The sequence below is a fragment of the Citrobacter sedlakii genome (assembly GCF_018128425.1).
GTDB classification, from domain to species: domain Bacteria; phylum Pseudomonadota; class Gammaproteobacteria; order Enterobacterales; family Enterobacteriaceae; genus Citrobacter_A; species Citrobacter_A sedlakii.
On the sequence record NZ_CP071070.1, the window covers coordinates 1,496,673 to 1,553,925 of the forward strand.

At 55.6% G+C, this 57,253-nt stretch carries 57 protein-coding genes and 1 tRNA gene (1 of these 58 running past the window's edge); 42 read left to right on the plus strand and 16 right to left on the minus strand.

Annotated features, from left to right (window positions below):
- Together JY391_RS07125 and JY391_RS07130 are read left to right on the plus strand one after the other, a co-directional pair.
- Positions 1–482: the 3' portion of an amino acid ABC transporter permease gene (locus tag JY391_RS07125; RefSeq protein ID WP_060570089.1), read on the plus strand. It extends 283 nt beyond the left edge of the window; the window shows 482 of its 765 coding nt (coding positions 284–765); the start codon falls outside the window, past its left edge; its stop codon occupies positions 480–482.
- Entirely contained in the window at positions 469–1,191 is a 723-nt protein-coding gene (locus tag JY391_RS07130; RefSeq protein ID WP_200034686.1) for an amino acid ABC transporter ATP-binding protein, read from the plus strand. Before JY391_RS07125 ends, JY391_RS07130 begins: the two co-directional genes overlap by 14 nt.
- A gap of 188 nt (positions 1,192–1,379) precedes the next feature.
- On the opposite strand, the gene JY391_RS07135 is transcribed toward JY391_RS07130, so the two are convergent.
- Positions 1,380–1,451: transfer RNA gene (locus tag JY391_RS07135), tRNA-Arg, on the minus strand.
- A gap of 75 nt (positions 1,452–1,526) precedes the next feature.
- Positions 1,527–2,468, minus strand: a complete 942-nt coding sequence (locus JY391_RS07140) for a formate/nitrite transporter family protein (RefSeq protein ID WP_042290775.1) — start codon at positions 2,466–2,468, stop codon at positions 1,527–1,529.
- Positions 2,469–2,757: 289 nt separating this feature from the next.
- On the opposite strand from JY391_RS07140, the gene mlaA reads away from it, so the two are divergent.
- Positions 2,758–3,513, plus strand: a complete 756-nt coding sequence (mlaA, locus tag JY391_RS07145) for a phospholipid-binding lipoprotein MlaA (protein ID WP_042290774.1) — start codon at positions 2,758–2,760, stop codon at positions 3,511–3,513.
- 126 nt (positions 3,514–3,639) lie between these two features.
- Here the strand turns inward: mlaA and fadL are convergent, their stop codons facing one another.
- Positions 3,640–4,977, minus strand: coding sequence for a long-chain fatty acid transporter FadL (fadL, locus tag JY391_RS07150; protein ID WP_508617248.1), 1,338 nt, complete (start codon positions 4,975–4,977; stop codon positions 3,640–3,642).
- Positions 4,978–5,342: 365 nt separating this feature from the next.
- Between fadL and JY391_RS07155 the strand changes: the two genes are divergently transcribed.
- The 4 genes from JY391_RS07155 (at position 5,343) to sixA (ending at position 9,954) form a co-directional block, all read left to right on the plus strand.
- Positions 5,343–5,627, plus strand: a complete 285-nt coding sequence (locus JY391_RS07155; protein WP_042290770.1) for a YfcZ/YiiS family protein — start codon at positions 5,343–5,345, stop codon at positions 5,625–5,627.
- A 177-nt stretch (positions 5,628–5,804) separates the two neighbouring features.
- Positions 5,805–7,115, plus strand: a complete 1,311-nt coding sequence (fadI, locus tag JY391_RS07160) for an acetyl-CoA C-acyltransferase FadI (protein ID WP_060570090.1) — start codon at positions 5,805–5,807, stop codon at positions 7,113–7,115.
- On the plus strand, positions 7,115–9,274 hold the full coding sequence (gene fadJ / locus JY391_RS07165; RefSeq protein WP_211935462.1) for a fatty acid oxidation complex subunit alpha FadJ: 2,160 nt from the start codon (positions 7,115–7,117) through the stop codon (positions 9,272–9,274). The genes fadI and fadJ overlap by 1 nt, the downstream gene beginning before the upstream one ends.
- Positions 9,275–9,468: 194 nt before the next feature.
- Positions 9,469–9,954: a phosphohistidine phosphatase SixA gene (gene sixA / locus JY391_RS07170; protein ID WP_042290767.1), complete on the plus strand. Its 486-nt coding sequence runs from the start codon at positions 9,469–9,471 to the stop codon at positions 9,952–9,954.
- Between the two features lie 101 nt (positions 9,955–10,055).
- Here the strand turns inward: sixA and smrB are convergent, their stop codons facing one another.
- Complete coding sequence (gene smrB / locus JY391_RS07175) at positions 10,056–10,607, minus strand: endonuclease SmrB (RefSeq protein ID WP_042290766.1); 552 nt, start codon at positions 10,605–10,607, stop codon at positions 10,056–10,058.
- 165 nt (positions 10,608–10,772) lie between these two features.
- Between smrB and prmB the strand changes: the two genes are divergently transcribed.
- From prmB to JY391_RS07205, 6 genes are read left to right on the plus strand one after another with little or no spacing between them, the layout of a single operon-like run.
- On the plus strand, positions 10,773–11,705 hold the full coding sequence (gene prmB / locus JY391_RS07180; protein WP_042290764.1) for a 50S ribosomal protein L3 N(5)-glutamine methyltransferase: 933 nt from the start codon (positions 10,773–10,775) through the stop codon (positions 11,703–11,705).
- 26 nt (positions 11,706–11,731) lie between these two features.
- Positions 11,732–12,817 carry a chorismate synthase gene (gene aroC / locus JY391_RS07185; protein WP_200034649.1) on the plus strand — a complete coding sequence of 362 codons (1,086 nt, stop codon included), beginning with the start codon at positions 11,732–11,734 and terminating at the stop codon, positions 12,815–12,817.
- A 3-nt stretch (positions 12,818–12,820) separates the two neighbouring features.
- Complete coding sequence (mepA, locus tag JY391_RS07190) at positions 12,821–13,645, plus strand: penicillin-insensitive murein endopeptidase (RefSeq protein ID WP_211935463.1); 825 nt, start codon at positions 12,821–12,823, stop codon at positions 13,643–13,645.
- Positions 13,645–14,454, plus strand: coding sequence for a sulfite exporter TauE/SafE family protein (locus tag JY391_RS07195; RefSeq protein ID WP_042290758.1), 810 nt, complete (start codon positions 13,645–13,647; stop codon positions 14,452–14,454). Before mepA ends, JY391_RS07195 begins: the two co-directional genes overlap by 1 nt.
- Positions 14,454–15,002: an elongation factor P hydroxylase gene (locus JY391_RS07200; protein ID WP_211935464.1), complete on the plus strand. Its 549-nt coding sequence runs from the start codon at positions 14,454–14,456 to the stop codon at positions 15,000–15,002. The genes JY391_RS07195 and JY391_RS07200 overlap by 1 nt, the downstream gene beginning before the upstream one ends.
- A 32-nt stretch (positions 15,003–15,034) precedes the next feature.
- Positions 15,035–15,313, plus strand: a complete 279-nt coding sequence (locus JY391_RS07205) for a YfcL family protein (RefSeq protein WP_042290754.1) — start codon at positions 15,035–15,037, stop codon at positions 15,311–15,313.
- A gap of 42 nt (positions 15,314–15,355) precedes the next feature.
- Here the strand turns inward: JY391_RS07205 and mnmC are convergent, their stop codons facing one another.
- The gene (gene mnmC / locus JY391_RS07210) at positions 15,356–17,356 is read right to left on the minus strand and encodes a bifunctional tRNA (5-methylaminomethyl-2-thiouridine)(34)-methyltransferase MnmC2/FAD-dependent 5-carboxymethylaminomethyl-2-thiouridine(34) oxidoreductase MnmC1 (RefSeq protein ID WP_211935465.1); all 2,001 of its coding nucleotides are present in this window, start codon (positions 17,354–17,356) and stop codon (positions 15,356–15,358) included.
- A gap of 158 nt (positions 17,357–17,514) precedes the next feature.
- Here mnmC and fabB point away from each other — a divergent pair, with 158 nt between their 5' ends.
- Together fabB and JY391_RS07220 are read left to right on the plus strand one after the other, a co-directional pair.
- Positions 17,515–18,732, plus strand: a complete 1,218-nt coding sequence (gene fabB / locus JY391_RS07215; RefSeq protein WP_211935466.1) for a beta-ketoacyl-ACP synthase I — start codon at positions 17,515–17,517, stop codon at positions 18,730–18,732.
- A 103-nt stretch (positions 18,733–18,835) separates the two neighbouring features.
- Positions 18,836–20,014: an MFS transporter gene (locus tag JY391_RS07220; protein ID WP_042290748.1), complete on the plus strand. Its 1,179-nt coding sequence runs from the start codon at positions 18,836–18,838 to the stop codon at positions 20,012–20,014.
- Here JY391_RS07220 and flk read toward each other — a convergent pair.
- Positions 20,011–21,012: a flagella biosynthesis regulator Flk gene (gene flk, locus JY391_RS07225; protein ID WP_042290948.1), complete on the minus strand. Its 1,002-nt coding sequence runs from the start codon at positions 21,010–21,012 to the stop codon at positions 20,011–20,013. The two genes, JY391_RS07220 and flk, sit on opposite strands and share 4 nt — an antisense overlap.
- 103 nt (positions 21,013–21,115) lie before the next feature.
- On the opposite strand from flk, the gene pdxB reads away from it, so the two are divergent.
- The 15 genes from pdxB (at position 21,116) to hisP (ending at position 35,401) form a co-directional block, all read left to right on the plus strand.
- Complete coding sequence (pdxB, locus tag JY391_RS07230; RefSeq protein ID WP_042290746.1) at positions 21,116–22,252, plus strand: 4-phosphoerythronate dehydrogenase PdxB; 1,137 nt, start codon at positions 21,116–21,118, stop codon at positions 22,250–22,252.
- 61 nt (positions 22,253–22,313) lie between these two features.
- On the plus strand, positions 22,314–23,327 hold the full coding sequence (locus JY391_RS07235) for an aspartate-semialdehyde dehydrogenase (protein WP_042290745.1): 1,014 nt from the start codon (positions 22,314–22,316) through the stop codon (positions 23,325–23,327).
- The gene (truA, locus tag JY391_RS07240; protein WP_211935467.1) at positions 23,327–24,139 is read left to right on the plus strand and encodes a tRNA pseudouridine(38-40) synthase TruA; all 813 of its coding nucleotides are present in this window, start codon (positions 23,327–23,329) and stop codon (positions 24,137–24,139) included. Before JY391_RS07235 ends, truA begins: the two co-directional genes overlap by 1 nt.
- Positions 24,140–24,162: 23 nt before the next feature.
- Complete coding sequence (locus tag JY391_RS07245) at positions 24,163–24,822, plus strand: DedA family protein (RefSeq protein WP_042290742.1); 660 nt, start codon at positions 24,163–24,165, stop codon at positions 24,820–24,822.
- A gap of 149 nt (positions 24,823–24,971) precedes the next feature.
- Complete coding sequence (gene accD / locus JY391_RS07250) at positions 24,972–25,886, plus strand: acetyl-CoA carboxylase, carboxyltransferase subunit beta (RefSeq protein ID WP_042290740.1); 915 nt, start codon at positions 24,972–24,974, stop codon at positions 25,884–25,886.
- Between the two features lie 192 nt (positions 25,887–26,078).
- Positions 26,079–27,347, plus strand: coding sequence for a bifunctional tetrahydrofolate synthase/dihydrofolate synthase (gene folC / locus JY391_RS07255; protein WP_042290738.1), 1,269 nt, complete (start codon positions 26,079–26,081; stop codon positions 27,345–27,347).
- Positions 27,337–28,011, plus strand: a complete 675-nt coding sequence (dedD, locus tag JY391_RS07260) for a cell division protein DedD (RefSeq protein ID WP_181822818.1) — start codon at positions 27,337–27,339, stop codon at positions 28,009–28,011. The genes folC and dedD overlap by 11 nt, the downstream gene beginning before the upstream one ends.
- A gap of 220 nt (positions 28,012–28,231) precedes the next feature.
- Positions 28,232–28,720, plus strand: coding sequence for a colicin V production protein (gene cvpA / locus JY391_RS07265; RefSeq protein ID WP_042290946.1), 489 nt, complete (start codon positions 28,232–28,234; stop codon positions 28,718–28,720).
- Positions 28,721–28,757: 37 nt separating this feature from the next.
- A complete protein-coding gene (gene purF / locus JY391_RS07270) occupies positions 28,758–30,275 on the plus strand; it encodes an amidophosphoribosyltransferase (RefSeq protein ID WP_042290735.1) in 1,518 nt (505 codons plus the stop codon).
- A gap of 94 nt (positions 30,276–30,369) precedes the next feature.
- On the plus strand, positions 30,370–30,939 hold the full coding sequence (locus tag JY391_RS07275) for a UbiX family flavin prenyltransferase (RefSeq protein ID WP_211935468.1): 570 nt from the start codon (positions 30,370–30,372) through the stop codon (positions 30,937–30,939).
- A 288-nt stretch (positions 30,940–31,227) separates the two neighbouring features.
- Positions 31,228–32,010, plus strand: coding sequence for a lysine/arginine/ornithine ABC transporter substrate-binding protein ArgT (gene argT / locus JY391_RS07280; protein WP_042290732.1), 783 nt, complete (start codon positions 31,228–31,230; stop codon positions 32,008–32,010).
- A 246-nt stretch (positions 32,011–32,256) separates the two neighbouring features.
- Positions 32,257–33,039 carry a histidine ABC transporter substrate-binding protein HisJ gene (gene hisJ / locus JY391_RS07285; RefSeq protein ID WP_211935469.1) on the plus strand — a complete coding sequence of 261 codons (783 nt, stop codon included), beginning with the start codon at positions 32,257–32,259 and terminating at the stop codon, positions 33,037–33,039.
- A gap of 184 nt (positions 33,040–33,223) precedes the next feature.
- Complete coding sequence (locus JY391_RS07290) at positions 33,224–33,910, plus strand: histidine ABC transporter permease HisQ (protein ID WP_060570100.1); 687 nt, start codon at positions 33,224–33,226, stop codon at positions 33,908–33,910.
- Positions 33,907–34,614 carry a histidine ABC transporter permease HisM gene (gene hisM / locus JY391_RS07295; protein ID WP_042290728.1) on the plus strand — a complete coding sequence of 236 codons (708 nt, stop codon included), beginning with the start codon at positions 33,907–33,909 and terminating at the stop codon, positions 34,612–34,614. Before JY391_RS07290 ends, hisM begins: the two co-directional genes overlap by 4 nt.
- Positions 34,615–34,627: 13 nt before the next feature.
- Positions 34,628–35,401 carry a histidine ABC transporter ATP-binding protein HisP gene (gene hisP / locus JY391_RS07300; RefSeq protein ID WP_042290727.1) on the plus strand — a complete coding sequence of 258 codons (774 nt, stop codon included), beginning with the start codon at positions 34,628–34,630 and terminating at the stop codon, positions 35,399–35,401.
- A 59-nt stretch (positions 35,402–35,460) separates the two neighbouring features.
- Here the strand turns inward: hisP and JY391_RS07305 are convergent, their stop codons facing one another.
- The 4 genes from JY391_RS07305 to yfcG form a co-directional block, all read right to left on the minus strand.
- On the minus strand, positions 35,461–35,964 hold the full coding sequence (locus tag JY391_RS07305; protein ID WP_042290725.1) for a GNAT family N-acetyltransferase: 504 nt from the start codon (positions 35,962–35,964) through the stop codon (positions 35,461–35,463).
- A gap of 70 nt (positions 35,965–36,034) precedes the next feature.
- Positions 36,035–36,928, minus strand: coding sequence for a TIGR01777 family oxidoreductase (locus tag JY391_RS07310; RefSeq protein WP_211935470.1), 894 nt, complete (start codon positions 36,926–36,928; stop codon positions 36,035–36,037).
- Between the two features lie 20 nt (positions 36,929–36,948).
- Complete coding sequence (gene folX, locus JY391_RS07315; RefSeq protein ID WP_042290722.1) at positions 36,949–37,311, minus strand: dihydroneopterin triphosphate 2'-epimerase; 363 nt, start codon at positions 37,309–37,311, stop codon at positions 36,949–36,951.
- 53 nt (positions 37,312–37,364) lie between these two features.
- Complete coding sequence (gene yfcG, locus JY391_RS07320) at positions 37,365–38,012, minus strand: GSH-dependent disulfide bond oxidoreductase (protein ID WP_181822823.1); 648 nt, start codon at positions 38,010–38,012, stop codon at positions 37,365–37,367.
- A gap of 140 nt (positions 38,013–38,152) precedes the next feature.
- On the opposite strand from yfcG, the gene yfcF reads away from it, so the two are divergent.
- From yfcF to yfcD, 3 genes are read left to right on the plus strand one after another with little or no spacing between them, the layout of a single operon-like run.
- The gene (gene yfcF / locus JY391_RS07325; RefSeq protein ID WP_042290718.1) at positions 38,153–38,797 is read left to right on the plus strand and encodes a glutathione transferase; all 645 of its coding nucleotides are present in this window, start codon (positions 38,153–38,155) and stop codon (positions 38,795–38,797) included.
- Between the two features lie 56 nt (positions 38,798–38,853).
- A complete protein-coding gene (yfcE, locus tag JY391_RS07330; RefSeq protein ID WP_200034612.1) occupies positions 38,854–39,405 on the plus strand; it encodes a phosphodiesterase in 552 nt (183 codons plus the stop codon).
- A gap of 56 nt (positions 39,406–39,461) precedes the next feature.
- Entirely contained in the window at positions 39,462–40,040 is a 579-nt protein-coding gene (gene yfcD / locus JY391_RS07335) for an NUDIX hydrolase YfcD (RefSeq protein WP_042290714.1), read from the plus strand.
- 4 nt (positions 40,041–40,044) lie between these two features.
- On the opposite strand, the gene JY391_RS07340 is transcribed toward yfcD, so the two are convergent.
- Complete coding sequence (locus JY391_RS07340) at positions 40,045–41,064, minus strand: LacI family DNA-binding transcriptional regulator (RefSeq protein ID WP_181822824.1); 1,020 nt, start codon at positions 41,062–41,064, stop codon at positions 40,045–40,047.
- A gap of 249 nt (positions 41,065–41,313) precedes the next feature.
- On the opposite strand from JY391_RS07340, the gene JY391_RS07345 reads away from it, so the two are divergent.
- The 5 genes from JY391_RS07345 (at position 41,314) to JY391_RS07365 (ending at position 45,343) form a co-directional block, all read left to right on the plus strand.
- Positions 41,314–41,757, plus strand: a complete 444-nt coding sequence (locus tag JY391_RS07345; RefSeq protein ID WP_211935471.1) for a PTS sugar transporter subunit IIA — start codon at positions 41,314–41,316, stop codon at positions 41,755–41,757.
- Positions 41,758–41,837: 80 nt separating this feature from the next.
- Entirely contained in the window at positions 41,838–42,110 is a 273-nt protein-coding gene (locus JY391_RS07350) for a PTS sugar transporter subunit IIB (protein WP_042290710.1), read from the plus strand.
- A 68-nt stretch (positions 42,111–42,178) separates the two neighbouring features.
- The gene (locus JY391_RS07355) at positions 42,179–43,570 is read left to right on the plus strand and encodes a PTS ascorbate transporter subunit IIC (protein WP_042290708.1); all 1,392 of its coding nucleotides are present in this window, start codon (positions 42,179–42,181) and stop codon (positions 43,568–43,570) included.
- Positions 43,567–44,397: a transketolase gene (locus tag JY391_RS07360; protein ID WP_211935472.1), complete on the plus strand. Its 831-nt coding sequence runs from the start codon at positions 43,567–43,569 to the stop codon at positions 44,395–44,397. Before JY391_RS07355 ends, JY391_RS07360 begins: the two co-directional genes overlap by 4 nt.
- Positions 44,390–45,343 (plus strand): transketolase family protein, encoded by a 954-nt coding sequence (locus JY391_RS07365; RefSeq protein WP_211935473.1) that lies wholly within the window; start codon positions 44,390–44,392, stop codon positions 45,341–45,343. Before JY391_RS07360 ends, JY391_RS07365 begins: the two co-directional genes overlap by 8 nt.
- 49 nt (positions 45,344–45,392) lie before the next feature.
- On the opposite strand, the gene yfcC is transcribed toward JY391_RS07365, so the two are convergent.
- The 3 genes from yfcC to ackA all read right to left on the minus strand — a co-directional run bounded on the left by yfcC (position 45,393) and on the right by ackA (position 50,545).
- Positions 45,393–46,919, minus strand: a complete 1,527-nt coding sequence (gene yfcC / locus JY391_RS07370) for a putative basic amino acid antiporter YfcC (protein WP_060570106.1) — start codon at positions 46,917–46,919, stop codon at positions 45,393–45,395.
- 203 nt (positions 46,920–47,122) lie between these two features.
- The gene (gene pta, locus JY391_RS07375; protein WP_042290703.1) at positions 47,123–49,264 is read right to left on the minus strand and encodes a phosphate acetyltransferase; all 2,142 of its coding nucleotides are present in this window, start codon (positions 49,262–49,264) and stop codon (positions 47,123–47,125) included.
- Positions 49,265–49,342: 78 nt separating this feature from the next.
- Positions 49,343–50,545, minus strand: coding sequence for an acetate kinase (gene ackA, locus JY391_RS07380; RefSeq protein WP_042290701.1), 1,203 nt, complete (start codon positions 50,543–50,545; stop codon positions 49,343–49,345).
- A gap of 339 nt (positions 50,546–50,884) precedes the next feature.
- On the opposite strand from ackA, the gene yfbV reads away from it, so the two are divergent.
- From yfbV to JY391_RS07400, 4 genes are all read left to right on the plus strand, one after another.
- On the plus strand, positions 50,885–51,340 hold the full coding sequence (gene yfbV / locus JY391_RS07385) for a terminus macrodomain insulation protein YfbV (protein ID WP_042290699.1): 456 nt from the start codon (positions 50,885–50,887) through the stop codon (positions 51,338–51,340).
- 92 nt (positions 51,341–51,432) lie between these two features.
- Entirely contained in the window at positions 51,433–51,927 is a 495-nt protein-coding gene (locus JY391_RS07390) for a YfbU family protein (protein WP_042290698.1), read from the plus strand.
- A gap of 10 nt (positions 51,928–51,937) precedes the next feature.
- Positions 51,938–52,597 carry a sugar phosphatase gene (locus JY391_RS07395; RefSeq protein WP_042290696.1) on the plus strand — a complete coding sequence of 220 codons (660 nt, stop codon included), beginning with the start codon at positions 51,938–51,940 and terminating at the stop codon, positions 52,595–52,597.
- A 76-nt stretch (positions 52,598–52,673) separates the two neighbouring features.
- Entirely contained in the window at positions 52,674–54,506 is a 1,833-nt protein-coding gene (locus JY391_RS07400) for an SLC13 family permease (RefSeq protein ID WP_042290694.1), read from the plus strand.
- Between the two features lie 53 nt (positions 54,507–54,559).
- Here the strand turns inward: JY391_RS07400 and yfbR are convergent, their stop codons facing one another.
- Together yfbR and alaA are read right to left on the minus strand one after the other, a co-directional pair.
- Complete coding sequence (gene yfbR / locus JY391_RS07405; RefSeq protein WP_042290691.1) at positions 54,560–55,159, minus strand: 5'-deoxynucleotidase; 600 nt, start codon at positions 55,157–55,159, stop codon at positions 54,560–54,562.
- Between the two features lie 101 nt (positions 55,160–55,260).
- Complete coding sequence (gene alaA / locus JY391_RS07410; protein ID WP_042290688.1) at positions 55,261–56,478, minus strand: alanine transaminase AlaA; 1,218 nt, start codon at positions 56,476–56,478, stop codon at positions 55,261–55,263.
- Positions 56,479–57,253: the final 775 nt, after the last annotated feature.

Genomic DNA, 57,253 nt, shown 5'->3' on the forward strand with positions numbered 1-57,253 from the left:
ACCCGCGTGACGGGATACTGGTGACCAGCGGAATCATGAGCGCGGACGTTGCCCGCGAACTGCGGTCGGGCTATGGCGCGTTTTTATCCTGTATCGTCGCCATTACGCTGAACGCAGGCGCTTACGTTTCTGAAATCTTTCGTGCGGGGATCCAGTCGATTGACCCTGGACAAATGGAAGCCTCACGCGCGCTCGGAATGCCATGGTGGAAAACCATGCGCAAAGTGATTCTTCCACAGGCCTTTCGCCGTATTCTTCCGCCACTGGGCAATAACGCTATCGCGATTGTCAAAGACTCCTCTCTGGCGTCGGCCATCGGGCTTGCCGATCTGGCGTATGCGGCGCGTACGGTCTCGGGCGCCTACGCCACTTACTGGGAACCCTATCTGACCATTTCGCTGGTGTATTGGGTGCTCACCTTCCTGCTCGCGCAACTGGTTAATCGTCTGGAAAAGAGGTTCGGTAAAAGTGATCCACATTAAAAATTTACATAAACACTTTGGCGACAACCCTGTGCTGCGCGGCATTGATTGCGACATTCAGCCGCAAGAGGTGGTGTGCATCATTGGGCCTTCAGGGTCAGGCAAAAGTACATTTCTGCGCTGCATGAACGCGCTGGAATCGGTGACGGAAGGCGAAGTGGTGGTGAACGGCTTTGCGGTACACGATCGTAAAACCGATCTCAACAAAATGCGTGAAAGCGTCGGAATGGTGTTCCAGCGTTTTAACCTGTTTCCGCACATGACGGTGCTGGAAAACCTGATCATGGCGCCAGAAATGCTTCAGGGGCTGTCGCGTAAAGAGGCGATCGGCCGGGCTGAAATGCTGCTCGAAAAAGTCGGACTGAGTGATAAACGCGATGCCTGGCCGTCCCGTTTATCCGGTGGACAGCAGCAGCGCGTCGCGATTGCCCGCGCGCTGGCGATGAACCCGTCAATTATGCTTTTTGATGAGCCGACCTCGGCGCTGGACCCGGAACTGGTCGGTGATGTGCTGGAGGTCATGAAAAAACTGGCCGATGAAGGGATGACGATGGTCATCGTGACCCATGAAATGGGCTTCGCCCGGGAGGTCGCGGATCGGGTGATTTTCATCGACCACGGCGTTATTCAGGAAGAAGGCTCGCCGGAGACGCTCTTTACTTCGCCGGCTAATCCCCGCACCGCCGAATTTCTGAGTAAAGTGCTGTAAGGCCGGAAACCTGCGGAACGGCATCAACGCCCTCTGCGTCGTCGCACCACTCAACGTGCGGGCTGAGTCAGGGACAGTGATTTTCTGCCCATGCTGCGCCCGCACGCATTTCCGTCATACCATGAATCGGCAAGCCGCGGAGAGAACTATTAGGGCATAAACAGGGAAGGGGGAAGTGAATGAGAAAGTGTCCCCTGCAGGAATCGAACCTGCAACTAGCCCTTAGGAGGGGCTCGTTATATCCATTTAACTAAGGGGACGAAGCGGCACGAGTATAGCGGTTTTTGTTCGCCGGAGTAAGTACGGTGCCGCCTGACTGCTCAAACCATCGCCATTCAGGATTGTTTTTCCTGCTCTTTCTGCTGTTTTTTGAACCGCTCGGCGTGAAGGCGCGCTTCTTCTTTACGCTTGTTGCTCATGTCGTTACGGATCTGCGCGTGGCTCATCAGGGCGAAAATAAAGGTACCGCCGCAGATATTACCCGCCAGTGTCGGCAGGGCAAACGGCCACAAGAAGTCGCTCCAGTGCAGGGTGCCGTTAAAGACGAGGTAAAGGATCTCCACCGATCCCACGACGATATGGGTGGTATCGCCCAGGGCAATCAGCCACGTCATCAGGATGATGACTACAATTTTCGCCGCGCCGGCTGCCGGAAACATCCACACCATGGTCGCGATTAACCAACCGGAAATGATCGCGTTGGCAAACATTTCGGTCGGCGTGTTTTTCATTACGTCCATGCCGATTTTGACAAACGCGTCACGGGTTTCTTCATCAAAAATGGGCATATACTCAAACGCCCAGGCGGCAATGCCGGTACCGAGCACGTTACCCAGCAGCACCACGCCCCACAGACGCATCAGCAGGCCAAAATTGCCCGCCGTGGGATTTTGCATGACGGGCAGAACCGCCGTCACGGTGTTTTCCGTAAACAGCTGCTGGCGAGCCATAATGACAATGATAAAACCAAAGGTATAACCGAGATTCTCAAGTAAAAAACTGCCCGGCACGCCCTCAAGCTGCACGTGGAAGATGCCTTTTGCCAGCAGCGAGGCGCCCATCGACAGTCCGGCCGCGATAGCGGACCACAGCAGCGCCATCGCGTCACGCTCCAGCTCTTTCTCTCCATCCTGGCGGATATGTTCGTGAATGGCCATTGCCCGTGAGGGGAGTCGGTCCTCATCCACTTCTATCTTTTTCCCGCTCTGTTTTTCCTCGCTTTCTACTTCCAGTTCATCGCTATGCTTGTCGATCTTATCGTCTTCGAGATTATCCATAATTCGCCTCCTGGATGCGCGCCTGTCAGATAAAGCGTAGCGGCTTTTCGCTGGATACCTGGGGGAGAAACTCTGAAATCGCAAAAATGGTAACGTTTGTTTTTCTGCTTCCGGCTAGAATAGAAGCGCTACGCGAGTGCATAGCCAGGCTATGATCAATTCAACAGGCGCGGTGATATAGACATCGTTTGACGTGCTGTTACAATCGCTCACACCTTAACAGGCGGATACGTTAGCGTTCCGTCATGGATGGCAATCCGCGATAGCCATAATTAACAGGGAGACATTTATGAAGCTTCGCCTGTCGGCGCTTGCGCTGGGAACCACACTGCTGGTGGGGTGTGCGAGTTCCGGTACAGAACAACAGGGGCGTTCAGATCCGTTAGAAGGGTTTAACCGCACCATGTACAATTTCAACTTTAACGTGTTGGATCCGTATGTCGTTCGACCGGTGGCTGTCGCCTGGCGTGATTATGTCCCACAGCCAGCCCGTAATGGTTTAAGCAACTTCACCGGCAACCTCGAAGAACCTGCGGTCATGGTGAACTATTTTCTGCAGGGCGATCCGTATCAGGGGATGGTGCATTTCACCCGTTTCTTCCTGAACACCCTTCTCGGCATGGGCGGCTTTATTGACGTCGCCGGTATGGCGAACCCGAAACTGCAGCGCGTTGAGCCGCATCGCTTCGGCAGCACCTTAGGACACTACGGCGTAGGCTATGGCCCCTACGTCCAGTTACCGTTCTATGGCAGTTGGACGCTGCGTGAGGATGGCGGCGATATGGCCGATACGCTATATCCAGTCCTTTCATGGCTGACCTGGCCGATGTCGATCGGTAAGTGGACCCTCGAAGGGATTGAAACGCGTGCTCAGTTGCTGGACTCCGACGGCCTGTTGCGTCAGTCTTCCGATCCGTACATTCTGGTGCGTGAGGCTTATTTCCAGCGTCACGACTTCATTGCCAACGGCGGGAAGCTCAAGCCGCAAGAAAACCCGAACGCGCAGGCGATCCAGGACGATTTAAAAGAGATCGACTCAGAATAAATGAATACCGGACCGCGAAGCGTCTGGCCGGGCCTGGCGTTCGCGCCGTTAGCGGGTACGATGATTTTTTGGATGCATAAAAAAGGGGACGCCAGAAGGCGCCCCCTTTTTTTCATCTGACCATGATCAGAATGCGTAGTTCAGGTTCATACCGTACAGCCAGGCTTTCCCTTCAGATTCGAAAGAGTACGGGCCTTCTTCAAACTTCACTTTCTGGCCGTGCATGTAAGACACGCCAACATCCACTGAGGCATCTTTATTGAAGGCATAGGTAGCGCCAGCGCTCAGCCAGAAGCGGTCCTGATCCGGAATAGAAATGGAACGACGGTTGGCCGGAACCGGGCTGTCATCAAAGGCGATACCGGTACGGAACGTCCAGGTATCGTCATAGTAATAGGTTGTACCCAGCGCGATGCGATAAGAGTCTTTAAAGCCCTCTTCTTTATAAAACAGCGTCTGACCGTTGCTGCCTTTCGCCTTCAGCTCTTCGAACTGACTCCAACTGGTATAAGCCATGCTGTAGTGAACCGCCCACTGTGGCGCGACGCGGTTGTAACCTGAAATTTCCCACATTTCCGGCAGGTTCAGGTTAAGTGAACCGTCGATCGTCCCGCCGTTAGTTCCAGCAGGCAGGCTGGCAAAGACCGGACGCAGTTGCGGCGGAATACGGTCAGTCGATGGCAGGCTACTGCGGTAATCGCCGTCGAAGTCAACTTTGACTTCTGAACGGTAGGTAAAACCGTAACGGTTGTCTTTATCGACTTCATAAAGGATCCCGGCGTTCCAGCCGAAGCCCCATTCGTCGCCCTTCAGACGCGCAATCTGGGTATCCGCCGGGTATTGCGCCGCCAGTGCCGGAGGAATACGTCCGCCGGAGCCTGCCACGATTTGCTGCGGCAAGTCGCCGGCATAACGCTCGAGCTTAGCTTTGGCATAAACGGCGTTAAACCCGAGGCCGAAGCTGAAATGATTGTTCAGACGATAGGCGCCGCTCAGGTTCAGGTTGAGCGTTTCCAGATCGGTTTTTCCGCCCATGGAGCCCGCGGCGTAGTTGTTATTAAACTCCGTCGCCAGGCCGTAGTTAGAGGTGACAGATGCCCCCCAACCAAACTGATCGTTAATCGGGGCCACAAAGTGCAGGTTTGGCACCCACGCCGTCGGCGCAATGTTATCCTGGCTGGCATCATTACCAATGCGCGAGCGACCGGAGATATCCACGTCCGGATCAACAAAGATTGCGCCGCCCGAGAAGGTTGGGCGGTCGAACATGGTGATCAGCGCCGGGTTACGGCTAACGTTACCTACGTCGTCCGCGATAGCGCCTTCACCTGAATAGGCCCGGCCAAGGCCAGAGGAAGAAAATTCGTTTAGCTGAAAGCCTGCAGACCAGGCCTGGGTAGATATAAGTGCCACTGCAACTGCGAGAGCAGACTTTGCAAACAGGGTTTTCTGGCTCATGACCATAACCTCAATGATTTATTTTTATACAAACTATGTTACATGCTGTAACAGGAGCGCGAAGTGTAGGGTCTGCGGTACGACATAGAAATCAGACCAGTGGCGTGAGTATAGGTCTGACCAGCTGATATGTTGCAAGTATGTTTATAAGTTTTTTCAATTGTGATCTCAGAAACGCGATCCAGCTGGCAATTTTGCCGGGGAGCGCACATAGCCGTTTGGGTTGAATTTGTTTTAGATCATTTTTAAGTGTGATTTCGGTCACTTCTCGCATTTCCCACCATTAACGACTGGAGAGGCGAAAGTCGGAGGCGTAAAATATCGCTATCGTTTATCTGGCACCCTGGGTGCGAATACAGAGGAAATCTACAATGAGTAAATGCAGTGCTGATGAAACCCCGGTTTGCTGCTGTATGGACGTTGGTACCATCATGGACAACTCCGATTGCACCGCGTCATACAGCCGTGTGTTCGCTAACCGCGCAGAAGCGGAAGAAACGCTGGCGGCGCTGACCGAAAAAGCGCGGAACGTGGAGTCCGAGCCTTGCCAAATTACTTCGACTTTCACTGAAGAATCTGACGGCGTGCGCCTGGACATCGATTTTGTCTTTGCCTGCGAAGCCGAAACCCTGATCTTCCAGCTCGGTCTGCGTTAATCCCTTCATTATTTATCTGCCCCGACAACCTTTTGTCGGGGCTTTTTCGTTTCATCCCGTCATTATTCACTGTGTCACAGCTCTCACTTTCATCCGCCCCTGCTTGGCTAAATGTAAAAAATTGGTTAAGACTATGATCAGGTCAGACCACTTATTTTATTTTTACAGGGGAGTGTTATGAGTCAGGCTATACCGCTGGTCACCCGCCAGGGCGATCGCATTGCCATTGTGAGCGGGTTACGTACCCCTTTTGCCCGCCAGGCTACCGCCTTTCATGGTATTCCCGCTGTCGATCTTGGCAAAATGGTGGTGGGCGAACTGCTGGCCCGCAGTGAGATCCCCGTAGACGTCATAGAGCAACTGGTCTTTGGTCAGGTTGTCCAGATGCCGGAAGCGCCAAATATCGCCCGTGAAATTGTCCTCGGCACCGGTATGAGTGTGCATACCGACGCTTACAGCGTAAGCCGCGCCTGCGCGACCAGCTTTCAGGCGGTCGCTAACGTAGCGGAAAGCCTGATGGCGGGTACGATCCGCGCGGGGATTGCCGGTGGCGCGGATTCCTCGTCGGTATTGCCCATTGGCGTCAGTAAAAAACTGGCGCGAGTCCTCGTGGATGTGAATAAAGCCAGGACGATGGGGCAACGTCTGAAACTCTTTTCCCGCCTGCGCTTACGCGATCTGATGCCCGTGCCGCCCGCCGTCGCCGAATATTCGACTGGCCTGCGGATGGGAGATACGGCGGAACAGATGGCGAAAACCTACGGAATCACCCGTGAGCAGCAGGATGCGCTGGCCCACCGTTCACATCAGCGCGCGGCGCAGGCGTGGGCGGAAGGAAAGTTAGCCGATGAAGTGATGACCGCCTGGACGCCGCCGTTCAAGGCGCCGCTGTCTGAAGATAACAATATTCGCGGCAACTCGACGCTGGCGGATTACGCCAGACTGCGTCCGGCCTTTGACCGTAAACATGGCACAGTGACCGCCGCCAACAGTACGCCCCTGACAGACGGGGCGGCAGCGGTGATCCTGATGACCGAATCCCGCGCGAAAGAGCTGGGGCTGATTCCGCTCGGCTATTTACGCAGCTACGCCTTTACCGCTATCGATGTCTGGCAGGACATGCTGCTGGGACCGGCCTGGTCAACGCCGCTGGCGCTGGATCGGGCGGGCTTAAGCCTGAGCGATCTGACGCTGATTGATATGCACGAAGCCTTTGCCGCTCAGACGCTGGCGAATCTGCAACTGCTGGGCAGTGAGCGTTTTGCCCGCGAGGTGTTGGGACGCGCCCATGCCACCGGTGAGGTGGATGACAGCAAGTTCAACGTGCTCGGTGGTTCGATTGCTTACGGGCACCCGTTTGCCGCCACCGGCGCCCGGATGATCACTCAGACTCTGCACGAATTGCGCCGTCGGGGAGGCGGCTTCGGTTTAGTCACTGCCTGTGCGGCAGGCGGTCTGGGCGCGGCGATGGTTCTGGAGGCAGAATAATGGAAATGACATCGGCTTTTACGCTTAATCTGCGTCCGGACAATGTGGCGGTTATCTCCATAGATGTACCCGGTGAAAAGATGAATACCCTGAAAGCGGAGTTTGCGAGTCAGGTACGCACGATCCTGAAACAGCTTCGCGAAAACAGGGAACTGCGCGGCGTCGTTTTTATTTCCGCGAAAGCGGATAATTTTATTGCTGGCGCGGACATCAACATGATTGGCAACTGCGCAAGCGCGCAGGAAGCGGAGGCGCTGGCGCGTCAGGGACAACAACTGATGGCGGAAATCAACGGTCTTCCCGTGCCCGTCATCGCCGCTATTCACGGCGCCTGTCTGGGCGGCGGACTGGAACTGGCGCTGGCCTGTCATGAGCGAATCTGTACCGATGACGGCAAAACGGTATTGGGCCTGCCGGAAGTACAACTGGGGCTGCTGCCGGGTTCCGGCGGCACACAGCGTTTGCCGCGGCTGGTCGGAGTCAGTACGGCGCTGGAGATGATCCTCACCGGCAAACAACTGCGTGCGAAGCAGGCGTTAAAGATGGGGCTGGTGGACGATGTGGTTCCGTTGTCGATTCTGCTCGAGGCTGCGGTTGAACGGGCTAAACAGGATCGGTCAACGTCGCGAACGCTGCCGGTGCGCGAACGCGTTCTGGCGGGGCCGCTGGGGCGCGCGCTGTTGTTCCGTATGGTCAGTAAAAAAACCGAACAGAAAACACACAGTAACTACCCGGCGACAGAACGTATTCTTCAGGTGATCGAAACTGGCCTGGCGCAGGGCAGCAGCAGCGGTTACGACGCGGAAGCCCGCGCTTTTGGCGAGCTGGCGATGACGCCGCAATCGCAGGCGTTACGCAATATCTTCTTTGCCAGTACCGAGGTGAAAAAAGATCCCGGTAGCGATGCCCCGCCGGGGCCGCTTAACAGCGTTGGCGTGCTGGGGGGCGGGCTGATGGGAGGGGGAATTGCCTACGTGACGGCCTGTAAAGGCGGCTTACCGGTTCGCATTAAAGACATTAATGTTCACGGCATCAATCATGCGCTGAAGTACAGTTGGGATCAGCTTGAAACGAAGGTACGTCGTCGCCATATCAAAGCCAGCGAACGGAACAAACAGCTGGCGTTGATTTCAGGCGCCACCGACTATCGCGGATTTTCCCATCGTGACCTGGTCATAGAAGCTGTCTTTGAAGATCTGGCGCTAAAACAGCAGATGGTGGCGGAAGTTGAGCAAAACTGCGCATCCCATACCATTTTCGCCTCTAACACCTCATCTTTACCGATTAGCGACATCGCCGCCCATGCCGCCAGGCCGGGGCAGGTGATTGGTCTGCATTTTTTCAGCCCGGTTGAAAAAATGCCCCTGGTCGAGGTCATTCCCCATGCCGCCACCTCTGAGCAGACCATCGCCACCACCGTTAAGCTGGCGAAGAAACAGGGTAAAACACCTATCGTGGTGCGCGACAAGGCCGGATTCTATGTAAACCGTATTCTCGCCCCCTATATCAACGAAGCCATACGCATGCTGACTGAGGGGGAGCGGGTCGACGCTATCGACAGCGCGTTGGTGAAATTTGGTTTTCCGGTGGGGCCTGTCCAACTGCTGGATGAAGTGGGAATCGATACCGGCACGAAAATTATCCCTGTTCTGGAAGCCGCTTATGGCGAGCGTTTTAGCGCCCCTGCAAATGTTGTTTCCTCAATTTTGAACGACGATCGCAAAGGCAGAAAAAATGGTCGCGGTTTCTATCTTTATGGTGCAAAAGGGCGTAAAAGCAAAAAACAGGTCGACCCTGCGATTTATACGCTTATTGGCGTTCAGGGGCAGAGCAGGCTTTCCGCCCGGCAAATGGCTGAACGGTGCGTGATGCTGATGCTCAATGAGGCCGCGCGTTGCTTCGATGAACAGGTGATCCGCAGCGCTCGCGACGGTGATATTGGCGCGGTATTCGGCATTGGATTTCCGCCGTTTCTCGGTGGTCCGTTCCGTTATATGGATTCTCTCGGCGCGGGTGAAGTGGTTGCGGTATTGCAACGCCTGGCTTCGCAGTACGGTCCACGATTTACGCCGTGCGATGCGTTATTGCAGATGGCGGAGCGGGGTGAAAGTTTCTGGAAAGCAGATGCAACTGGCCTGAATTTTAAAGGTCAAATGTAGGGTGAATCCGCAACGAATGGCCGTGAGTTGGTTAAATTGTAAACACAGATTGACTATACTTACAGCGTTGAGGTAAAAAACAGCGTTTCATTCGGTGAACGGATAAGGCACAATGCCGGCCACCGCATTTCGGCGACCGTTCAGACGGTTTCAGCAAGAATGCGGGTGATTCTGGTTAACAAAAGCGGTGCAATATGCAAGTTTTTATCATGCGTCACGGCGACGCGGCCCTCGACGCCGCCAGTGATTCGGTTCGTCCCTTAACCGTCTGTGGTTGTGACGAATCGCGCCTTATGGCGAACTGGCTGAAAGGTCAAAAAGTGGATATCGAACGTGTTCTGGTGAGCCCGTTCCTGCGAGCCGAGCAAACGTTGGACGAGGTAGGGGAGTGCATGAACCTGCCGGGTAACGTTGACGTTCTGCCGGAGTTGACGCCCTGCGGCGATGTCGGCCTCGTCAGCGCATATCTTCAGGCGCTGGCCAATGAAGGCGTCTCCGGCGTTCTGGTGATCTCCCACCTGCCGTTAGTCGGCTACCTGGTGTCTGAATTGTGCCCGGGAGAAACGCCGCCTATGTTTACCACATCAGCGATCGCCAGCGTCACGCTGGACGAAAGCGGCAAAGGGGTGTTCAACTGGCAGATGAGCCCGTGCAACCTCAAAATGGCAAAAGCGATGTAAACATCCGCTGCCTGATGGCGCTTCGCGTATCCGGCCTACGGCGGCGATGACTGTCTCGTAGGCCAGATATAGCGCTTGCGCCACCCACCGGCAACCTTACATCATGGCAGTTCGGGCGGTTGCCACTCTTCCACCTCTATCAGCACCAGCAACGCGGCGTCGCCGCCGTACTCTTTTGGGGCCTGATGAAAAGCCATCACGTGTGGGTGCTGCGCCAGCCACAGCGGCGTCTGTTGTTTCAGTACATGCTTACCGTGACCATGCATGACGCAGGCGCAAAAAACGTGCTCCCGGCGACAGGCGGCAATCAGCGCGCCGAGTTCCTGCTTTGCCTGCAGCTGCGTCAGGCCATGAAGATCGAGAAACAGTTCCGGTGAATAATCTCCGCGCCGCATTTTCTTCAGCTCGAAGTGGCTGACGTCGGAACGTACGTATTTCACCGGGCCTTCGGTATTCAGCAGCGGCTGAAATTCGTCCGAAAAATAGTGGCTGGCGTCCGCCTGTTCCGACAGAAGCCGCTTAACGGGAACGTCGCTGATTTTTTTACGTTGCGGGCGATGGACAATCGTGTCCTGCTTAATCTGCCGGGTGCCGGTCATCAGTTGCCGGAACAGCGCCTGGTCCTCCTCGCTGAGCGATGTTTTCTTTTTCATTCTGCTGTCTCATTTTTCATTTTCCGTTAGTTTACCCGACTCACCGGCGATGCGAATGCGTAAAACGCAATTTTCGCGCCTGTCCCCTGTGTGAATGCTGATTTATCGCTGGCTTCGTGGCAAACTAGCCGCCGAAATTATTGCGTACATGCCCTGGAGGAACAGGTGGATAAAATTTTCGTTGATGAAGCAGTAAGTGATCTGCATACCATTCAGGACATGTTGCGTTGGGCGGTCAGCCGTTTTAGCGCGGCGAATATCTGGTACGGTCACGGCACCGACAACCCGTGGGATGAAGCCGTTCAACTGGTGCTGCCGTCACTTTATCTTCCACTGGATATTCCCGAAGACATGCGCACCGCGCGTCTGACGTCCAGCGAACGCCACCGCATTGTTGAGCGGGTGATCCGCCGGGTGAACGAGCGTATTCCGGTGGCCTATCTGACGAATAAAGCCTGGTTCTGCGGCCATGAATTTTACGTCGATGAACGCGTGCTGGTGCCGCGCTCGCCGATTGGCGAGCTGATCAACAACCGTTTTGAAGGGCTGATTCGCCAACAGCCGCAGCATATTCTCGACATGTGTACCGGCAGCGGTTGCATTGCTATTGCCTGCGCCTACGCGTTTCCGGAAGCGGAAGTCGACGCGGTGGATATCTCCGCCGACGCGCTGGCCGTCACTGAGCACAATATTGAAGAGCACGGCCTGCTGCACCATGTCACCCCCATTCGTTCGGACCTGTTCCGCGACCTGCCAAAAGTCCAGTACGATCTGATCGTGACCAACCCGCCGTATGTGGACGCGGAAGATATGTCCGATCTGCCGAATGAGTATCGTCACGAGCCTGAACTGGGGCTGGCGTCAGGGACAGATGGCCTGAAACTGACCCGCCGTATTCTGGGCAACGCGCCGGACTACCTGTCAGATAACGGTATTCTGATTTGTGAAGTCGGGAACAGCATGGTACATCTGATGGAACACTATCCTGATGTGCCGTTTACCTGGCTGGAATTCGACAACGGCGGCGATGGCGTCTTTATGCTGACCAAAGCCGAGTTACTGGCCGCCCGCGAGCATTTCAGCCTCTATAAAGACTAAATCACAACGACGACAACGGAATCGCAATGGCAGGAAATACAATTGGACAACTCTTTCGGGTAACCACCTTTGGCGAATCGCACGGGCTGGCGCTGGGCTGCATTGTTGACGGGGTGCCGCCGGGCATTCCTCTGACCGAAGCTGACCTGCAGCACGATCTCGACAGGCGGCGTCCTGGCACGTCTCGCTACACGACCCAGCGCCGTGAGCCGGATCAGGTGAAAATTTTGTCTGGCGTGTTTGAAGGCGTCACCACCGGCACCAGCATCGGTTTGCTGATCGAAAATACCGATCAGCGTTCGCAGGATTACAGCGCCATCAAGGACGTGTTTCGTCCGGGACACGCCGACTACACCTACGAGCAGAAATATGGCCTGCGCGATTACCGCGGCGGCGGGCGTTCGTCCGCCCGCGAGACCGCGATGCGCGTGGCGGCGGGCGCGATTGCCAAGAAATACCTTGCGGCAAAATACGGCATCCGCATCCAGGGCTGCCTGACCCAGATGGGCGATATTCCGCTGGCGATCAAAGACTGGGAGCAGGTGGAACAGAACCCTTTTTTCTGCCCGGATCCGGACAAAATCGACGCCCTTGACGAGCTGATGCGGGCGCTGAAAAAAGAGGGTGATTCTATCGGCGCTAAGGTAACGGTGGTAGCCAGCGGCGTTCCCGCCGGTCTCGGCGAGCCGGTATTTGATCGTCTTGACGCCGATATCGCCCATGCGCTGATGAGCATTAACGCCGTGAAAGGCGTTGAGATTGGCGACGGTTTTGACGTGGTGGCGCTGCGCGGAAGCCAAAACCGTGACGAAATAACGACGCAAGGCTTCCAGAGCAACCATGCGGGCGGCATTTTGGGCGGGATCAGCAGTGGGCAGCAAATTATTGCCCACATGGCGCTGAAACCAACCTCCAGTATTACCGTCCCGGGTCGTACCATTAATCGCTTTGGCGAAGAAGTCGAGATGATCACCAAAGGCCGTCACGATCCGTGTGTCGGGATCCGCGCGGTGCCGATCGCAGAGGCGATGCTGGCGATCGTGCTCATGGACCACTTGCTGCGCCAGCGGGCGCAAAATGCGGATGTCACAACAGATATTCCACGCTGGTAAGAGATGAAAAAAACCGCGATTGCGCTGCTGGCACTGCTTGCCGGCAGCGTCAGCCAGGCGGCGACGCCGTGGCAGAAAATAACCCAGCCCATAGCGGGCAGCGCGCAGTCGATCGGCAGCTTTTCGAACGGCTGTATCGTTGGCGCAGATACGCTTCCGGTCCAGTCGGAACACTATCAGGTCATGCGTACCGACCAACGCCGTTATTTTGGTCACCCCGATCTGGTGCTGTTCATTCAGCGTCTGAGCACCCGGGTGAATAACCTGGGGTTGGGAACGGTGCTGATTGGCGATATGGGCATGCCGGCCGGCGGCCGGTTTAACGGCGGCCACGCCAGCCATCAGAGCGGTCTGGATGTGGACATTTTCCTGCAATTACCAAAGACACGCTGGACTCAGGCGCAGTTGCTGCGACCGCAGGCGCTGGATTTGGTGGCCCGCGACGGAAAGCACGTTGTGCCTTCACTGTGGAAGCCGGAAATCTTTAGCCTGATTAAGCTCGCGGCGGAAGATAATGACGTCACCCGCATTTTCGTGAATCCGGCGATCAAACAACAGCTTTGCCTGGACGCAGGAAACGATCGCGACTGGTTGCGTAAAGTGCGACCCTGGTTCCAGCATCGCGCGCATATGCATGTACGATTACGGTGCCCTGCTGACAGCCTGGAGTGCGAAGATCAACCTTTGCCTCCGCCAGGCGACGGTTGTGGCGCTGAACTGCAAAGCTGGTTTGACCCCCCAAAACCTGGAACAACAAAGCCTGAGAAGAAGACACCGCCACCGTTGCCGCCTTCCTGCCAGGCGCTACTGGATGAGCATGTACTCTAATGGATAATTTCGCCGACCTGTTTATGGTCTCCCCGCTGCTGTTGGTTGTGCTGTTTTTTGTTGCGATGCTGGCTGGTTTTATCGATTCACTGGCGGGGGGCGGCGGACTGCTGACCATCCCCGCGCTGATGGCGGCAGGCATGTCTCCCGCTCAGGCGCTGGCCACCAATAAATTGCAGGCCTGCGGCGGCTCAATTTCCGCCTCTATCTACTTTATTCGCCGTAAGGTGGTGGATCTTGCCGATCAGAAACTGAATATCGCGATGACCTTTATTGGCTCGATGAGCGGCGCGCTGCTGGTGCAGCACGTGCAGGCAGACGTGCTTCGTCAGATCCTCCCGGTGCTGGTGATCTGCATCGGTCTCTATTTTTTGCTGATGCCAAAGCTGGGTGAAGATGATCGCCAGCGTCGCCTGTACGGCTTGCCGTTTGCGCTGGTCGCGGGGGGGTGCGTCGGATTTTACGACGGCTTCTTTGGCCCTGCCGCCGGGTCGTTTTACGCACTGGCGTTTGTCACGCTTTGCGGCTACAACCTCGCCAAATCCACCGCCCACGCCAAAGTGCTGAACGCCACGTCGAACATCGGCGGCCTACTGCTGTTTATGATTGGCGGTAAAGTGATCTGGGCAACCGGGTTCGTTATGTTGATTGGGCAGTTTCTCGGCGCGCGCATGGGCTCACGCCTGGTACTGAGCAAGGGACAAAAGCTGATTCGGCCTATGATCGTCATCGTCTCGGCGGTGATGAGCGCCAAACTACTTTATGATAACCATGGACAGGAGATTCTCCACTGGCTGGGGATGAATTAATGAAAAGTACACACCACTATGAACAGTTAATTACCCTGTTCAACGACTGCTTTGCTGACGATTTTAATACCCGTCTGATTAAAGGCGATGACGAACCGATCTATCTTCCTGCTGATGCAGAGGTGCCGTATCACCGGATCGTCTTTGCTCACGGTTTTTACGCCAGCGCCCTGCATGAGATTTCGCACTGGTGTATTGCCGGGAAAGCGCGCCGTGAACAGGTTGATTTTGGTTACTGGTACTGCCCGGACGGACGGGACGCGGCGACCCAAAGCAAGTTCGAAGATGTGGAAGTGAAACCGCAAGCGTTTGACTGGTTGTTTTGCGTGGCGGCGGGGTATCCGTTCAACGTCAGTTGCGACAACCTGGAAGGCGACGTCGAACCGGACCGCGTGGTGTTTCAGCGTCGGGTTCATGCGCAGGTGATGGAGTATCTGGAAAAGGGCATTCCTGAACGGCCGGCTCGCTTTATCAAAGCGTTACAAGATTATTATCACACGCCCGACCTTAAGGCGGAACAGTTCCCGTGGCCGGAAGCGCTAAACTAAAGCCAGCGCCACGTTTACAATGAGGAAAGAAGATGATCGCGGAGTTTGAAGCACGCATTCTGGCATTAATCGACGACATGGTTGAACACGCCAGCGACGATGAGCTGTTTGCCAGTGGGTATTTGCGTGGCCACCTGACGTTAGCCGTGGCGGAGCTGGAAGGGCGTGATGACCATTCCGCGGACGCCGTTTACGCCAACGTCACCAGCAGTCTCGAGAAAGCGATCGGTGCGGGTGAACTGTCACCACGCGATCAGGCGTTAGTCAAAGAGATGTGGGATGCGTTGTTCCAGAAGGCGACCAGCCAATAATCGCGCCTTTGCCGGATGGCGTCGCCATCCGGCATCACCCCATTATTTCACCGTTTTCCCTTTCCGTAATTTCCTGACCCATAAACGATTCGGATTGAGCGCCGCCAGCGTACCCGCATCCAGCGGAAGGGGTTCATTGCTCATTTGCGACGCCAGAATTTCCGCACACAGAGGCGCGGAGCACAAGCCGCGTGATCCCAGCGCGCCGAGCATAAAGAGATCCTCATGTACGGGCGCGTTTGCCGCTGATGAAGGATCCCTGGCCAGACTGGCGTACTGCGTTAGCGTGGCGGCGTAATCCGGTACATTGCCGACCATCGGTAAATGGTCGCGAGTAGCGCAGCGCACGCCGCAGCGCGCCTCTTTCCCGCTGATATCCACCTCTTGCGCCCATTTCGCCGTCGGGAAGCAGTCAATTAACCGCTGCCGGTTCTGCTGCTGATCGTCCTCACGATATTCCGTTGCGTCACTGCCGCGATGATAGCTGGCGCCAATACAATGGTGCTGGTTAGCCGGATTTACCGGGGTAAGATAACCGTCATAGCACAGCACCTGGCGAAGCGCGGAAAGGGCAGGCGTGGCGGGAATATGACTGACCTGACCGCCGACCGGGTAAACGGGTAACGGCTGTGTCTGTGTGAAGTGGTTAATCGCATGGCCGTTCGCCAGCACCACGACGTCGTGTTCAGCCTGCGTGCCGTCGGCAAAGCGCAGGGACAAGCCGTGCGCCGTCGCGCTTAGCGCGTCGACCGAATGACGGTAATGGCAACGTAGCCCCTGTTGTTCAGCCAGCGCCAGCACTGCGGCAGTCAATTGCGCCGGACACAGCCAGCCGCCCAGCGGATAGGAAATGCCAGCGCAGTCGATATCAACGCCGGTTAATGCTTCCATGTGTCCACTTTTTACCGCCTGCGCCAGCGCGTCGGGGAGTTCCAGCGACAACAGTTGCGCGATCTTCTGCTGGCTTTTTTCGTCCCAGCCGGCCTGCGTGACGCCGCACCAGTCATGATCGAAAACAACCGGGAGAGCATCGTACTGACGGCGTGCAAAGGTAAAGGCGGCGGGGAAAAAGAGATTTATCGCCGCATCGTGCTTGCTGAGCAGGGGATAAAGCGCACCCTGACGGTTTCCCGATGCGCCCTGGGCAGGTTTTTCGTCCGCGCAATAGAGCGTGACCCGCCAGCCGCGACGCAGCAGCGCCAGGGACAGCAGGGCGCTGGCGATACCGCCGCCAACAATAGCCGTTTCACGCTTAAGGCTGCCCTGGCGGACAAACCACGGCGCTCTGGCGACAGGCGTAAGTCTTTGAAGCATCGCCCCGCGCAGCATTTCACGCTTGCGGCCAAAACCTTTGTATTTCTGCATGGTGAAACCGGCTTCCTGTAAACCCCGGCGCACAAATCCCGCGGAGGTAAAGGTTGCCAGCGTACCGCCGGGTCGCGCCAGTCGCGCCATAGCGTTAAACAGTCCCGGGGTCCACATGTCCGGGTTTTTGGCGGGCGCGAAGCCGTCGAGAAACCAGGCGTCCACTTTCTGATGCAGACTGTCATCCAGTTGGTCGGTAAGTTCGTTAATATCTCCAAACCACAGATCGAGCGTGACGCGTCCTTCATCCAGCAGCAGGCGATGACAGCCCGCCAGCGGCAACGGCCACTGGGCGTGGAGTTGCTTTGCAAGCGCCGCCAGCTCAGGCCAGCGCTGGTGCGCGGCGACCAGATCGTCGTGGTGCAGGGGAAATTTTTCAAAACTGATAAAATGTAATCTTTGTAGCGTAGCCTCAGGGTGCGTGGCGCGAAACGCGGCAAACGCCTGCCAGAGCGTCAGAAAGTTCAGGCCAGTGCCGAAGCCGCTCTCTGCGACCACAAAAAGCGGGTCGGAATGTTCCGGAAAACGCTCAGGGATCCGGTTGCCGCCGAGAAAGACGTAACGTGTCTCTTCAAGGCCATTATCATTAGAAAAGTACACATCGTCGAAATCTCGGGAAACAGGTGTACCCTCAGCGTTGAATTCGAGGTTGGCGGGTTGTATGGCATTTTGTTTCACGTAAGTTACTCGTCTGACGGGCAGTGCCACGATCTTAGCGATGTGTGCCAGGCGGCGCAAATTTCCGGACAAAATGGCTGATCGGACTTGTTCGGCGTACAAGTGTACGCTATTGTGCCAGTCGAAACTTACTATAGTGCGACTTACAGAGGTATTGAATGAAACGTGCAGTGATTACTGGCTTGGGCATCGTTTCCAGCATCGGTAATAACCAGCAGGAAGTCCTGGCATCTCTGCGTGAAGGACGTTCAGGGATCACCTTCTCCGAAGAGTTTAAAGATGCGGGAATGCGTAGCCACGTATGGGGTAACGTCAAGCTGGATACAACCGGTTTGATCGACCGTAAAGTGGTTCGTTTCATGAACGATGCCTCTATTTATGCCTTTCTTTCCATGCAGCAGGCTATCGCTGACGCGGGCCTGAGCGATGAGGTGTATCAGAACAACCCGCGCGTGGGTCTGATTGCCGGTTCCGGCGGCTCCTCCAAAGCGCAGGTATTCGGTGCGGATGCTATGCGTAGCCCGCGCGGCCTGAAAGCGGTGGGGCCGTACGTCGTCACCAAAGCGATGGGCTCTGCGGTTTCCGCTTGCCTCGCGACGCCGTTTAAAATTCACGGCGTAAACTATTCGATCAGCTCCGCCTGTGCGACCTCCGCGCACTGCATTGGGAATGCGGTAGAGCAGATCCAACTGGGCAAACAGGACATCGTGTTTGCCGGCGGCGGCGAAGAGCTGGGCTGGGAAATGGCCTGTGAGTTCGACGCGATGGGCGCGCTGTCCACTAAGTACAACGATCAACCCGCTAAGGCGTCCCGGACTTATGATGCGCACCGTGACGGTTTCGTTATCGCTGGCGGCGGCGGGATGGTTGTGGTTGAAGAACTGGAGCACGCGATGGCCCGTGGCGCACGCATTTATGCGGAGATCGTCGGCTACGGCGCAACCTCCGATGGCGCAGACATGGTCGCGCCGTCCGGTGAAGGCGCGGTTCGCTGCATGCAGATGGCGATGCACGGCGTGGACACCCCCATCGACTACCTGAACTCCCACGGCACCTCTACGCCGGTTGGTGATGTGAAAGAACTGGGCGCCATTCGTGAAGTGTTTGGCGATAACAGCCCGGCTATTTCTGCGACGAAAGCCATGACCGGCCACTCTCTGGGCGCCGCTGGCGTGCAGGAAGCGATTTATTCTCTGCTGATGCTGGAACACGGTTTTATCGCGCCGAGCATTAACATTGAAGAGATGGACGAGCAGGCTGCCGGACTGAACATCGTGACTGAAACCACCGAGCGCGAACTGACGACCGTCATGTCCAACAGCTTTGGTTTCGGCGGCACCAACGCCACGCTGGTTATGCGCAAGCTGAAAGCGTAAGTGACAGGCCGGATAAGGCGTATCGCCGCTATCCGGCAGAACCTGATGATTTCAAAGGGGAGCTTTCAGGCTCCCTTTTTTGTTCTGCTGCCTGGAGTCATGCATGGCTGTCGTAGCTGAAAAAGAATCCACATCTTCTGCCAATTTCTCACTGTTCCGTATCGCCTTTGCGGTGTTCCTGACCTACATGACGGTTGGATTGCCGCTGCCCGTGATTCCACTTTTTGTCCACCATGAACTGGGCTATGGCAATACGATGGTGGGGATCGCCGTCGGGATCCAGTTTCTCGCCACCGTGTTAACGCGCGGCTATGCCGGACGGCTCGCCGATCAGTACGGCGCCAAGCGCTCGGCGTTGCAGGGCATGTTCGCCTGCGCGCTGGCGGGCGGGGCATGGCTGCTGGCGGCGCTGTTGCCCGTCTCTGCGCCGGTGAAATTTGCGCTGCTGATCGCAGGTCGTCTGATCCTCGGCTTTGGAGAAAGCCAGTTGCTTACCGGTACGCTGACCTGGGGGCTGGGTCTGGTGGGGCCAACGCGTTCCGGTAAAGTGATGTCCTGGAATGGGATGGCGATTTACGGCGCGCTGGCGGCAGGGGCGCCGCTGGGTTTACTCATCCACAGTCACTTTGGGTTTGCCGCGCTGGCAGGAACCACCATGGCGCTGCCGCTGCTGGCATGGGCATTTAACGGCACGGTACGTAAAGTGCCCGCGCAGACGGGAGAACGACCTTCTCTGTGGAGCGTGGTCGGGCTTATCTGGAAACCCGGTCTTGGCCTTGCGTTGCAGGGGGTGGGTTTTGCGGTTATCGGCACCTTTATTTCGCTCTATTTCGCCAGCCACGGCTGGGCAATGGCGGGTTTTACCCTCACCGCGTTCGGCGGTGCGTTTGTTCTCATGCGCGTGCTGTTTGGCTGGATGCCGGATCGCTTTGGCGGTGTTAAAGTCGCTATCGCTTCTTTATTGGTCGAGACCGTGGGTCTGGTGCTGCTATGGCTGGCGCCAACCGCGTGGATTGCTCTGCTTGGCGCGGCGTTAACCGGGGCGGGCTGCTCGCTTATTTTCCCCGCGCTGGGCGTTGAGGTGGTCAAGCGTGTCCCGGCGCAGGTACGCGGGACGGCGCTGGGGGGATACGCCGCGTTTCAGGATATCTCCTACGCCATCACTGGCCCGCTGGCGGGCGTGTTGGCCACATCCTGTGGCTATCCGTCAGTGTTCCTTGCGGGGGCGATTTCCGCCGTGGTAGGGATTCTGGTGACGATCCTGTCGTTTCGCCGGGGTTAAACCACCAGCCAGAAAATCAGCAGCGCAACCATCAGGGCGAGAAACAGCAGTCCGGGACGGGCGGCGGCCGCTTTGAAGGTTTCGATTACCGGGGTAAACGGGCTGTAGATTGGCTGAATATGAAGCGGATCGCTGAGCGCTTTGTCGCGCTCAACGCGGCGCAGGAAGATCTGATTCAGCAGATCCTGAACCTGGGCGGTGGTCAACACCGTCTGCGGCTGGATCTGCCAGGTGTGCTGGGCATACTCTTTCAGCGATGCCTGTTCTGCCGGCTCCAGTGGTTGCTTCAACGCCGCCTGCAGCGATTGCAGGGTCGGGGCGTGTTGCAGACTGAGCGTTTGCCGCGCCTGAAGCCAGGTCGCCAGATGGGTAAAATGCTTCGCCGGGATCAGCTCGCCGCTTTTCACGCCCGACAGTTCCAGCATGGATTGCCAGATAAGCTTACCGGACTCTCCCGTCGCGGCGGCCAGTTTGGTAACCAACTGGTTCAGGGTGTTGTGTTCCGCAGGCAACAGCGGGCGATCGGTTGCCGGGCGCTGTTGTGGTTGCGGAATAGACAATTGCCCCTGCTGGAGCAGCGTCAGTACATTCTTTAGCTGATCCGGCGTGAGCTGGCTGAGCGCCGTTTGTCCATATTGCTGGCGAATAAAATCGCTCACCGCCTGACGGTTATTCCCCTGGCTCAATAATTCCGTTAGCTGCGACAGCACCTGTCGGTTGGCATGATTTTGCTGGGCGACGCTCAGTCTCTGGCTGAGATTGTGCTCTGCGGCGGGGAAATGGCGGGACAACAACGGTGTGTCGCTTTTCACGCCAAGATCGTGTTTCATTCCGGCCCACACTTCCGCACTTTGCTGTTGCGTCAGTGAAATCAGGCGGGTTATCAGTCGCTCCAGTACCGTCCGCTGTTGAGTAGAGAGCGGTTGTTCGCCCGCAGCGGAAGAAGCGGGTTGCCCTTCACCCGGAGGGCGCGCGGGAGTACCGGAAATGGGTTGCATCATCACGTATCCTTAAACCATCAATCTTAGCAAAGTATGCCTGGCGGCCAGATTATGGCACACTTGCCCGGTTAACACTCGTTCTCAAACAGGTACGAAAGACGTGAAAATTCTCGTTGATGAAAATATGCCTTATGCCCGCGAATTGTTTAGCCGACTGGGCGAGGTAAAAGCGGTTCCTGGCCGCCCAATTCCGGTTGCTGAACTGGACGATGCGGACGCCCTCATGGTGCGTTCGGTCACCAAAGTGAATGAAGCGTTGCTGGCGGGGAAACCGGTGAAATTTGTCGGCACGGCAACGGCGGGAACCGATCACGTGGATGACCGCTGGCTTGCGCAGGCCGGTATTGGTTTTTCGGCGGCGCCTGGCTGTAACGCGATTGCGGTCGTCGAGTACGTCTTTTCCGCGCTGCTGATGCTGGCCGAACGCGACGGCTTTGCCCTGCGCGATCGTACCGTAGGTATTGTGGGGGTCGGTAACGTTGGCCGCCGTTTACAGGCGCGGCTGGAAGCGTTCGGCGTGCGTACGCTGCTGTGCGATCCGCCGCGGGCGGATCGGGGCGACGAAGGCGATTTCCGCTCGCTTGACGAGCTGGTGCGGGAGGCGGATATCCTGACCTTCCATACGCCGCTGTTTAAAGACGGTCCGTACAAGACTTTGCATCTGGCGGATGAAGCGCTGATCGCCCGTCTGAAGCCAGGGACGATCCTGATCAACGCCTGTCGTGGCGCGGTTGTGGATAACGCGGCGCTGCTGGCGCGCCTGAACGCGGGACAGCAGTTGAGCGTAGTGCTGGACGTGTGGGAAGGGGAGCCGGACCTGAACGTAGAACTGCTCAGTAAAGTGGATATCGGTACGCCGCATATTGCGGGCTATACGCTGGAAGGCAAAGCGCGCGGAACCACCCAGGTCTTTGAAGCGTTTAGCGCGTTTATCGGGCGCGCCCAACATGTCGCGCTTGATACGCTGCTGCCCGCCCCGGAATTTGGCCGTATCACGCTCCACGGCCCGTTAGATCAGCCAACGCTGAAAAGACTGGCGCATTTGGTGTATGATGTGCGCCGCGACGATGCGCCGCTGCGTCACGTCGCCGGGATACCGGGTGAATTCGATAAACTGCGCAAGACTTACCTTGAGCGCCGCGAATGGTCGTCACTGTATGTGATGTGCGACGACGCCAGCGCCGCCGCGCTATTGCATCAGCTCGGGTTTAACGCCGTTCATCATCCGGCTCGCTAACATTCTTTTTGTCGCTCCCTGCCTGCAGCGGGGAGCTTTGCTATTTCTGGAGTAAACCACCATGTCTGAAGGCTGGAATATTGCCGTTCTCGGCGCGACGGGCGCCGTTGGCGAAGCGTTGCTTGAAACTCTGGCAGAACGCCAGTTCCCGGTCGGTGAGATCTATGCGCTGGCGCGGCCAGAAAGCGCGGGTGAACATCTGCGTTTTGCCGGAAAAACGGTAACGGTGCAGGACGCGGCAGAGTTCGACTGGACGCAGGCGCAGCTGGCGTTTTTTGTCGCGGGCGTAGAAGCTACGGCGGCCTGGGTGGACGACGCCACCAACGCAGGATGCCTGGTGATTGACTCCAGCGGTCTGTTCGCCCTTGAGCCGGACGTGCCGCTGGTGGTGCCGGAAGTGAACCCGTTCGTGCTGGCGGACTACCGTAACCGTAACGTTATCGCTGTCCCGAACAGCCTGACCAGCCAACTGCTGGCGTCGCTGAAGCCGCTGATCGACCAGGGCGGTTTGTCCCGCATCAGTGTGACCAGCCTGCTTTCGGCCTCCGCACAGGGCAAAAAGGCGGTCGATGCTCTCGCCGGGCAGAGCGCGAAGCTGCTGAACGGGATCCCGATCGATGAGGACGATTTCTTTGGTCGCCAGTTGGCCTTCAACATGTTACCGCTGTTGCCGGACAGGGAAGGCAGCGTGCGCGAAGAGCGCTGTATCGTCGATGAAGTGCGCAAAATTATGCAGGATGACGGGCTGATGATCTCCGTAAGCTGTGTGCGGTCGCCGGTGTTTTACGGCCACGCGCAGATGGTCGCGTTTGAAGCCCTGCGTCCGCTGGCGGCAGAAGAGGCCCGTGACGCCTTCGCCCAGGGCGAGGATATCATGCTGTCCGACGAGACGGATTTCCCCACTCAGGTCGGCGATGCGTCTGGCAACGCGCAGCTTTCCGTAGGCTGTGTGCGTAACGACTACGGTATGCCGGAGCAAGTACAGTTCTGGTCGGTGGCCGATAACGTTCGCTTTGGCGGCGCCCTGATGGCGGTGAAAATTGCCGAGAAGCTGGTGCAGGAGTATCTCTACTAATGTCCGACCAGCTACAGCCGCCGGTGTATAAAATTGCGCTGGGCATTGAGTATGACGGCAGCAAATATTATGGCTGGCAGCGTCAGAACGAAGTGCGCAGCGTGCAGGAAAAGCTGGAAAAAGCACTCTCCCAGGTTGCCAACGAGCCGATTACCGTCTTCTGCGCCGGGCGTACCGATGCGGGCGTTCACGGCACCGGGCAGGTCGTCCATTTCGAAACGACCGCACAGCGAAAAGACGCGGCGTGGACGTTAGGCGTAAATGCGAATTTACCTGGTGACATTGCCGTGCGTTGGGTGAAAGCTGTACCGGACGATTTTCATGCCCGGTTTAGCGCCACGGCTCGTCGTTATCGTTACATCATCTACAATAATCGGCTGCGTCCGGCGGTTTTAGCCAAAGGCGTCACGCATTACTATGAGCCGCTGGATGCCGAGCGGATGCACCGCGCGGCGCAATGCCTGATTGGCGAGAACGATTTTACCTCGTTTCGCGCCGTTCAGTGCCAGTCGCGCACGCCGTGGCGTAACGTGATGCATATTAGCGTGTCGCGTTACGGCGCATATGTGGTGGTCGATATCAAAGCCAATGCCTTTGTACATCATATGGTCAGGAATATTGTCGGCAGCCTGATGGAAGTGGGCGCCAACAACCAGCCGGAGAGCTGGATAGCAGAGCTGTTAGCGGCAAAGGACAGAACGCTTGCAGCGGCAACGGCGAAAGCGGAAGGGCTGTATCTGGTCGCGGTGGATTATCCGGACCGGTTTGATCTTCCGAAACCGCCTATGGGCCCGCTGTTCCTGGCGGACTAATTCGCGTCGTAAAAGGCATAATTATGGACCTGATTTACTTTCTTATTGATTTCATCCTGCACATCGATGTGCATCTGGCAGAGCTGGTTGCCGAATATGGCATCTGGGTATACGCCATTTTGTTCCTGATTTTGTTTTGTGAAACGGGTCTGGTGGTCACGCCGTTCCTGCCGGGAGATTCCCTGCTGTTCGTTGCCGGGGCGCTGGCGTCGCTGCCCAATAACGATCTCAACGTCCATATGATGGTGGTATTAATGCTGATTGCCGCAATTGTTGGCGACGCGGTTAACTACACCATTGGCCGACTGTTCGGCGATAAGCTTTTCAGCAACCCGGACTCGAAAATTTTCCGCCGCAGTTACCTCGACAAAACCCACCAGTTTTACGAGAAGCATGGCGGCAAAACCATCATTCTCGCCCGCTTTGTGCCGATCGTCAGAACGTTCGCGCCGTTCGTGGCGGGAATGGGGCATATGTCTTATCGTCATTTTGCCGCTTACAACGTGATTGGCGCGCTGTTGTGGGTATTGCTATTTACCTACGCGGGCTACTTCTTCGGCACTCTCCCGATGATCCAGGATAACCTGAAGCTGTTGATCGTCGGCATTATCGTGGTGTCCATATTGCCCGGCGTTTACGAAATTATTCGTCATAAACGTGCTGCGTCGCGTGTAACAAAATAGAAACTAACACAGCGGTTCGACCACTTTTTTATCCAAAGTTACGGGCTGTTATGTTTTAATGTGCAACATTCATGGTCTGTTGGGGGCAAAAATGGCATCATGCGCCCCTTATAACAAAGCTAACCAGGGTTCAGGCAGAAAGGTCACCAATGAGCTGGATTGAACGAATTAAAAGCAACATTACTCCAACCCGCAAGGCAAGCATTCCTGAAGGGGTGTGGACCAAATGTGATAGCTGCGGTCAGGTTTTATATCGCGCTGAGCTGGAACGTAATCTTGAGGTCTGTCCGAAGTGTGACCATCACATGCGCATGTCGGCGCGCAATCGCCTGCATAGCCTGTTAGATGAAGGTTCTCTTGTGGAGCTGGGTAGCGAACTTGAGCCGAAAGACGTGCTGAAGTTCCGTGACTCCAAGAAGTATAAAGATCGTCTGGCTTCCGCGCAGAAGGAAACCGGCGAAAAAGACGCGCTGGTGGTCATGAAAGGTACGCTTCACGGCATGCCGGTTGTCGCGGCGGCGTTTGAGTTTGCCTTTATGGGCGGTTCCATGGGATCTGTTGTCGGTGCGCGTTTCGTCCGCGCCGTTGAGCAGGCGCTGGAAGATAACTGCCCGCTGATCTGCTTCTCCGCGTCCGGCGGCGCGCGTATGCAGGAAGCGCTGATGTCGTTGATGCAGATGGCGAAAACTTCCGCTGCGCTGGCGAAAATGCAGGAACGCGGTCTGCCGTACATTTCGGTGCTTACTGACCCGACAATGGGTGGCGTATCCGCAAGCTTCGCGATGCTGGGCGATCTTAATATCGCTGAACCGAAAGCGTTGATTGGCTTCGCCGGTCCGCGCGTGATCGAGCAAACCGTTCGTGAGAAACTGCCGCCGGGATTCCAGCGCAGTGAGTTTCTGATCGAAAAAGGCGCTATCGATATGATTGTCCGCCGTCCGGAAATGCGCCTGAAACTGGCCAGCATTCTGGCGAAGCTGATGAACTTACCCGCGCCGAATCCGGATGCTCCACGTGAAGGCGTGGTGGTACCTCCGGTACCGGATCAGGAACCCGAGGCCTGATAATTTACTCTATGGTTTTCGAGTTGCAGGTAGGCGGCAAGAGAGTTCATCCCGATGAGCTTGCACAGGCAAGTGATTCGGGTGAACGAGAGCAGCCAACAAGCCTGCAGCTTGAAAGACGACGAGTACAAAAGGGCAGGGCCAGCTGGCGCTGCCTTTTGCTTTTCTCAATGTAACCAATTTACGGGCATCATGGATAACAAACGCATTCCCCAAGCCGCGTCGCCCCTGGCCTCGTGGCTTTCTTATCTGGAAAATCTCCACGCCAAAACGATTGATATGGGTCTTGAGCGCGTAAGTCAGGTGGCAGCGAAACTGGACGTGTTAAAGCCCGCGCCATTTGTCTTTACCGTCGCCGGAACGAACGGCAAAGGCACAACCTGCCGCACGCTGGAGTCCGTATTGACGGCGGCAGGCTACAGCGTGGGCGTTTACAGTTCGCCGCATCTGGTCCGTTACACTGAGCGCGTGCGCATTGCGGGTAAAGAGCTGCCGGAATCGGCCCATACCGCCTCTTTTGCGGAAATTGAAGCTGCGCGCGGTGAGATTTCCCTGACCTATTTTGAGTACGGTACGCTATCCGCGCTGTGGCTGTTTAAGCAGGCGAATCTTGATGTCGTTATTCTGGAGGTGGGGTTAGGCGGTCGGCTGGACGCCACCAATATGGTGGATGCTGACGTCGCGGTGATCACCAGTATCGCGCTTGACCACACCGACTGGCTGGGACCGGATCGCGAAAGCATTGGCCGGGAAAAAGCCGGGATCTTCCGCGCTGAAAAACCGGCAATTGTTGGCGAACCGGAAATGCCGTATACCATCGCCGACGTCGCGCAGGAAAAAGGGGCTTTGCTCCAGCGACGCGGTGTAGACTGGCATTATGCGGTGTCGGGCGACAGCTGGTGTTTTACCGACGCCAACGGTACGTTAACCGGTTTGCCGTTGCCGCAGGTGCCGCAGCCAAACGCGGCGACGGCGCTGGCGGCGCTGCGCGCAAGCGGGCTTACGATCGGCGAGCAGGCGATCCGCGACGGTATTGCCGGGGCGATTCTACCCGGACGTTTTCAGATTGTGAGCGAGTCCCCACGGGTCATTCTCGATGTCGCGCATAATCCCCATGCGGCGGAATACCTGACCGGGCGACTGAAAGGGTTACCGAAACAAGGGCGCGTGCTGGCGGTTATCGGTATGCTACATGATAAGGATATTGCGGGAACGTTAGCCTGGTTGAAAAGCGTGGTCGACGACTGGTATTGTGCTCCGCTGGAAGGGCCGCGCGGCGCGACGGCGGAACAGCTGCTGGAACATCTGGGCCAGGGCACTGTCTATGACAGTGTCGCGCAGGCATGGCAGGCGGCGCTGGCGGAGGCGAAACCAGAAGATACCGTACTGGTATGTGGATCATTCCACACGGTGGCACATGTCATGGAAGTGATGGACGCGGGGAGAATCGGTGGCGAGTAAATTTCAGAATCGTTTAGTTGGCACAATTGTGCTGGTCGCACTGGGCGTGATTGTGCTTCCAGGCCTGCTCGACGGGCAAAAAAAGCATTATCAGGATGAGTTTGCCGCTATCCCGCTGGTGCCGAAACCGGGCGATCGCGATGAGCCTGATATGATGCCCGCCGCCACGCAGGCTTTGCCGACCCAGCCGCCGGAAGGCGCTGCGGAAGAAGTGCGCGCAGGCGATGCGGCGGCACCGTCGCTGGACCCTTCGCGCTATGCGTCGACCAACAATCCGGCGATTGATCCGGCGCCAGCGCCGGTTGAAAAGCCAAAACCAAAACCGGTTGAAAAACCGAAGCCGCAGCCGAAACCACAGCCGGTGGTAGAGCCGACAGCGCCAGCGCCTAAGCCCGCGGCAGAAGAAAAACCGGCACCGACCGGGAAAGCCTATGTTGTTCAGTTAGGGGCGTTGAAAAACGCCGACAAGGTCAATGAGATTGTGGGTAAACTTCGCGGCGCGGGTTACCGGGTATATACTGTGCCGTCGACGCCAGTGCAGGGAAAAATCACCCGCATCCTGGTCGGGCCGGACGCGTCTCGCGACAAGCTGAAAAGCGCGCTTGGTGAACTGAAACAGCTCTCCGGGCTAAGCGGAGTGGTGATGGGATACAGTCCGAACTAAGCCCCCTGTCGCCAGGCGCGACGCGGTTTTTCAGGCCGGATAAGGCGTTAACGACGCCATCCGGCAAGGCCAAAAACGGCCAAAAAGTATGATGGCGTTGAATATTTTTTCAGCGCCATTTTTATTTACGCGTGGGAAGGAAATCCCTACGCAAACGTTTTCTTTTTCTGTTAGAATGCGCCCCGAACAGGACGGCAGGGCGTTAAATCGTGGGACACTTATGGTCTGGATTGATTACGCCATTATCGCGGTGATTGGTTTTTCCTGTCTGGTTAGCCTGATCCGTGGCTTTGTACGTGAAGCGTTATCGTTGGTGACATGGGGTTGTGCTTTCTTTGTCGCCAGCCATTACTACACTTATCTGTCTGTCTGGTTTTCGGGCTTTGAAGACGAACTGGTTCGAAACGGGATTGCCATCGCGGTGCTGTTTATCGCGACGCTCATTGTCGGCGCGGTCGTCAACTTTGTTATCGGGCAACTGGTCGAAAAAACCGGGTTGTCAGGTACTGACCGGGTGCTGGGGATCTGTTTTGGGGCTCTGCGTGGTGTACTGATTGTTGCCGCTATTCTGTTCTTTCTCGATACCTTTACCGGTTTGTCGAAAAGTGAGGACTGGAGTCAGTCACGGCTTATCCCGGAGTTCAGTTTCATCATCAGATGGTTTTTTGACTATCTGCAAAGCTCGTCAAGTTTCTTGCCCAGAACCTGACTGGGTTCTGAGATGTGGTTAACGAGGAAAAAGACGTATGTGCGGTATTGTCGGTATCGCCGGTGTTATGCCGGTCAACCAGTCGATTTATGACGCCTTAACGGTGCTCCAGCATCGTGGCCAGGATGCCGCAGGCATCATCACCATTGATGCGAACAACTGCTTCCGCTTGCGTAAAGCGAACGGCCTGGTGAGCGACGTGTTCGAAGCGCGTCACATGCAGCGTATGCAGGGCAACATGGGTATCGGTCATGTGCGCTACCCAACGGCTGGCAGCTCCAGCGCCTCAGAGGCTCAGCCATTCTACGTCAACTCACCGTATGGCATCACGCTTGCCCACAATGGCAATCTGACCAACGCCCACGAGCTGCGTAAAAAGCTGTTCGAAGAAAAGCGTCGCCACATCAATACCACCTCCGATTCAGAGATCCTGCTGAATATCTTTGCCAGCGAGCTGGATAACTTTCGTCACTATCCGCTGGAAGCCGATAACATTTTTGCCGCTATCGCCGCGACTAACCGCCAGATCCGCGGGGCGTATGCCTGCGTGGCGATGATTATCGGCCACGGGATGATCGCCTTTCGCGATCCGAACGGGATCCGTCCGCTGGTGCTGGGCAAACGCGATATTGGCGATGGCCGTACCGAGTACATGGTGGCCTCAGAAAGCGTGGCGCTTGATACGCTGGGCTTCGAATTCCTCCGTGACGTCGCGCCCGGCGAGGCGGTGTACATCACGGAAAAAGGCCAACTGTTTACCCGCCAGTGTGCGGAAAACCCGGTCAGCAACCCGTGTCTGTTTGAGTACGTCTACTTCGCGCGTCCGGACTCCTTCATTGACAAAATTTCCGTCTACAGCGCCCGCGTTAATATGGGGACCAGGCTGGGTGAAAAAATTGCCCGTGAGTGGGAAGACCTGGATATCGACGTGGTGATCCCGATCCCGGAAACGTCCTGCGATATCGCGCTGGAAATTGCCCGTATTCTGGGTAAGCCGTACCGCCAGGGGTTTGTGAAAAACCGCTACGTGGGACGTACCTTTATCATGCCGGGTCAGCAGCTGCGCCGTAAATCGGTGCGCCGCAAGCTGAACGCTAATCGCGCGGAGTTCCGGGATAAAAACGTTCTGCTGGTCGATGACTCTATCGTGCGCGGCACCACCTCTGAGCAGATCATTGAGATGGCGCGTGAAGCCGGGGCGAAAAAGGTCTATCTGGCGTCAGCCGCGCCGGAAATTCGTTTCCCGAATGTGTACGGCATTGACATGCCTACCGCTAACGAACTGATCGCCCACGGGCGTGAAGTGGATGAGATCCGCCAGATTATCGGCGCAGACGGCCTAATCTTCCAGGATCTGAACGATCTGATCGAAGCCGTACGCGCTGAGAACCCGGATATCCAACAGTTTGAATGCTCGGTATTTAACGGCGTGTACGTGACGAAAGACGTTGATCAACAGTATCTGGATTTTCTCGATTCCCTGCGCAATGACGACGCCAAAGCGGTGCAGCGGCAGAACGAAGTGGAAAATCTCGAAATGCATAACGAAGGGTAATCTCTTCCTCCCAGGGTGCGGTTTCCGCACCCTGCTTGCAACTCCCCCTGAAATCCTGCAAAGTCAGCCCAGAAGTCAGACAGGGCGATATATCATGAAACGACTCATCGTAGGAATTAGCGGCGCCAGCGGCGCCATTTACGGCGTGCGCGTGTTGCAGGTTTTACGCGACGTGCCGGATGTTGAAACGCACCTGATTATGAGTCAGGCCGCCCGACAGACGTTGTCGCTGGAAACCGACTTATCGCTGCGCGACGTGCAGGCGCTTGCTGATGTCACCCACGACGCGCGTGACATTGCCGCCAGCGTCTCCTCTGGCTCTTTTCAGACCGCGGGAATGGTCATCCTGCCATGCTCGATTAAAACGCTGTCCGGCATTGTGCACAGCTATACCGACGGTCTGCTCACCCGCGCCGCCGACGTGGTGCTGAAAGAGCGCCGTCCGCTGGTGCTCTGTGTGCGGGAAACACCGCTGCATCTGGGGCATCTTCGATTAATGACCCAGGCGGCGGAAATTGGCGCGGTGATTATGCCGCCGGCTCCGGCGTTTTATCATCGTCCGCAGTCGCTGGATGATGTGATAAATCAAACCGTTAACCGCGTTCTTGATCAGTTTGACATTGCGCTACCGCAGGATCTCTTTGCCCGCTGGCAGGGCGCATAGCGCTGCCTGCTTAGCGCGCCTTCTGGCAACCGTTGCCCTGTTATAGGGCAATTTTGTAACCGCGATCATATCCTCGACATTTAATTCGCTAAAAGCCACCGAAACGCTGCGGTTCATCCGCCAGACCTGCTATCTTCAACATCAGGACAATATTGCAACGTTTTATTAACATATTTAACGTCGAATATCCTCATCGACGCGAAAATGGCATAAGACCTGCATGAAAAAGCCTGCAAACACACAACACAACGCAAAACATAATAAAGTCATTCCACTTGAGGGTTATGTATGAAGAAGTCAGTTCTCGCTCTGTCATTACTGATAGGTCTTTCTGTTGGCGCATCCAGCTATGCCGCGTTACCGGAAACGGTTCGTATCGGTACGGACACCACCTACGCGCCATTCTCTTCAAAAGACGCCAAAGGCGATTTTGTCGGCTTTGATATCGATCTGGGCAATGAGATGTGCAAGCGTATGCAGGTCAAATGTACCTGGGTCGCCAGCGATTTCGACGCGCTGATCCCGTCGCTCAAGGCGAAGAAAATCGATGCCATCATCTCTTCGCTTTCCATCACCGATAAGCGTCAGCAGGAAATTGCCTTCTCTGACAAACTCTACGCAGCTGACTCACGACTGATTGCGGCGAAAGGTTCGCCGATCCAACCGACGCTGGATGCGCTGAAAGGCAAACACGTCGGCGTTCTGCAGGGGTCCACCCAGGAAGCGTATGCCAATGACAACTGGCGCAGTAAAGGTGTAGATGTGGTGGCGTACGCCAACCAGGATCTGATTTACTCCGACCTGACGGCGGGCCGCCTTGATGCTGCTCTGCAGGATGAAGTGGCCGCCAGCGAAGGATTCCTGAAACAACCTGCCGGTAAAGACTATGCGTTTGCCGGTCCTTCCGTGAAAGACAAGAAGTACTTTGGCGACGGGACGGGCGTCGGTTTACGTAAGGACGACGCTGAGCTGAAAGCGGCCTTTGACAAGGCGCTGGGCGATCTGCGTAAGGACGGTACTTACGACAAGATGGCGAAAAAGTACTTCGACTTTAACGTCTACGGCGACTGATCGCGCCAGTGAGGGGATCTGGCTGCACCGTTTGGGTAACCTTTCGCGGTGCAGTCAGGCAGAAATGCACCATAACAGTGCAGTGGTTGGATCGGCTGGCGGAAATATGCATACTTAAGCGCTTTTCATGCAAAATAAACCGGCTATTTGGGTAGAATGCTTTGCCTTGCCGACCCGATTAATGGCACGATAACCGCACCTGGTCCTGTAAAGATCCCCTATAAAGACAGTCTGTTGAGGATAGCTATGAAAAAACTGGTGTTATCTCTTTCCCTGGTGCTGGCCTTCTCCAGCGCTACCGCAGCTTTTGCCGCCATTCCGCAAAAAATTCGCATTGGTACCGATCCTACTTACGCCCCCTTTGAATCGAAAAACGCACAGGGTGAACTGGTGGGTTTTGATATCGATCTGGCGAAAGAGCTGTGCAAACGTATCAATACACAATGCACCTTCGTTGAGAACCCGCTGGACGCGCTGATCCCGTCGTTAAAAGCGAAGAAAATCGATGCCATCATGTCTTCGCTTTCCATCACGGAAAAGCGCCAGCAGGAGATCGCTTTCACTGACAAACTGTATGCCGCTGATTCACGTCTGGTGGTGGCCAAAAATTCCGATATTCAGCCGACCGTCGAGTCGCTGAAAGGCAAGCGCGTCGGCGTACTTCAGGGCACCACTCAGGAGACGTTTGGTAACGAGCATTGGGCGCCGAAGGGCATTGAGATTGTCTCTTACCAGGGGCAGGACAACATCTACTCTGACCTGACTGCGGGACGTATCGATGCGGCATTCCAGGACGAAGTCGCGGCAAGCGAAGGCTTTCTGAAGCAACCCGTTGGCAAAGATTACAAATTCGGCGGCCCGTCTGTGAAAGACGAGAAACTGTTCGGCGTCGGGACCGGTATGGGTCTGCGTAAAGAAGACAACGAACTGCGTGAAGCCCTTAATAAAGCGTTTGCCGATATGCGCGCTGACGGGACTTACGAAAAGCTGGCGAAAAAGTACTTTGATTTTGATGTTTATGGCGGTTAATTCCCGCCGGTGCAGATAAAGCCCGAAACGGCGTGATGATCCTTTTTTCAGCCTGATGGCGCAACGTTTATCCGGCCTGCAGACAGCTGTCTTAGGCCAGATAAGGTCAGTGCCGCCATCCGGCATACGAAGGACGTGACGTCAAAAGAGGCGCTTACTCACCACTCACGACAGGACAGGCAGCATGTTGTACGGCTTTTCAGGTGTTATTTTACAGGGCGCGATCGTCACGCTGGAACTGGCGCTCAGTTCCGTCGTGCTGGCGGTGCTGATCGGCCTCGTCGGGGCGGGGGCTAAACTCTCGCAAAACCGGGTGACGGGGCTTATTTTCGAAGGGTATACCACCCTGATTCGCGGTGTGCCGGATCTGGTGCTGATGCTGCTGATCTTCTACGGTCTGCAGATTGCGCTGAATACGGTCACCGACGCGCTGGGGGTCGGCCAAATCGATATTGATCCAATGGTTGCCGGTATTATTACCCTCGGCTTTATCTACGGCGCCTATTTCACGGAAACCTTCCGCGGTGCGTTCATGGCGGTGCCGAGAGGTCATATCGAAGCGGCGACCGCCTTTGGTTTTACGTCATCTCAGACGTTTCGCCGCATTATGTTTCCGGCAATGATGCGCTATGCGCTGCCCGGCATTGGCAACAACTGGCAGGTTATCCTGAAAGCCACGGCGCTGGTCTCGCTGCTCGGTCTGGAGGATGTGGTAAAAGCCACGCAACTGGCCGGTAAGAGCACCTGGGAGCCCTTTTATTTCGCAGTGGTGTGCGGGCTGATTTATCTGGTATTTACGACTGTGTCCAATGGTGTGCTGCTGTTCCTCGAGCGCCGTTACTCCGTGGGTGTAAAGAGGGCTGACCTGTGATCGACATTATTCAGGAGTACTGGAAATCCCTGCTCTGGACCGACGGCTATCGCTTTACCGGCGTGGCGATTACCCTGTGGCTGCTGATCTCATCAGTGGTGATGGGGGGCATCCTGGCAGTGATCCTCGCGATTGGCCGCGTTTCCAGCAATAAGTTTATCCAGTTCCCCATCTGGTTATTTACCTATATCTTTCGCGGGACGCCGCTGTATGTGCAACTCCTGGTGTTCTATTCGGGGATGTATACCCTGGAAATCGTCAAAGGCACCGATTTCCTCAACGCCTTCTTTCGTAGCGGCCTGAACTGTACCGTTCTGGCGTTAACCCTTAACACCTGCGCCTATACTACCGAGATTTTTGCCGGCGCCATTCGCTCGGTGCCGCATGGTGAAATCGAGGCCGCGCGGGCCTATGGCTTTTCTTCGTTTAAAATGTACCGCTGCATTATTTTGCCTTCGGCGCTGCGTATTGCGCTTCCGGCGTACAGCAACGAGGTTATATTAATGCTGCATTCCACGGCCCTGGCTTTTACCGCGACGGTGCCGGATCTGCTTAAAATCGCTCGCGATATCAATTCAGCGACCTATCAGCCCTTTACCGCTTTCGGGCTTGCCGCCGTGCTGTATTTAATCATTTCATATGTCCTGATCAGTCTGTTCCGCAGGGCGGAAAGGCGCTGGTTGCAGCATGTTTCCTCTAAATAATTCGAGTAACACGATGTCTGAGAATAAATTAAACGTTATCGATTTGCACAAACGCTACGGCGAACATGAAGTGCTGAAAGGGGTATCGCTGCAGGCCAACGCCGGGGATGTGATAAGTATTATCGGCTCATCGGGTTCGGGGAAAAGTACCTTTCTGCGCTGCATTAACTTCCTTGAGAAGCCGAGCGAAGGATCGATTGTGGTCAGCGGCCAAAATATCACGCTGGTACGCGACAAAGACGGTCAACTGAAGGTGGCGGATAAAACCCAGCTCCGCCTGTTGCGCACGCGTCTGACGATGGTGTTTCAGCACTTTAACCTGTGGAGCCACATGACGGTGCTGGAAAACGTCATGGAAGCGCCGGTTCAGGTACTGGGCCTGAGCAAGCAGGAAGCCCGCGAACGGGCGATCAAGTATCTGGCGAAAGTGGGCATTGATGAGCGTGCCCAGGGTAAATATCCGGTGCATCTTTCCGGCGGGCAGCAGCAGCGCGTGTCGATTGCCCGCGCGCTGGCGATGGAACCGGAGGTGCTGTTGTTTGATGAGCCGACCTCTGCGCTGGATCCTGAACTGGTGGGTGAAGTGTTGCGCATCATGCAGCAACTGGCGGAAGAGGGCAAAACCATGGTAGTGGTGACCCACGAAATGGGTTTTGCTCGCCATGTGTCAAGCCACGTGATTTTCCTGCATCAGGGGAAGATTGAAGAAGAAGGGGAGCCAGAGCAACTGTTTGGCAATCCGCAAAGCCCGCGATTGCAGCAGTTTCTTAAAGGTTCGTTGAAATAGTCACCGGTTTCGCCGGGCGGCAAATCGCGTTTCTTACAGGTTGGATCAGCGCCGCGCCTTCAGGCGCTTTCCAGCCGGTAACCCCAGTCGTCATAGCGAATGCCATTGATCGTGAATGCTTTTTCCAGCACCTGCGTGCGCGCGAATCCGAGCTTTTCCAGCAATCTTACGGACCCCCGGTTTTCTGCCAGCACCCAGGCGTTGATCGCCTGTAGCCCCGCATCGTGAAAGCCATACTCGCACACGGCGCGAACGGCTTCGCTGGCAAAGCCGCGCCCCTGCACATCAGGGAGCAGGCAATAGCCGATATCCGCTTCCTGGGGAAACTGATGGCTGATTTGCAGACCGACGTCCCCTAGCGGGGTTGCGTCATGATGCTGGCGAATAACGAACATATGTTTCGAAACCAGACGACGCGCGAACAGTAAACGGATATCGCGTTCCGGGCAGCGTTCGCCCATATACCGCATAATATCCGGGTTCTCTCGCAGGGCGAGAAAGAAAGGCCAGTCGGTCGCCTGAAAAGGGGAGAGCGTCAGTCGCGGGGTCGTCAGTAAAGCCATAAAATCGCCATTCCGGAAGTCATCCTGATTACCTTACCACCGGAACGGCGAGCGTGCACAGGCCGGAGGGTTAGCGAATCACATCTTCCAGCGCTTCTTCGAGGTCATACCAGCGAAAGGCGAAGCCTGCGGCTTCCAGACGTTTCGGCAGCGCGCGCTGGCCACCCAATACCAGCACCGAGGACTCGCCCATCAGCAGGCGAATCGCCGTCGCCGGGACGCGAACGAAAGCAGGGCGCTGTAGCGCATGTCCCAGCGCATGGGCGAACTGCTCGTTACGCACGGGATAGGGCGAAACCATATTGAAGGGGCCGCGCAGATCGTTGTCCAGCAGCCAAAGGATGCCGTTCACCATGTCATCAACGTGGATCCACGGTAAATACTGGCGGCCATTGCCAATCGGTCCTCCCAGCCCCAGCCGGAACGGCGGAACCATTTTACCGAGAATACCGCCTTTGGGCGCCAGCACGACGCCGGTACGCAGCAGGCAAACGCGGGTGCGATCGCTTTGGGCGGTACAGGCGATTTGTTCCCAGCGCGCGCACAGCTTATGCGTGAATTCATTATGCGGCGGCTCTTCCTCGGTCACCACCACTTCACCCAAATCACCGTAATAGCCGGTAGCGGAGCCGGAAATCAGTACCGAGGGCGGCGTCTCGCTGCCATTAATCAGATCCGCCAGTTTCTGCGTGATGCGCCAGCGACTCTGGCAAAGACGCTCCTTTTGTGCGCTCGACCAGCGCTTGTCGGCAATCGGCTCACCCGCAAGATTGATCACCGCGTCGACATCATCAAGCTGCTTTTTATCGTCCAGGGTGGTCCAGAGCGCCACCCGACTGTCGAGCCGATCCCGGGCTTTTTCGGGGCTGCGAGTGAGAACCGTCACCTGATGCCCGAGCGCCAACAGACGCGGGATAAGGTGTCCGCCGATAAGACCTGTTCCTCCGGTAACCAGTATGTTCATGCAGCCTCCCGTAAAGGCGACTAACGCCGCCAGCTTAAGGTCATAGATACCGAATCGGCATAACGTAACGCGTGAAGCTTATCGATTTCCACTTCAGCATAAGTGACCCAGTGGTGTTCGCGTGCGATGTCGAGCACATCCTGCGTTAATTTTTCCAGCAACGAAAAACGGTTGTTTTCGACGTGCTGAAGAATGCTTTTCGTGATGGTACGGTAATTCAACGCATCGTTAATATCTTCGCTGACCCGCGCTTTTTCTGCCGGATAATGAATCGCAACGTTGATCACAATATCCTGGCGGTTAGTGATCTCTTCTTCTTTGATACCGATAAAGGTGCGTAAGCGAAGGTTTTTTATACGAATAATAGCGTCAGGTTGAGACATTGCAGAGTTCTCCATATATGAACCTTCGCATCATACACGAGAACCGCCGCGCGTTATCCTTTCAACGTCTCAGGATTAAGTTGCGCCTGCATCAGCGCACGTTCGGTGGCCGGACGCGAGCGGATACGCTGGAACCAGTTGTTTACCGCCGGGTACATTTCCAGATCGATGCGTTGACGCTGATGGGCATTGACCCACGGCCAGCAGGCAATATCCGCGATGCTGTAATGCTCGCCGCCCAGCCACGGAGAAGCTTCCAGACGTTTATTGAGCACGTTATACAGCCGCTGAGTTTCCACCTGGTAACGCTCGATAGCATACGGGATGGCCTGCGGCGCGAAATGATTGAAATGATGATTCTGCCCCAGCATTGGCCCAAGCCCGCCAACCTGCCAGAACAGCCACTGCAGCGTAATATGACGCTCGCGCAGCTCGCCGCTCAGTAACATGCCGCTTTTTTCCGCCAGGTAAAGCAAAATTTCGCCAGACTCAAAAAGACTAAGCGGCGCGCCGCCGTCCGCAGGGGCGCGATCGACAATCGCGGGAATTTTGTTATTGGGCGATATCGCCAGGAAATCGGGACGAAACTGGTTGCCCTTACTGATATCGACTTTGATCAGTCGGTAGTCCATTTCGGCTTCTTCAAGAAAGAGCGTAATCTTGTGTCCATTGGGCGTAGGGGCGTAATAGAGATCGATCATTTCAGCTCCAGCAAGCGTTTTATCTACGAGACAACCACAAGTATAGAAAGCCTGGCGTGTTGTGTGAGATTTCATCAGGTGACAGCGAACGAAAGACGCTTTATGTTGAAAGAAAAAAAACCATCAACATCGAGGAAGCTATGAGTAAACCTGTGATTACCCTCTGGTCAGACGCCAATTTTTTCTCCCCTTACGTGCTGTCTGCTTACGTCGCGCTCCAGGAAAAGGGGCTTCCTTTTACCCTGAAAACGGTGGATTTGGATCGCGGTGAACATCTCGCGCCTGGCTGGCAGGGTTACGCCCAGACGCGCCGGGTACCGCTGCTGGAGATTGACGGGTTCGAACTTAGCGAGTCGTCAGCTATTGCGGAGTATCTGGAAGATCGCTTTGCGCCGCCGACATGGGAGCGCATCTATCCCCTCGATCTTGAGAAACGCGCCCGGGCGCGGCAGATTCAGGCGTGGCTCCGGAGCGACCTGATGCCTGTCCGCGAGGAGCGCCCGACGGATGTGGTGTTCGGCGGCGTCAAGAAAGGGCCATTAAGCGACGCCGGGAAAGCCAGCGTGGAAAAGCTGTTTGCCACGGCGAGCCATCTGCTGGCTGACGGGACGCCGAACCTGTTCGGCGAATGGTGTCTGGCGGACACCGATCTGGCGCTGATGATCAACCGTCTGGCGCTCAACGGTGACGACGTGCCGACGCCGCTGGCGGAATATGCCGCGTTTCAATGGCAGCGCGCTTCTGTCCAGCGTTATATTGCGCTTTCCGCTAAGCGTACGGGCTGAAAAAGGGTCTACAATCCAGTATCATAGTGCGGTTTTTTTATGATGCGGAGGACGTGATGAAACTGATGTTTGCATCCGATATTCACGGTTCCTTACCGGCCACTGAGCGCGTGCTGGCGCTGTTTGCTCGCAGCGGCGCGCAATGGCTGGTGATACTGGGTGATATACTGAATCATGGGCCGCGTAACGCCTTACCTGAAGGCTACGCGCCTGCTGAGGTCGCCGGGCGGTTGAACGAATATGCGTCGCGGATTATCGCCGTGCGCGGCAACTGCGACAGCGAAGTGGATCAGATGTTGCTCCACTTTCCGCTCACCGCGCCGTGGCAGCAGGCGTTAGTGGAAAACCAGCGGCTCTTTTTGACCCACGGTCATCTTTTTGGAGCGGAAAATCTGCCAGCGCTGCAGTCCAACGATGTGCTGGTGTACGGACATACTCATCTGCCGGTGGCAGAAAAGCGGGGCGATATATACCATTTCAATCCTGGCTCCGTGAGCATACCGAAGGGCGGCCATCCGGCGAGCTACGGAATGCTGGACGATAATGTATTGAGCGTAATCGCACTCAATGATCAAAGTATCATTGCGCAGGTGGCGATTAATTCGTAATTTACCCTCACATATGTAAATGCGCCGCAGAGTGCTAAGAAAAAGAAGGTTTCCTGATGGTGGAACAGCGTCGTTTGGCAAGTACGGAATGGGTGGATATTGTGAATGAAGACAACGAAGTCATCGCACAATCCAGCCGGGAACAGATGCGAGCGCAGTGCCTGCGTCATCGTGCAACCTATATCGTGGTACACGATGGGATGGGCAAAATTCTGGTGCAGCGTCGTACCGAGACAAAGGACTTTTTACCTGGCATGTTAGACGCCACGGCCGGTGGCGTCGTTCAGGCAGACGAACAACTGTTAGACTCTGCCCGCCGCGAAGCGGAGGAGGAACTGGGCATTGCGGGCGTTCCGTTCGCTGAACACGGTCAGTTCTACTTTGAAGATGAGCATTGCCGCGTCTGGGGCGCGCTGTTTAGCTGCGTGTCGCATGGCCCCTTCGCCTTGCAGGAGGAAGAGGTCAGCGAAGTATGCTGGCTGACGCCGGAGGAAATTACCGCCCGCTGTGACGAATTCACCCCGGACTCGCTAAAAGCGCTGGCGCTGTGGATGACCCGCAACGCCAAAAACGAGTCTGCAAAAGGTGAGCGGCAACAAGAAGAACAGCAAGAAAAACAGGAAGAGGCGGAATAACGCCTCAGCAACTGTCCCGCAGACATAAACTGGAGGCGATCGGCTGTTGATCGCGCCAGTTTCCATCCTGAATTCTTTCCAGTAAGGCCCGTCCGGCCTCAAGACCGATTTTGCGGTGCGGAACCGCCATCGTGGTCAGCGGCGGCTGACAGACCCGGCTGACGTCGCTGTCGCCAAACCCCACAACCGCCAGGTCGTCAGGGACTTTAATCCGTCGGCGCTGGCATTCATACAGGACGCCGCAGGCCAGTTCATCCGACACGCAGACCAGCGCATCCAGTTCCGGCCACGCCAGGATAAACTCCGGCAGTTGCGAAGCCCCGGTGGAAAAATTGGGCGGCAGGGCGGCGTTAATCACCCGGTTGGGCGACATATGATGGCGCAGCATCGCTTTATACCAGCCCTGCAAATGCTGTTGAAAGATCCACTGTTCCTGATTCGCACACAGCAGGCCAATGTTCTGGTAGCCACGTTGAATCAGCATCTCCGTCAGCTCAAACATGGCGGCCACGTTATCAATCCCGATATTCATATCAATGGGATCGGTACGGATCGCGCCAATCTCCATGACCGGAATCGACGCGTTCTTTAGCCAGTGTCGGACGGTGTCGCTGTGCTCGACGCTGAGCAATATCGCCGCGGCGATATTGGAAGCCAGCAGCGTTTCCAGCAATTTTTCTTCCTGCTCAAGACGGTGGCGGGATTCCGCCAGCATGATCTGGTATCCGGCGGGTTGCAGAACATGCTGCAATCCGGCAAACATTTCTGAACATCCTGCTTCGGCAAGATTTGGCACCACCATCGCAATGGTACGTGACGATGCTGACGCCAGCGCGCTGGCGGCGAGATTCGGCATATATCCCAGCTCGTGGACAGCCGCGTCGATTTTCTCCCGCAGTTTATCGGAAACCTGCTCCGGCGTGCGCAAGGCACGCGAGACGGTCATGGTGCCGACACCCGCAAGCTGTGCGACATCGGCGATGGTCACTTTACCGGTACTACGCCGTTTTCGGGTTAGAGACATACAAATTCCTGCGCAATTACAACCAGTTGAGACGCTTTTTTATGATCGTTCTTTGCGTCACGTTTAGCGCAGTATACGCCTTAATTGTCCTTGTTTGCTCTGATTTCACACAGCAATCTGTTTTTGATAGCGCTATCACATATCTGAACGATAGCGCTTGATAGCGCTATCTTTGTGATTGCGATCGCAGATAAGGTGGTTGGGGTTGAATAAAGTTTGCTCATGTTAAGCCAAGAGAGAGGGACGATCGTGCTTGAAACCTGGTTAACGGATAACACGATTCAACTGCGTGAGCAGGTGAGCGACTGGCGGGAAGCGCTTGGGATTTGCGCCGGGCCGCTGCTGAAGGCGGGCGTCATTACGCCTGATTATGTTAGCGCTATCGTCGCACAACATCAGAAGCTGGGGCCGTATTATGTGCTGGCGCCCGGGCTGGCGATGCCGCATGCCCGCCCGGAGGAAGGCGCAAAGGCTATCGGCTTATCGTTGCTGAAGCTGACGGACGGCGTGTCGTTTGGCGCAGGAGAAAATGATCCGGTTGATATTATTATTTTATTAGCCGCAGCGGATAAACACAGCCATATCGAAATGATTTCGGCCCTGGCTGAATTATTTTCAAACGATGACGATCTGGCGAAATTACATCAGGCAGCCACCCTGGAGGAGATTAAAAAAATAATTTCACGTTATTAATTTTACGCATGCCCCTGTATTGATGAAACATTACGCCTGCGCGTGATGTGAACAAACTCTACTTAAAAAAGGTAATAACAATGAAAATTATGGCTATTTGTGGCTCCGGCCTGGGCAGCAGTTTTATGGTCGAAATGAATATTAAAAAGGTGCTCAAAAAACTCAATATTGACGCTGAGGTGGAACATTCCGATCTCTCCTCGGCGACGCCGGGCGCCGCCGATCTCTTTGTGATGGCGAAAGATATTGCCGCCAGCGCCAGCGTGCCCGAGGCGCAACTGGTGGTAATCAATAACATTATCGATATCAATGAACTCGAAACACAGCTACGGGCATGGTTCGATAAACAATAATTCTGTCTGCACCCAATCCTTCGCGCTGTCTCACCACAGCGTGACCGCCAATATGCATCGAGGTGGCTATGTTTATCCTTGAAACGCTGAATTTTGTTGTTGATATTCTTAAAGTGCCTTCGGTACTGGTCGGCTTAATTGCGCTTATTGGCCTGGTGGCGCAAAAGAAAGCCTTTTCGGATGTCGTAAAGGGAACCATTAAAACAATTCTGGGGTTTATTGTTCTTGGCGGCGGGGCTACCGTTCTGGTCGGCTCATTAAATCCGTTAGGCGGTATGTTTGAACACGCTTTTACTATCCAGGGGATTATTCCGAATAATGAAGCGATTGTCTCGATTGCGCTGGAAAAATACGGTGCCGCTACCGCACTGATTATGGCGTTCGGAATGGTGGCGAATATTATTGTCGCGCGCTTTACGCGGCTGAAATACATATTTTTAACCGGGCACCACACCTTTTACATGGCCTGTATGATCGGCGTGATCCTGACCGTCGCCGGTTTTGAGGGGGCGGGGCTGGTCTTTACCGGCTCGCTGATCCTCGGGTTGGTGATGGCCTTCTTCCCGGCATTGGCGCAACGCTACATGAAACGCATCACGGGTAGCGACGACATTGCCTTTGGTCACTTCGGTACCCTGGGGTATGTGCTGTCAGGCTGGATCGGCAGCGTGTGCGGTAAAGGCTCCCGTTCGACCGAAGAAATGAATCTGCCGAAGAATTTAAGCTTCCTGCGCGACAGTTCGATCTCCATTTCGCTGACCATGATGATCATCTATCTGATCATGGCGGTTAGCGCCGGTCGGGAGTATGTGGAAAGCACCTTCAGCGGCGGGCAGAACTATCTGGTCTACGCCATCATCATGGCGATTACTTTTGCCGCCGGGGTGTTCATTATCCTGCAAGGGGTTCGCCTCATCCTTGCGGAAATTGTTCCGGCGTTCACCGGCTTCTCTGAAAAACTGGTGCCCAACGCGCGTCCGGCGCTGGATTGCCCGGTGGTGTATCCCTATGCCCCCAACGCTGTGCTGATCGGCTTTCTGTTTAGCTTCCTCGGTGGGCTGGTGGGGCTGTTTCTGCTCGGGCAAATGAAGCTGGTGCTGATATTGCCAGGCGTCGTGCCGCACTTCTTCACGGGAGCGACGGCGGGGGTGTTCGGTAATGCCACCGGCGGCCGTCGTGGCGCTATGCTCGGCGCGTTCGCCAACGGTCTGTTGATTACCTTCCTCCCGGTGCTGCTCTTGCCGGTACTCGGCGCTATCGGCTTTGCCAACACCACCTTCTCGGATGCCGACTTTGGCGCGATTGGCATTGTGCTCGGTAACCTGGCCCGCTACCTGTCGCCTCTGGCGATCACCGGGCTGGTGGTCGGATTGTTTGTTGTACTGGTCCTCTGGAATCTGTTCGCAAAGAACAAGACGGCGACAGGTCACTCAGCGGAAAATAACGGAGCCAAACCATGAATGTAAAAGAAGTGACGCAGTTGGCGCGGGATATTCGCGTTGCTACCCTGAAATCACTCACCCATCTGGGCTTCGGCCACTATGGCGGCAGTATGTCGGTGGTGGAAACCCTCGCGGTACTGTACGGCGCGGTAATGAAAATCGATCCGGCCGATCCGGACTGGCCGGAACGCGATAACTTTGTTCTCTCGAAAGGGCACGCGGGACCGGCGCTTTACAGCACGCTGGCGATCAAAGGCTATTTCCCGATCGACGAGTTGAACACGCTGAATCAGAACGGCACCCGGCTGCCCAGTCATCCGGATCGGCTGAAAACCCGTGGCGTGGACGCGACCACGGGATCGCTGGGGCAGGGGATCTCCATCGCCGCCGGAATGGCGCTCTCGCATAAGTTGGCGCAGCGTCCGAACCGGGTCTTCTGTATTGTCGGCGACGGTGAGCTGAACGAAGGACAGTGCTGGGAAGCGTTTCAGTTTATTGCTCATCATTGCCTCAACAACCTGACGGTGTTTGTTGACTGGAATAAGCAGCAACTGGACGGCGAGTTAGATGAAATTATTTGCCCGTTCAGCCTTGATGCAAAATTTCGCGCGTTTGGCTTCGATACCATCACGGTGAAGGGCGATGATATACCGGCGCTACTGGCTGCCGTCCAGCCTGTTCCCGAGGCGCAGGCCCGCCCACGGGTAATCATTCTTGACAGCATTAAAGGGCAAGGGGTGCCATGTCTTGAACAGTTGAGCAATTCTCATCACCTGCGCCTGACAGAGGACATGAAGCAAGCCCTGAATAACGCCATTCGCCAACTGGAGGTCACGCATGATTAATCTCGCGCCCGCAGGACAAAAAGATCGCGTGGAGATGCGCAAGGTATACGCCGGATTCGTGGCCCGGCAGATAAAAGACGGCAGCCCGATCATCGCGCTGGAAGCAGACCTGATGAGTTCAATGGCGATGGATAGCGTAGCCCGTGATTACCCGCAGCATGTGATTAACTGCGGCATTATGGAAGCCAACGTGATTGGCACCGCCGCAGGATTGGCGTTAACCGGGCGCAAGCCGTTCGTGCATACCTTCACCGCGTTTGCCAGCCGCCGCTGTTTCGATCAGCTGTTTATGTCGCTGGACTACCAGCGAAATAACGTCAAGGTGATCGCCTCGGATGCGGGCGTCACCGCCTGTCATAACGGCGGTACGCACATGTCGTTTGAAGATATGGGGATCGTGCGTGGACTGGCGCACGCCATTGTGCTGGAGGTGACGGATGCAGTGATGTTTGAGGATATCCTGCGTCAGCTCATCGACCTTGAGGGATTCTACTGGGTCCGCACCATTCGTAAACAGGCGCCGAGTATCTACGCGCCCGGCTCGACGTTTACCATCGGTAAAGGCAACGTGCTGCGGGAAGGTAATGATATCACCCTGATTGCTAACGGAATCATGGTGGCCGAAGCGCTGGAGGCGGCGCGGCAGTTGGAGAGAAACGGGGTCAGCGCCGCGGTGATCGACATGTTCACCCTGAAACCTATCGATCGGATGCTGGTGAAAAACTACGCCGAGAAAACGGGACGCATCGTGACCTGCGAGAACCACAGTATACACAACGGACTGGGGTCGGCGGTGGCGGAAGTGCTGGTGGAAACCTGTCCGGTGCCCATGCGTCGGGTCGGCGTAAAAGAACGTTACGGCCAGGTTGGCACGCAGGATTTTTTGCAGGAGGAATACGGGCTGACTGCCGCCGCGATTGTCGAAGCTGCAAAATCACTGCTGTGATGGCGTGAGGTTGATGCCGGATGACGACAGCGCCATCCGGCATGTTTCGTTACTGGTAGCCCATGATCTGCGCACCAACCACCAGCACGCTGGAGAAGGCAAACAGCAGACCAGCCAGGGCCAGCGCGGGCTTAATCCAACTGCGGAAATCGACCCGGCAAACGCCGAGCGTCGCCATTAACGATGCCGAGGTAGGATAAATAATATTGCTGAACCCGTCGCCTAACTGAAACGCCAGCACGGCCACCTGGCGATTAACGCCGACCAGATCGCTGAGCGGGGCCATCAGCGGCATGGTCAGCGCCGCCTGGCCTGAACCCGAGGTGACGAAGAAGTTGAACAGCGTCTGGAACAGCAGCATAAACCAGGCGGCGACCGCGGTGTGCAGCTCGCCAATGCCGCCAGCGATAGCGTTGAGGAGAGTATTCAACACGCTCGGCGTGCTGGCGTCGCCGTTACCCAGCAACAGCATAATGCCTTTGGCGAAGCCGACCAGCAGCGCGGGGGCAATCATGATTTTCGCCCCTTCGGTGAAGGCGTTCGCCATATCGTTTAGCGTCATGCCGTTGAGACGAAACACCACGCCGATCAGGCCGATAACGATGCCCATCGTGAAGAACTGACTGGCGATTTCAGGAATAAACCAGGCGTGGACGATAACGCCCCATATCACCCAGCCGATAGCGGCGGTTAGGATCGCTAATACCAGCCAGTCTCCCGCGCCCAGCTTGCGCTGTGTAATCTGCTGCTGCTGTTCGCGGAAAAAACGGTCAGACTGCCAGCAGGCAGAGCGCTCCGGCGATTTACGGATCCGTGACGCGTAAAGCAGCGTGAAGGCCATCGCCAGCAGTGTCGCCAGCAGCCAGATGATAATGCGCAGCCCTGAGCCGGAAAGTACGGGAACACCGGCAATCCCCTGCGCAATGACTACGCTGAACGGGTTCATCCATGACGTGGCGAAGCCGACCTGGGTTGCGACATAGGTCACCAGTACCGTGGTAATACTGTCATAGCCTAAGCAAACCATCAGCGGAGCGATGATAATAGCGAAGGCGACCGCCTCTTCTCCCATACCGAACACTGCGCCACCGAGGGAAAAGAGCATGAACAGCACCGGTATGAACAGGATTTCATTGCCTTTGGTCCGGTTAATTAGCGCGAGGATACCGTTATCGATGGTGCCTGTGCGCATGACGATGCCAAAAGCGCCGCCAATCACCAGCATAAACATGATGATACCAATGGCGGAACCGTATTTATCGCCTGCCGTGAGCCCTTCAAAGGGAAAGTTCATGAGTCCCGCTCCGGCGTCGCCGGTCGAGAAGAACTGCACCCGGTTATACTGCGCTTCACCTGACGCGTCGGTCACGATGCGAAACGACGCAGGATCGACAACCTGGCGGCTTTTCTCAACGCCTTCCACCTGATAGTGAATTTTCTGCGTGTCAAATTGTCCGGCTGGGATCAGCCAAGTCAGGAGGCTGGTAAAAATCGCCACGAAAAAAATGATCACCAGCGTATCGGGCATAGCGAATTTTCTGCGTTGCGTGGGGTGAGAGGATGAAACCGAGGACATAGCATACCTTCCATGTAGCGTTTTAATGGAATAAGTATGCATTTTGGTGAATATAAATGCAATTTGTAAGCGCGTTTTTTATGCCGGTTTCAGAATTTGCTACCGCACCGTGGGGGATTTTTAGGCAAAAAAAATCCGGATGCTTGCACATCCGGACGATATTAACCCCCTTACTCGCTTAAGTGGCGAGAGGGGGAAAGCGATTAGCCCTGCTGGGAAGACTGAATCGCGGTCAGTGCGATAGTGTAGACGATATCGTCTACCAGCGCGCCACGAGACAGGTCGTTCACCGGCTTGCGCATACCCTGCAGCATCGGCCCGATGGAGATCAGGTCGGCTGAACGCTGTACCGCTTTGTAGGTGGTGTTACCCGTGTTCAGATCCGGGAAGATAAACACGGTAGCGCGACCGGCAACCGGGGAGTTCGGCGCTTTGGATTTCGCCACGTCAGCCATTACCGCCGCGTCGTACTGCAGCGGACCGTCGATCATCAGGTCAGGACGTTTTTCCTGCGCAATGCGGGTCGCTTCACGGACTTTCTCTACGTCGCTACCTGCACCAGAGGTACCGGTAGAGTAGGAGAGCATCGCCACGCGCGGTTCGATACCGAAAGCAATTGCCGATTCAGCGGACTGAATGGCGATCTCAGCCAGTTGCTCAGCGGTCGGATCCGGGTTGATCGCGCAGTCGCCGTAAACATATACCTGTTCTGGCAGCAGCATAAAGAACACGGAAGAAACCAGGGAGCTACCCGGTGCGGTTTTGATCAGCTGCAGAGGCGGACGGATAGTGTTCGCGGTGGTGTGAACCGCACCGGACACCAGACCGTCAACTTCATCCTGCTCCAGCATCAGCGTACCGAGCACCACGTTGTCTTCCAGCTGTTCGCGGGCAACGGTTTCGGTCATGCCTTTGCTCTTACGCAGTTCGACCAGACGAGCGACATAGCTTTCGCGAACCACTTCCGGGTCAACGATTTCAATGCCGGCACCCAGCTCAACGCCCTGAGAAGCGGCAACGCGGTTGATTTCATCCGGGTTACCTAACAGTACGCAGGTTGCGATACCGCGTTCAGCGCAGATCGCCGCCGCTTTCACGGTACGCGGCTCGTCGCCTTCCGGCAGGACAACACGCTTACCGGCTTTACGCGCCAGTTCGGTCAGCTGATAGCGGAACGCCGGCGGAGACAGACGGCGGCTACGCTCGGAGGTCGCGGTCAGAGAGTCAATCCAGTCAGCGTTGATGTAGTTAGCCACGTATTCCTGAACTTTCTCGATGCGCTCGTGATCGTCAACCGGCACTTCCAGGTTGAAGCTCTGCAGGCTCAGGGAGGTCTGCCAGGTGTTGGTGTTCACCATGAATACCGGCAGGCCGGTCGCAAATGCGCGCTCGCACAGTTTAGAAATGCGCGCGTCCATTTCGTAGCCGCCGGTCAGCAGCAGGGCGCCGATTTCCACGCCGTTCATCGCGGCAAGGCAGGCGGCAACCAGCACGTCAGGACGGTCTGCGGATGTGACCAGCAGAGAACCGGCGCGGAAGTGCTCCAGCATGTGCGGAATGCTGCGCGCGCAGAAGGTCACAGATTTCACGCGACGGGTGTTGATATCGCCTTCGTTGACGATTGTCGCGTTCAGGTGACGCGCCATGTCGATCGCACGGGTGGCGATCAGATCAAAGCTCCACGGCACCGCGCCCAGAACCGGCAGCGGGCTGGATTCTTGCAGTTTAGCCGGATCAACTTTGATCACCTGCGCTTTTGACGAGTCGTCAAAAATCTCGGACAGATCCGGGCGAGTACGGCCCTGCTCATCCACCGGCGCGTTCAGTTTATTAACGATAACGCCCGTGATGTTGGTGTTTTTAGCGCCGCCGAAGCTGCTGCGCGTCAGTTCGATACGCTCGTTCAGCTGTTCCGGCGTGTCGGTACCCTGAGACATGACGAAAACGATTTCCGCGTTCAGCGTTTTTGCGATTTCGTAGTTCAGAGACTGCGCGAACTGGTGTTTACGGGTCGGAACCAGACCTTCAACCAGTACAACTTCCGCGTCTTTGGTGTTCGCGTGGTAGTTCGCGATGATCTCTTCCATCAGCACATCTTTCTGATTGCTGGACAGCAGAGATTCAACGTGGCTCATCTTCAACGGTTCAGCCGCTGGCAGATTGGAGTTCGCGCGAACGATAGTGGTGGTCTGGTCTGGCGCATCGCCGCCAGCACGCGGCTGAGCGATAGGCTTAAAGACGCTCAGACGAACGCCTTTGCGTTCCATAGCACGGATGACGCCGAGGCTGACGCTGGTCAGGCCGACGCTGGTTCCGGTAGGGATCAGCATAATAATTCGGGACACGATTTATCCTCTTTCGTTACCGCCGACATCGGCGGGTGACAAAACAGCACCGCCAGCATGGTGGCTGGCGGTGTGGTATCAGGCAGTCAGACGGCTCGCGTCTTGCGCGATAACCAGTTCTTCGTTGGTTGGGATCACCACTGCAGGACGGGTGCCTTCTTTGTTGATGAAGCCAGATTTACCGAAGCGTGCGGCCAGGTTACGTTCGTGATCGACTTCAAAGCCCAGCACGCCCAGTTTGCCCAGAGACAGTTCGCGAACCATCGCGGCGTTTTCACCAATGCCCCCGGTGAACACGACAGCGTCCAGACGACCTTCCATCAGCGCGGTGTAGGAGCCGATGTATTTCGCCAGGCGGTGGCAGTAAACGTCCATCGCGCGCTTAGCGTCTTCTTTGGTCGCGTAGTTGTCTTCGACATAACGGCAATCGCTGGTCACTTCGGTCAGACCCAGCAGGCCGGACTCTTTGGTCAGCATCTTGTTGATCTGGTCAACGCTCATGCCCAGGGTGTCGTGCAGGTGGAAGATAATCGCCGGATCGATATCGCCGGAACGGGTACCCATCACCAGACCTTCCAGCGGAGTCAGACCCATAGAGGTATCAACGCACTTGCCGTTACGGATAGCGGAAACGGAACCGCCGTTGCCCAGGTGGCAGGTGATGATGTTCAGTTCTTCAACCGGCTTGTTCAGCATTTTTGCCGCTTCCTGAGTCACGAAGAAGTGGCTGGTGCCGTGTGCGCCATAACGACGAACGCCGTGTTCTTTGTACAGGCTGTACGGCAGGGCATACAGGTAAGATTCTTCCGGCATCGTTTGGTGGAACGCGGTGTCAAACACGGCGACGTTCTTGTCTTTCAGCTGCGGGAAGGATTTCAGTGCTTCGGCGATACCGATCAGGTGGGCCGGGTTATGCAGCGGTGCAAAAGAGGCGGAATCTTTGATACCCTGAATCACGGAGTCATCAATAACGACGGAGCTGGTGTACTTCTCGCCGCCGTGTACGATACGGTGACCGATTGCAGTCAACTGCGCAGACAGTTCTGGTTTTTGTGCCAGAATAGTATTAACGATAAAGTTCAGCGCTTCACTGTGAGCGGCGCCTGCGCCTAAAGCCGCTTCTTGTTTACTGCCGTCCATTTTCCATTTGATACGGGCTTCTGGAAGATGGAAACATTCGGCTAAACCAGAAAGGTATTCTTCACCATTAACTGCATCGATGATTGCAAATTTCAGTGAGGAGCTACCGCAGTTCAGAACCAGTACTAACTTACTCGACATGGAAGTACCTATTATTGATACGTGGCTAAAAAAACGTCAGGGAGCCATAGAGCGTAGCGCAGTGTGACGCTGACATTTATGATTAACATCATGCGCAGTTGTCTTTTTTGGCATGATGGAAGAAATACCTATGAGTCTATGCCATTTTGCGTATTTTTCAGCCAATGGCATACTATATGTCAATTTGACGACTCAATACTTTTGGACTACAGGCCAATGACAGGCCGCTACAGGATACCTGATAGTGGGTAGCAATGACAAAATGTTTTGAACGTTGTCCCTCATAGTTGTTGTTTTGCACAATTTTTTGAATTTTTATATGTGAAGTTGAGGTAAGCCATGTCGACGCCGGATCACCGCTCCGTAAATTTTTTCAGCCTTTTTCGCCGGGGGCAGCACTACTCGAAGACGTGGCCGATGGAAAAGCGCCTTGCGCCCGTCTTTGTGGAGAATCGCGTTATTCGGATGACCCGCTACGCCATCCGCTTTATGCCGCCGATTGCCGTCTTTACCCTGTGCTGGCAAATCGCCCTCGGCGGTCAATTGGGACCGGCCGTCGCCACCGCGCTGTTCGCGCTCAGTTTACCCATGCAGGGGCTGTGGTGGCTGGGTAAACGTTCCGTTACGCCGCTACCGCCTACAATTTTGAACTGGTTTTACGAAGTCAGGGGCAAATTACAGGAAGCCGGACAGGCGCTGGCCCCGGTTGAAGGCAAGCCGGACTACCAGGCGCTGGCTGACACGCTTAAGCGCGCCTTCAAACAACTGGATAAAACTTTCCTTGATGATTTGTAATTGACCCCGGATTACGCATATAAAAGAAGGCATATTGATGCCTTCTTTTTTTTCACTTTTTTCACCGCAGTAGAGTGATACAGGAGTCCCAAATGGAAATGACCAACGCTCAACGTCTTATTTTGTCTAACCAGTACAAAATGATGACCATGCTCGACCCGACCAACGCCGAGCGTTATCGTCGCCTGCAAACCATTATTGAACGCGGCTATGGCCTGCAAATGCGCGAACTGGATCGCGAGTTTGGCGAGCTTAAAGAAGAGACCTGCCGCACGGTGATCGACATCATGGAGATGTACCACGCGCTGCATGTTTCCTGGGCTAACCTGAAAGATGCGCAAAGCATCGACGAACGTCGCGTGACCTTCCTCGGCTTCGACGCCGCCACAGAGGCGCGTTACCTCGGCTATGTTCGTTTTATGGTCAATGTCGAAGGACGCTATACCCATTTTGACGCCGGCACGCACGGCTTCAACGCGCAAACTCCCATGTGGGAGAAGTACCAGCGCATGCTGAGCGCATGGCACGCCTGCCCGCGTCAATACCACCTGAGCGCCAACGAAATTAACCAAATTATCAACGCCTGAGGAGGTACACGTGCAGTGTAAAGGCTTTCTGTTTGATCTGGATGGAACGCTGGTCGATTCACTCCCCGCCGTCGAGCGAGCATGGTGTAACTGGGCCGATCGTTTTGGCCTGGCGCACGATGAGGTACTCGGTTTTATTCATGGCAAGCAGGCGATTACCTCGCTGCGTCATTTTATGGCAGGTAAGCCTGAAGCGGAAATCGCCGCTGAGTTTACGCGTCTGGAGCAAATTGAAGCCACGGAAACGGCCGGCATTACTGCGCTGCCGGGGGCGATTGCCTTGCTCAACCATCTGAATAAATCCGGGATCCCGTGGGCGATTGTCACCTCTGGCTCTATGCCCGTTGCCCGCGCCCGCCATCAGGTGGCAGGGCTCCCCGCACCGGAGGTTTTTGTGACCGCCGAGCGTGTCAAACGCGGCAAGCCGGAACCGGACGCCTATCTGCTGGGCGCGCAGCTGTTGGGCCTGGCGCCCCATGAATGTGCGGTGGTGGAAGACGCGCCTGCGGGCGTGTTATCGGGCTTAGCGGCTGGCTGCCATGTTATCGCCGTTAATGCTCCGGCAGACACCCCACGTCTGGCGGACGTCGATTTTGCGCTGACCAGCCTCGAGCAGCTTTCGGTGACGAAACAGCCGAAGGGCAATGTGGTTGTACTCAGCAATACCTGATCATGATTTCGCCCCGGCTTGTCGGGGCTTTTTTATGGCAGAATCATGCCATCTTCTCATCTGACAAGGATAGGTTGTGAACGGTGAATTGATTTGGGTTCTTTCATTACTGGCTATTGCCGTAGTGTTATTTGCGACGGGCAGAGTGCGTATGGACGCGGTTGCTTTGCTGGTCATCGTGGCGTTTGTTTTGAGTGGAACGCTGACCCTCAGCGAAGCCTTTTCTGGCTTTAGCGATCCGAACGTGGTGTTGATTGCCGCGCTGTTTATTATCGGCGACGGGCTGGTGCGTACCGGCGTCGCCACTGTTATGGGCACCTGGCTGGTTAAAATGGCTGGCAGCAGCGAAATCAAAATGCTGGTGCTATTGATGCTGACCGTGGCCGGGCTGGGCGCCTTTATGAGTTCCACCGGAGTGGTTGCCATTTTTATCCCGGTGGTGTTAAGCGTCTCCATGCGTATGCAAACCTCGCCGTCGCGCCTGATGATGCCGCTCAGTTTTGCCGGGCTTATCAGCGGCATGATGACGCTGGTGGCGACGCCGCCAAACCTGGTGGTGAACAGCGAACTTCTGCGTGAAGGGTTTAGCGGATTCAGTTTTTTCAGCGTCACCCCCATCGGGCTGGTGGTCCTGGTGCTGGGTATTTTCTATATGCTGCTGATGCGCTTCATGCTGAAAGGCGATCCACAGGCGCAGCAGCGTGATGGCTGGAAACGCCGCACCTTCCGCGATCTGATCAAAGAGTACCGTCTGACCGGGCGAGCGCGCCGGCTGGCGATCCGCCCCGGGTCGCCGATGATTGGTCAGCGCCTTGACGATCTCAAACTGCGCGAACGCTACGGCGCTAACGTGATTGGCGTCGAGCGTTGGCGGCGTTTTCGCCGGGTGATCGTAAACGTCAATGGGGTATCTGAATTTCGTGCGCGTGACGTTTTGTTAATTGATATGTCCGCCGCCGATGTCGATCTGCGGGAGTTCTGTAGTGAACAACTTCTGGAGCCGATGGTGCTGCGCGGCGAATATTTCTCCGATCAGGCGCTGGACGTTGGCATGGCGGAGATCTCGCTGATTCCAGAATCGGAGCTGATCGGCAAGTCGGTACGAGAGATCGGCTTTCGTACTCGCTATGGGCTGAACGTGGTTGGCCTGAAGCGTGACGGCGTGGCAATCGAAGGATCGCTGGTCGACGAACCGCTACTGATGGGCGACATTATTCTGGTGGTCGGTAACTGGAAACTGATCGGGATGCTGGCAAAGCAGGGACGAGACTTTGTGGCGCTGAACCTGCCGGAAGAGGTGAGCGAAGCATCGCCCGCGCACAGCCAGGCGCCGCACGCCATTTTCTGTCTGGTGCTGATGGTCGCACTGATGCTGACCGATGAAATCCCGAACCCCATCGCGGCGATTATCGCCTGTCTGCTGATGGGCAAATTTCGCTGTATTGACGCCGAAAGCGCCTATAAAGCGATTCACTGGCCAAGCATTATCCTGATTGTCGGCATGATGCCTTTCGCGCTGGCGCTGCAAAAAACCGGCGGCGTCGATCTGGTGGTGAAAGGACTGATGGACGTGGGCGGCGGCTACGGGCCGTATATGATGTTGGGCTGCTTGTTTGTACTGTGCGCCACCATTGGCCTGTTTATCTCGAATACGGCAACCGCAGTGCTGATGGCGCCTATCGCGCTGGCAGCGGCGAAATCAATGGGCGTATCACCCTATCCGTTTGCGATGGTGGTGGCGATGGCGGCATCCGCGGCATTTATGACGCCGGTCTCTTCGCCGGTCAACACGCTGGTGTTAGGACCGGGGAACTATAGCTTCAGCGATTTCGTGAAGCTTGGCGTACCGTTTACCGTTATCGTTATGGCGGTGTGCGTGGTGATGATCCCCATGCTGTTCCCGTTTTAACCGCAAGCCCGTCATGCCGGATGGCGGTCAATAACCGCGCCATCCGGCAAACCTTACAACGGTGAATCCTGACTGATCTCATCCAGCGACAAATGGAAACTCGGCACGAAGACCGCCATAAAATAATCCATTTCCGGGCTGCGACGGGACGCAAGCGTTTTTTCCAGCCGCGTTTTCGCCAGCAGAAACTCATTATTTCCCGCCGACAGTTCTTCCAGACATTTCAGGTAGGCGCAAAGGGCGTCGGCCTGCTTAACTATCGATTTTTCTTCATCGCTGTAAGCGTGTTCGTCAATCAGCGGCGCGAAGATATCCCGCAATTCGTCGGGCACCATATCCACCAGTTTCTGCTGGGCAATTTTTTCAATGGCTTTATATTCCTGCGCAATCTGCGAGTTGAAATATTTAACCGGCGTCGGCAGATCGCCGGTGAGTACCTCTGACGCATCATGGTACATCGCCAGCAGCGCAATACGTTCGGCATTCACCTGACCGGCAAATTTGCGATTTTTGATCGCCGCCAGCGCATGCGCCACCATCGCGACCTGTAGACTGTGCTCAGAGACGTTTTCCGTACGCACATTGCGCATCAAAGGCCAGCGGTTAATAAGTTTGAGGCGGGAGAGGTGGGCAAAAAAATGACTCTGCTTCATAGCGACCTTTTCGAGTTAACAACCTGAACGTCATTGTGTGCAGAGAAAGGGGGCGGATGCAAATACTCTTCAACGAGGCATTGCATCCGACCCGGGGCAGATTACAGCTGGTGATAACCTGACAGGAAGCGGGCAAATTTATTTAGCGACATTTCGATATCATCAATGCGCGGCAGGGTGACAATACGCACGTGATCCGGCCACGGCCAGTTAAATGCGGTCCCCTGCACCAGCAGCACTTTTTCCTGCAGCAGGAAATCGAGCACCATTTTTTGGTCGTCATGAATATTGAAACGTTTTGCGTCGATTTTCGGGAACATGTACAGCGCGCCGCGCGGCTTCACGCAGGAGACGCCTGGGATGTCGTTGATCAGTTCCCATGCGCGGTTGCGCTGCTCATAAAGACGACCTCCGGGCATGATAAATTCGCTGATGCTCTGATAACCGCCCAGCGCGGTTTGAATGGCGTGCTGGGCCGGAACGTTGGCGCAAAGACGCATCGAGGCCAGCATTTCCAGTCCTTCAATGTACCCTTTAGCGTGCTTTTTCGGCCCGTTGAGCACCATCCAGCCCTGACGGAAACCGGCAACGCGGTAGGTTTTGGACAGGCCGTTAAAGGTGACAGTCAGCAGATCCGGCGCCATGGCGGCAATGGAGTGATGCTCTGCATCGTCATAGAGAATTTTGTCGTAGATCTCATCGGCAAAAATGATCAGGTTGTTCTGGCGGGCGATCTCGACGATCTCCATCAACAACGCTTTGGAATAGACAGCGCCGGTGGGGTTGTTTGGGTTAATGATGACGATGCCTCGGGTGCGCGGGGTGATTTTCGCGCGGATGTCGTCAAGATCCGGGAACCAGTCAGAAGATTCATCACAAAGATAATGCACGGCGTTACCGCCGGAGAGCGCGACCGCCGCCGTCCACAGCGGATAATCCGGCGCGGGCACCAGCATTTCATCCCCGCTATTCAGCAGCGCCTGCATCGCCTGAACAATCAATTCAGAGACGCCATTACCGATGTAGATATCTTCAACAGTAACGTCACGCATCCCGCGCGCCTGATAATGCTGCATGATGGCTTTACGCGCGGAGTAAAGGCCTTTCGAGTCGGAATAGCCCTGTGCGGTAGGCAAATTGCGGATCACGTCGACCAGAATTTCATCGGGCGCGTCAAAACCAAAAGGGGCGGGGTTGCCAATGTTCAGTTTAAGAACCTTATTGCCTTCTTCTTCAAGACGTTTCGCTTCTTTCAGAACCGGACCGCGGATGTCGTAACAGACATTATCTAATTTGCTGGATTTTTCTATGGGGGACATGAATCTTGACCTTTAAGCTGTTATCGCCACTCCCTGCCGTGGAAGTCAGCTTGAAACAATGTACTCCCCCAGCGGTGCGTTTTGAAGGCTTTACAGAAGAAGATTTTGCAAAATTGTGAAGTGAGAATCTGCTGTCAATGACTGAAATTACCATTTTTTGTGGTTTTATATTCTGAATTTTTATTTTTATGTGGTTTTATAAGCTAAATTATTGGCGGTAATGGGGCTTATTCTGTTGTTTGAAAAATAACGCGACGGCGTGAAGAAGAAAAACGTTGCGTCTCTGTTATTTGCATAATTCGTAAATAGTGAACGATTAATCCTGAAGCGTGTTTATGGCCGGCGGGTGATACCGTTAGCTGTAAAACTAATGTTAAGCAAGGTTTATGATTGCCTCCAATTCATATTAATTATTATTTAATATTTAAAAAGGCTTTACGTAACGCGTTATTATTAATGAGGTAGTTTGCCGAACCTAACAAATCTTTGCATCAGATTATTCGCATTAAGGCTTATAAATAAAGTGGTTTTAGGTTAAGATACAAGGGACGAATGACGTGCGGTCCGCATTATTTGCTAATATTCAGGACGGATAAATGTGGCTAACTTACTGCCATATATGCTTATTTCTCGTTGATGTATGCTCGGCTCTTTTCTTGTTCTTACCATTTTGGCATCAGCTCGGGTAGAAATCCGCGTTCACTTAATAGGTGAGGCCGTTCTTGATGAAATATCCTGAGAAATTGCGTCAGGTATTATTACTGAAGAAAGGGAG

Coding starts and splice junctions, on each gene's coding strand:
- JY391_RS07390 (WP_042290698.1), top strand. CDS start 51,433: ATGGAAATGACCAACGCTCAACGTCTTATTTTGTCTAACCAGTACAAA.
- JY391_RS07355 (WP_042290708.1), top strand. CDS start 42,179: ATGTTTATCCTTGAAACGCTGAATTTTGTTGTTGATATTCTTAAAGTG.
- JY391_RS07235 (WP_042290745.1), top strand. CDS start 22,314: ATGTCTGAAGGCTGGAATATTGCCGTTCTCGGCGCGACGGGCGCCGTT.
- hisP (WP_042290727.1), top strand. CDS start 34,628: ATGTCTGAGAATAAATTAAACGTTATCGATTTGCACAAACGCTACGGC.
- JY391_RS07140 (WP_042290775.1), bottom strand. CDS start 2,468: ATGGATAATCTCGAAGACGATAAGATCGACAAGCATAGCGATGAACTG.
- JY391_RS07275 (WP_211935468.1), top strand. CDS start 30,370: ATGAAACGACTCATCGTAGGAATTAGCGGCGCCAGCGGCGCCATTTAC.
- truA (WP_211935467.1), top strand. CDS start 23,327: ATGTCCGACCAGCTACAGCCGCCGGTGTATAAAATTGCGCTGGGCATT.
- folC (WP_042290738.1), top strand. CDS start 26,079: ATGGATAACAAACGCATTCCCCAAGCCGCGTCGCCCCTGGCCTCGTGG.
- JY391_RS07305 (WP_042290725.1), bottom strand. CDS start 35,964: ATGGCTTTACTGACGACCCCGCGACTGACGCTCTCCCCTTTTCAGGCG.
- JY391_RS07360 (WP_211935472.1), top strand. CDS start 43,567: ATGAATGTAAAAGAAGTGACGCAGTTGGCGCGGGATATTCGCGTTGCT.
- ackA (WP_042290701.1), bottom strand. CDS start 50,545: ATGTCGAGTAAGTTAGTACTGGTTCTGAACTGCGGTAGCTCCTCACTG.
- mepA (WP_211935463.1), top strand. CDS start 12,821: ATGAAAAAAACCGCGATTGCGCTGCTGGCACTGCTTGCCGGCAGCGTC.
- sixA (WP_042290767.1), top strand. CDS start 9,469: ATGCAAGTTTTTATCATGCGTCACGGCGACGCGGCCCTCGACGCCGCC.
- purF (WP_042290735.1), top strand. CDS start 28,758: ATGTGCGGTATTGTCGGTATCGCCGGTGTTATGCCGGTCAACCAGTCG.
- JY391_RS07290 (WP_060570100.1), top strand. CDS start 33,224: ATGTTGTACGGCTTTTCAGGTGTTATTTTACAGGGCGCGATCGTCACG.
- yfbR (WP_042290691.1), bottom strand. CDS start 55,159: ATGAAGCAGAGTCATTTTTTTGCCCACCTCTCCCGCCTCAAACTTATT.
- JY391_RS07220 (WP_042290748.1), top strand. CDS start 18,836: ATGGCTGTCGTAGCTGAAAAAGAATCCACATCTTCTGCCAATTTCTCA.
- yfcD (WP_042290714.1), top strand. CDS start 39,462: ATGGTGGAACAGCGTCGTTTGGCAAGTACGGAATGGGTGGATATTGTG.
- accD (WP_042290740.1), top strand. CDS start 24,972: ATGAGCTGGATTGAACGAATTAAAAGCAACATTACTCCAACCCGCAAG.
- JY391_RS07310 (WP_211935470.1), bottom strand. CDS start 36,928: ATGAACATACTGGTTACCGGAGGAACAGGTCTTATCGGCGGACACCTT.
- alaA (WP_042290688.1), bottom strand. CDS start 56,478: ATGTCCCCCATAGAAAAATCCAGCAAATTAGATAATGTCTGTTACGAC.
- fabB (WP_211935466.1), top strand. CDS start 17,515: ATGAAACGTGCAGTGATTACTGGCTTGGGCATCGTTTCCAGCATCGGT.
- flk (WP_042290948.1), bottom strand. CDS start 21,012: ATGCAACCCATTTCCGGTACTCCCGCGCGCCCTCCGGGTGAAGGGCAA.
- yfcC (WP_060570106.1), bottom strand. CDS start 46,919: ATGTCCTCGGTTTCATCCTCTCACCCCACGCAACGCAGAAAATTCGCT.
- fadJ (WP_211935462.1), top strand. CDS start 7,115: ATGGAAATGACATCGGCTTTTACGCTTAATCTGCGTCCGGACAATGTG.
- yfcG (WP_181822823.1), bottom strand. CDS start 38,012: ATGATCGATCTCTATTACGCCCCTACGCCCAATGGACACAAGATTACG.
- JY391_RS07200 (WP_211935464.1), top strand. CDS start 14,454: ATGAAAAGTACACACCACTATGAACAGTTAATTACCCTGTTCAACGAC.
- cvpA (WP_042290946.1), top strand. CDS start 28,232: ATGGTCTGGATTGATTACGCCATTATCGCGGTGATTGGTTTTTCCTGT.
- JY391_RS07155 (WP_042290770.1), top strand. CDS start 5,343: ATGAGTAAATGCAGTGCTGATGAAACCCCGGTTTGCTGCTGTATGGAC.
- JY391_RS07195 (WP_042290758.1), top strand. CDS start 13,645: ATGGATAATTTCGCCGACCTGTTTATGGTCTCCCCGCTGCTGTTGGTT.
- hisJ (WP_211935469.1), top strand. CDS start 32,257: ATGAAAAAACTGGTGTTATCTCTTTCCCTGGTGCTGGCCTTCTCCAGC.
- folX (WP_042290722.1), bottom strand. CDS start 37,311: ATGTCTCAACCTGACGCTATTATTCGTATAAAAAACCTTCGCTTACGC.
- smrB (WP_042290766.1), bottom strand. CDS start 10,607: ATGAAAAAGAAAACATCGCTCAGCGAGGAGGACCAGGCGCTGTTCCGG.
- fadL (WP_508617248.1), bottom strand. CDS start 4,977: ATGGTCATGAGCCAGAAAACCCTGTTTGCAAAGTCTGCTCTCGCAGTT.
- JY391_RS07245 (WP_042290742.1), top strand. CDS start 24,163: ATGGACCTGATTTACTTTCTTATTGATTTCATCCTGCACATCGATGTG.
- aroC (WP_200034649.1), top strand. CDS start 11,732: ATGGCAGGAAATACAATTGGACAACTCTTTCGGGTAACCACCTTTGGC.
- JY391_RS07340 (WP_181822824.1), bottom strand. CDS start 41,064: ATGTCTCTAACCCGAAAACGGCGTAGTACCGGTAAAGTGACCATCGCC.
- yfcF (WP_042290718.1), top strand. CDS start 38,153: ATGAGTAAACCTGTGATTACCCTCTGGTCAGACGCCAATTTTTTCTCC.
- JY391_RS07350 (WP_042290710.1), top strand. CDS start 41,838: ATGAAAATTATGGCTATTTGTGGCTCCGGCCTGGGCAGCAGTTTTATG.
- fadI (WP_060570090.1), top strand. CDS start 5,805: ATGAGTCAGGCTATACCGCTGGTCACCCGCCAGGGCGATCGCATTGCC.
- argT (WP_042290732.1), top strand. CDS start 31,228: ATGAAGAAGTCAGTTCTCGCTCTGTCATTACTGATAGGTCTTTCTGTT.
- mlaA (WP_042290774.1), top strand. CDS start 2,758: ATGAAGCTTCGCCTGTCGGCGCTTGCGCTGGGAACCACACTGCTGGTG.
- JY391_RS07205 (WP_042290754.1), top strand. CDS start 15,035: ATGATCGCGGAGTTTGAAGCACGCATTCTGGCATTAATCGACGACATG.
- yfbV (WP_042290699.1), top strand. CDS start 50,885: ATGTCGACGCCGGATCACCGCTCCGTAAATTTTTTCAGCCTTTTTCGC.
- yfcE (WP_200034612.1), top strand. CDS start 38,854: ATGAAACTGATGTTTGCATCCGATATTCACGGTTCCTTACCGGCCACT.
- JY391_RS07365 (WP_211935473.1), top strand. CDS start 44,390: ATGATTAATCTCGCGCCCGCAGGACAAAAAGATCGCGTGGAGATGCGC.